This is a genomic window from Telluria antibiotica, from assembly GCF_011682055.1.
In the GTDB taxonomy this organism is placed as follows: domain Bacteria; phylum Pseudomonadota; class Gammaproteobacteria; order Burkholderiales; family Burkholderiaceae_D; genus Telluria; species Telluria antibiotica.
This window is the reverse complement of the sequence record NZ_JAAQOM010000014.1, coordinates 54,638-110,943: the sequence shown is the minus strand read 5'-3', so window position 1 is coordinate 110,943 and position 56,306 is coordinate 54,638. Positions and strand designations below refer to the sequence as shown.

General features: G+C 65.9%; 54 protein-coding genes and 2 pseudogenes (2 of these 56 running past the window's edge). 23 read left to right on the top strand and 33 right to left on the bottom strand.

Annotated elements, in window-relative coordinates; translation table 11 throughout:
• Positions 1-1,496, bottom strand: the 5' end (the start) of a protein-coding gene (locus tag HAV22_RS22045) for a DEAD/DEAH box helicase (protein ID WP_166861920.1). 1,615 nt of this gene lie to the left of the window's left edge; 1,496 of the gene's 3,111 nt are visible here — the first part of the coding sequence; it begins with the start codon at positions 1,494-1,496; the stop codon falls past the left edge of the window.
• Between the two features lie 469 nt (positions 1,497-1,965).
• Here HAV22_RS22045 and HAV22_RS22040 point away from each other — a divergent pair, with 469 nt between their 5' ends.
• Genes HAV22_RS22040 through HAV22_RS22025 form a run of 4 tightly spaced genes read left to right on the top strand, consistent with a single transcriptional unit; the run spans position 1,966 to position 5,773 of the window.
• Positions 1,966-4,332 carry a Tex family protein gene (locus tag HAV22_RS22040; RefSeq protein ID WP_166861919.1) on the top strand — a complete coding sequence of 789 codons (2,367 nt, stop codon included), beginning with the start codon at positions 1,966-1,968 and terminating at the stop codon, positions 4,330-4,332.
• Positions 4,333-4,339: 7 nt separating this feature from the next.
• A complete protein-coding gene (locus HAV22_RS22035) occupies positions 4,340-4,810 on the top strand; it encodes a GNAT family N-acetyltransferase (protein ID WP_166861918.1) in 471 nt (156 codons plus the stop codon).
• A 41-nt stretch (positions 4,811-4,851) separates the two neighbouring features.
• Positions 4,852-5,169 (top strand): Grx4 family monothiol glutaredoxin, encoded by a 318-nt coding sequence (gene grxD, locus HAV22_RS22030; protein ID WP_166861917.1) that lies wholly within the window; start codon positions 4,852-4,854, stop codon positions 5,167-5,169.
• Positions 5,162-5,773 (top strand): UbiX family flavin prenyltransferase, encoded by a 612-nt coding sequence (locus HAV22_RS22025; RefSeq protein ID WP_166861916.1) that lies wholly within the window; start codon positions 5,162-5,164, stop codon positions 5,771-5,773. Before grxD ends, HAV22_RS22025 begins: the two co-directional genes overlap by 8 nt.
• Here the strand turns inward: HAV22_RS22025 and HAV22_RS22020 are convergent.
• The 3 genes from HAV22_RS22020 to HAV22_RS22010 all read right to left on the bottom strand — a co-directional run bounded on the left by HAV22_RS22020 (position 5,770) and on the right by HAV22_RS22010 (position 7,974).
• On the bottom strand, positions 5,770-5,943 hold the full coding sequence (locus HAV22_RS22020; protein WP_166861915.1) for a hypothetical protein: 174 nt from the start codon (positions 5,941-5,943) through the stop codon (positions 5,770-5,772). The genes HAV22_RS22025 and HAV22_RS22020 overlap by 4 nt on opposite strands.
• A 229-nt stretch (positions 5,944-6,172) precedes the next feature.
• Entirely contained in the window at positions 6,173-6,586 is a 414-nt protein-coding gene (locus HAV22_RS22015) for a hypothetical protein (protein WP_166861914.1), read from the bottom strand.
• 335 nt (positions 6,587-6,921) lie between these two features.
• Positions 6,922-7,974: an MBL fold metallo-hydrolase gene (locus HAV22_RS22010; protein WP_166861913.1), complete on the bottom strand. Its 1,053-nt coding sequence runs from the start codon at positions 7,972-7,974 to the stop codon at positions 6,922-6,924.
• Between the two features lie 128 nt (positions 7,975-8,102).
• On the opposite strand from HAV22_RS22010, the gene HAV22_RS22005 reads away from it, so the two are divergent.
• From HAV22_RS22005 to HAV22_RS21970, 8 genes are all read left to right on the top strand, one after another.
• Positions 8,103-8,537, top strand: a complete 435-nt coding sequence (locus HAV22_RS22005; RefSeq protein ID WP_166861912.1) for a MerR family transcriptional regulator — start codon at positions 8,103-8,105, stop codon at positions 8,535-8,537.
• 98 nt (positions 8,538-8,635) lie between these two features.
• Positions 8,636-9,820 (top strand): isovaleryl-CoA dehydrogenase, encoded by a 1,185-nt coding sequence (locus HAV22_RS22000; protein ID WP_166861911.1) that lies wholly within the window; start codon positions 8,636-8,638, stop codon positions 9,818-9,820.
• A 304-nt stretch (positions 9,821-10,124) separates the two neighbouring features.
• Positions 10,125-11,954, top strand: coding sequence for a bifunctional isocitrate dehydrogenase kinase/phosphatase (gene aceK / locus HAV22_RS21995; RefSeq protein ID WP_166861910.1), 1,830 nt, complete (start codon positions 10,125-10,127; stop codon positions 11,952-11,954).
• On the top strand, positions 11,947-13,146 hold the full coding sequence (locus tag HAV22_RS21990; RefSeq protein ID WP_166861909.1) for an acetyl-CoA C-acyltransferase: 1,200 nt from the start codon (positions 11,947-11,949) through the stop codon (positions 13,144-13,146). The genes aceK and HAV22_RS21990 overlap by 8 nt, the downstream gene beginning before the upstream one ends.
• A gap of 162 nt (positions 13,147-13,308) precedes the next feature.
• Complete coding sequence (locus HAV22_RS21985) at positions 13,309-13,977, top strand: SDR family oxidoreductase (RefSeq protein WP_166861908.1); 669 nt, start codon at positions 13,309-13,311, stop codon at positions 13,975-13,977.
• Positions 13,978-14,006: 29 nt separating this feature from the next.
• The gene (locus tag HAV22_RS21980; RefSeq protein WP_166861907.1) at positions 14,007-15,134 is read left to right on the top strand and encodes an acyl-CoA dehydrogenase family protein; all 1,128 of its coding nucleotides are present in this window, start codon (positions 14,007-14,009) and stop codon (positions 15,132-15,134) included.
• 8 nt (positions 15,135-15,142) lie between these two features.
• A complete protein-coding gene (locus HAV22_RS21975) occupies positions 15,143-15,703 on the top strand; it encodes a GNAT family N-acetyltransferase (RefSeq protein ID WP_166861906.1) in 561 nt (186 codons plus the stop codon).
• 82 nt (positions 15,704-15,785) lie between these two features.
• Complete coding sequence (locus HAV22_RS21970) at positions 15,786-16,826, top strand: MORN repeat-containing protein (protein WP_166861905.1); 1,041 nt, start codon at positions 15,786-15,788, stop codon at positions 16,824-16,826.
• 9 nt (positions 16,827-16,835) lie between these two features.
• On the opposite strand, the gene HAV22_RS21965 is transcribed toward HAV22_RS21970, so the two are convergent.
• Complete coding sequence (locus tag HAV22_RS21965) at positions 16,836-17,849, bottom strand: zinc-binding alcohol dehydrogenase family protein (RefSeq protein WP_166861904.1); 1,014 nt, start codon at positions 17,847-17,849, stop codon at positions 16,836-16,838.
• A 96-nt stretch (positions 17,850-17,945) separates the two neighbouring features.
• Here HAV22_RS21965 and HAV22_RS21960 point away from each other — a divergent pair, with 96 nt between their 5' ends.
• Positions 17,946-18,842 (top strand): LysR family transcriptional regulator, encoded by an 897-nt coding sequence (locus HAV22_RS21960; RefSeq protein WP_166861903.1) that lies wholly within the window; start codon positions 17,946-17,948, stop codon positions 18,840-18,842.
• Between the two features lies 1 nt (position 18,843).
• On the opposite strand, the gene HAV22_RS21955 is transcribed toward HAV22_RS21960, so the two are convergent.
• A complete protein-coding gene (locus tag HAV22_RS21955) occupies positions 18,844-20,028 on the bottom strand; it encodes a thiolase family protein (protein ID WP_166861902.1) in 1,185 nt (394 codons plus the stop codon).
• Positions 20,029-20,135: 107 nt separating this feature from the next.
• Positions 20,136-20,597: a MarR family winged helix-turn-helix transcriptional regulator gene (locus tag HAV22_RS21950; protein ID WP_166861901.1), complete on the bottom strand. Its 462-nt coding sequence runs from the start codon at positions 20,595-20,597 to the stop codon at positions 20,136-20,138.
• Between the two features lie 144 nt (positions 20,598-20,741).
• Here HAV22_RS21950 and HAV22_RS21945 point away from each other — a divergent pair, with 144 nt between their 5' ends.
• A complete protein-coding gene (locus HAV22_RS21945) occupies positions 20,742-21,287 on the top strand; it encodes a PaaI family thioesterase (RefSeq protein WP_229421359.1) in 546 nt (181 codons plus the stop codon).
• A gap of 74 nt (positions 21,288-21,361) precedes the next feature.
• Here HAV22_RS21945 and HAV22_RS21940 read toward each other — a convergent pair whose 3' ends face one another.
• Together HAV22_RS21940 and HAV22_RS21935 are read right to left on the bottom strand one after the other, a co-directional pair.
• Entirely contained in the window at positions 21,362-22,174 is an 813-nt protein-coding gene (locus tag HAV22_RS21940) for an SDR family NAD(P)-dependent oxidoreductase (RefSeq protein ID WP_166861899.1), read from the bottom strand.
• A 54-nt stretch (positions 22,175-22,228) separates the two neighbouring features.
• On the bottom strand, positions 22,229-22,651 hold the full coding sequence (locus tag HAV22_RS21935) for a MarR family winged helix-turn-helix transcriptional regulator (RefSeq protein WP_166861898.1): 423 nt from the start codon (positions 22,649-22,651) through the stop codon (positions 22,229-22,231).
• Positions 22,652-22,798: 147 nt separating this feature from the next.
• Here HAV22_RS21935 and HAV22_RS21930 point away from each other — a divergent pair, with 147 nt between their 5' ends.
• Positions 22,799-23,398 carry an FMN-dependent NADH-azoreductase gene (locus HAV22_RS21930; protein WP_166861897.1) on the top strand — a complete coding sequence of 200 codons (600 nt, stop codon included), beginning with the start codon at positions 22,799-22,801 and terminating at the stop codon, positions 23,396-23,398.
• 10 nt (positions 23,399-23,408) lie between these two features.
• On the opposite strand, the gene HAV22_RS21925 is transcribed toward HAV22_RS21930, so the two are convergent.
• Together HAV22_RS21925 and HAV22_RS21920 are read right to left on the bottom strand one after the other, a co-directional pair.
• Positions 23,409-24,203 (bottom strand): SDR family NAD(P)-dependent oxidoreductase, encoded by a 795-nt coding sequence (locus tag HAV22_RS21925; protein WP_166861896.1) that lies wholly within the window; start codon positions 24,201-24,203, stop codon positions 23,409-23,411.
• An 11-nt stretch (positions 24,204-24,214) separates the two neighbouring features.
• Positions 24,215-24,805, bottom strand: a complete 591-nt coding sequence (locus tag HAV22_RS21920) for an ester cyclase (RefSeq protein ID WP_371869712.1) — start codon at positions 24,803-24,805, stop codon at positions 24,215-24,217.
• 32 nt (positions 24,806-24,837) lie between these two features.
• On the opposite strand from HAV22_RS21920, the gene HAV22_RS21915 reads away from it, so the two are divergent.
• Positions 24,838-25,740 (top strand): LysR family transcriptional regulator, encoded by a 903-nt coding sequence (locus tag HAV22_RS21915; RefSeq protein ID WP_166861894.1) that lies wholly within the window; start codon positions 24,838-24,840, stop codon positions 25,738-25,740.
• A 3-nt stretch (positions 25,741-25,743) separates the two neighbouring features.
• Here the strand turns inward: HAV22_RS21915 and HAV22_RS21910 are convergent, their stop codons facing one another.
• The 3 genes from HAV22_RS21910 to HAV22_RS21900 form a co-directional block, all read right to left on the bottom strand.
• Positions 25,744-26,790, bottom strand: a complete 1,047-nt coding sequence (locus HAV22_RS21910) for a S66 peptidase family protein (RefSeq protein ID WP_166861893.1) — start codon at positions 26,788-26,790, stop codon at positions 25,744-25,746.
• A 95-nt stretch (positions 26,791-26,885) separates the two neighbouring features.
• Positions 26,886-29,648, bottom strand: a complete 2,763-nt coding sequence (locus tag HAV22_RS21905) for a TonB-dependent receptor domain-containing protein (protein ID WP_371869706.1) — start codon at positions 29,646-29,648, stop codon at positions 26,886-26,888.
• A gap of 133 nt (positions 29,649-29,781) precedes the next feature.
• Positions 29,782-31,590, bottom strand: a complete 1,809-nt coding sequence (locus tag HAV22_RS21900) for an ABC transporter substrate-binding protein (protein ID WP_166861891.1) — start codon at positions 31,588-31,590, stop codon at positions 29,782-29,784.
• Between the two features lie 228 nt (positions 31,591-31,818).
• On the opposite strand from HAV22_RS21900, the gene HAV22_RS21895 reads away from it, so the two are divergent.
• Positions 31,819-33,057, top strand: a complete 1,239-nt coding sequence (locus HAV22_RS21895; RefSeq protein ID WP_166861890.1) for a spore maturation protein — start codon at positions 31,819-31,821, stop codon at positions 33,055-33,057.
• A gap of 33 nt (positions 33,058-33,090) precedes the next feature.
• A complete protein-coding gene (gene dacB, locus HAV22_RS21890; protein ID WP_166861889.1) occupies positions 33,091-34,635 on the top strand; it encodes a D-alanyl-D-alanine carboxypeptidase/D-alanyl-D-alanine endopeptidase in 1,545 nt (514 codons plus the stop codon).
• 61 nt (positions 34,636-34,696) lie between these two features.
• Here dacB and HAV22_RS21885 read toward each other — a convergent pair whose 3' ends face one another.
• From HAV22_RS21885 to HAV22_RS21870, 4 genes are all read right to left on the bottom strand, one after another.
• A complete protein-coding gene (locus tag HAV22_RS21885) occupies positions 34,697-34,987 on the bottom strand; it encodes a pentapeptide MXKDX repeat protein (protein WP_166861888.1) in 291 nt (96 codons plus the stop codon).
• 55 nt (positions 34,988-35,042) lie between these two features.
• Positions 35,043-35,774, bottom strand: coding sequence for a molybdopterin-dependent oxidoreductase (locus HAV22_RS21880; RefSeq protein ID WP_371869711.1), 732 nt, complete (start codon positions 35,772-35,774; stop codon positions 35,043-35,045).
• 67 nt (positions 35,775-35,841) lie between these two features.
• Positions 35,842-36,435 (bottom strand): cytochrome b/b6 domain-containing protein, encoded by a 594-nt coding sequence (locus tag HAV22_RS21875; protein WP_166861886.1) that lies wholly within the window; start codon positions 36,433-36,435, stop codon positions 35,842-35,844.
• The gene (locus HAV22_RS21870; RefSeq protein ID WP_166861885.1) at positions 36,435-36,590 is read right to left on the bottom strand and encodes a hypothetical protein; all 156 of its coding nucleotides are present in this window, start codon (positions 36,588-36,590) and stop codon (positions 36,435-36,437) included. Before HAV22_RS21870 ends, HAV22_RS21875 begins: the two co-directional genes overlap by 1 nt.
• 104 nt (positions 36,591-36,694) lie before the next feature.
• Here HAV22_RS21870 and HAV22_RS21865 point away from each other — a divergent pair, with 104 nt between their 5' ends.
• From HAV22_RS21865 to HAV22_RS21855, 3 genes are all read left to right on the top strand, one after another.
• Positions 36,695-37,276 (top strand): sigma-70 family RNA polymerase sigma factor, encoded by a 582-nt coding sequence (locus HAV22_RS21865; protein WP_166861884.1) that lies wholly within the window; start codon positions 36,695-36,697, stop codon positions 37,274-37,276.
• Positions 37,273-37,914, top strand: coding sequence for an NrsF family protein (locus HAV22_RS21860; RefSeq protein WP_166861883.1), 642 nt, complete (start codon positions 37,273-37,275; stop codon positions 37,912-37,914). Before HAV22_RS21865 ends, HAV22_RS21860 begins: the two co-directional genes overlap by 4 nt.
• A 73-nt stretch (positions 37,915-37,987) precedes the next feature.
• On the top strand, positions 37,988-38,308 hold the full coding sequence (locus HAV22_RS21855) for a hypothetical protein (RefSeq protein WP_166861882.1): 321 nt from the start codon (positions 37,988-37,990) through the stop codon (positions 38,306-38,308).
• 52 nt (positions 38,309-38,360) lie between these two features.
• On the opposite strand, the gene HAV22_RS21850 is transcribed toward HAV22_RS21855, so the two are convergent.
• From HAV22_RS21850 to murQ, 9 genes and pseudogenes are all read right to left on the bottom strand, one after another.
• The gene (locus HAV22_RS21850) at positions 38,361-39,011 is read right to left on the bottom strand and encodes a hypothetical protein (RefSeq protein ID WP_166861881.1); all 651 of its coding nucleotides are present in this window, start codon (positions 39,009-39,011) and stop codon (positions 38,361-38,363) included.
• Positions 39,012-39,110: 99 nt separating this feature from the next.
• The gene (locus HAV22_RS21845) at positions 39,111-39,713 is read right to left on the bottom strand and encodes a M15 family metallopeptidase (RefSeq protein WP_229421358.1); all 603 of its coding nucleotides are present in this window, start codon (positions 39,711-39,713) and stop codon (positions 39,111-39,113) included.
• On the bottom strand, positions 39,710-40,615 hold the full coding sequence (locus tag HAV22_RS21840; RefSeq protein WP_166861879.1) for a LysR family transcriptional regulator: 906 nt from the start codon (positions 40,613-40,615) through the stop codon (positions 39,710-39,712). The genes HAV22_RS21845 and HAV22_RS21840 overlap by 4 nt, the downstream gene beginning before the upstream one ends.
• A gap of 266 nt (positions 40,616-40,881) precedes the next feature.
• A pseudogene (locus tag HAV22_RS21835) lies at positions 40,882-41,658 on the bottom strand (N-acetylmuramoyl-L-alanine amidase); the annotation flags it as partial.
• The gene (locus HAV22_RS21830) at positions 41,655-42,614 is read right to left on the bottom strand and encodes an N-acetylglucosamine kinase (RefSeq protein ID WP_166861877.1); all 960 of its coding nucleotides are present in this window, start codon (positions 42,612-42,614) and stop codon (positions 41,655-41,657) included. The pseudogene HAV22_RS21835 and the gene HAV22_RS21830, both read right to left, overlap by 4 nt.
• Before the next feature lie 73 nt (positions 42,615-42,687).
• Positions 42,688-44,280 (bottom strand): glycoside hydrolase family 10-like protein, encoded by a 1,593-nt coding sequence (locus HAV22_RS21825; RefSeq protein WP_229421357.1) that lies wholly within the window; start codon positions 44,278-44,280, stop codon positions 42,688-42,690.
• 9 nt (positions 44,281-44,289) lie between these two features.
• Positions 44,290-45,432: an acyltransferase family protein gene (locus tag HAV22_RS21820; RefSeq protein WP_166861876.1), complete on the bottom strand. Its 1,143-nt coding sequence runs from the start codon at positions 45,430-45,432 to the stop codon at positions 44,290-44,292.
• Entirely contained in the window at positions 45,429-46,694 is a 1,266-nt protein-coding gene (locus tag HAV22_RS21815) for an MFS transporter (protein WP_166861875.1), read from the bottom strand. Before HAV22_RS21815 ends, HAV22_RS21820 begins: the two co-directional genes overlap by 4 nt.
• Before the next feature lie 49 nt (positions 46,695-46,743).
• Positions 46,744-47,625, bottom strand: coding sequence for an N-acetylmuramic acid 6-phosphate etherase (gene murQ / locus HAV22_RS21810; protein WP_166861874.1), 882 nt, complete (start codon positions 47,623-47,625; stop codon positions 46,744-46,746).
• Positions 47,626-47,801: 176 nt separating this feature from the next.
• Between murQ and HAV22_RS21805 the strand changes: the two genes are divergently transcribed.
• Together HAV22_RS21805 and HAV22_RS21800 are read left to right on the top strand one after the other, a co-directional pair.
• Positions 47,802-49,076: a serine hydrolase domain-containing protein gene (locus HAV22_RS21805; protein WP_166861873.1), complete on the top strand. Its 1,275-nt coding sequence runs from the start codon at positions 47,802-47,804 to the stop codon at positions 49,074-49,076.
• Positions 49,077-49,171: 95 nt separating this feature from the next.
• Complete coding sequence (locus HAV22_RS21800; protein WP_166861872.1) at positions 49,172-50,413, top strand: D-amino acid dehydrogenase; 1,242 nt, start codon at positions 49,172-49,174, stop codon at positions 50,411-50,413.
• 15 nt (positions 50,414-50,428) lie between these two features.
• On the opposite strand, the gene HAV22_RS21795 is transcribed toward HAV22_RS21800, so the two are convergent.
• From HAV22_RS21795 to HAV22_RS21770, 6 genes and pseudogenes are all read right to left on the bottom strand, one after another.
• A complete protein-coding gene (locus HAV22_RS21795) occupies positions 50,429-51,232 on the bottom strand; it encodes a lipid II flippase Amj family protein (RefSeq protein ID WP_166861871.1) in 804 nt (267 codons plus the stop codon).
• A gap of 18 nt (positions 51,233-51,250) precedes the next feature.
• Positions 51,251-52,747, bottom strand: a complete 1,497-nt coding sequence (locus tag HAV22_RS21790) for an alpha/beta hydrolase-fold protein (RefSeq protein WP_166861870.1) — start codon at positions 52,745-52,747, stop codon at positions 51,251-51,253.
• A 165-nt stretch (positions 52,748-52,912) separates the two neighbouring features.
• Positions 52,913-54,031: pseudogene (locus HAV22_RS21785) on the bottom strand (glutathionylspermidine synthase family protein).
• Position 54,032: 1 nt separating this feature from the next.
• Complete coding sequence (locus tag HAV22_RS21780; protein ID WP_166861816.1) at positions 54,033-54,473, bottom strand: hypothetical protein; 441 nt, start codon at positions 54,471-54,473, stop codon at positions 54,033-54,035.
• Positions 54,470-55,813 (bottom strand): saccharopine dehydrogenase NADP-binding domain-containing protein, encoded by a 1,344-nt coding sequence (locus HAV22_RS21775; RefSeq protein WP_166861869.1) that lies wholly within the window; start codon positions 55,811-55,813, stop codon positions 54,470-54,472. Before HAV22_RS21775 ends, HAV22_RS21780 begins: the two co-directional genes overlap by 4 nt.
• A 126-nt stretch (positions 55,814-55,939) precedes the next feature.
• Positions 55,940-56,306, bottom strand: partial view of a hypothetical protein gene (locus HAV22_RS21770; RefSeq protein ID WP_166861868.1) — the 3' portion only. The gene runs 14 nt beyond the window's last position; only the last 367 of its 381 coding nucleotides appear in the window; its start codon lies beyond the right edge, outside the window; its stop codon occupies positions 55,940-55,942.

Here is a 56,306-nt window from a genome sequence, read left to right as displayed (position 1 = left end):
ATCGGCTTGACGCGGCCCCACGGCAGCGCCACGCGCACGCCATCGGGCAGCGTGGCCAGCATCTGGTCGGCCTCCGCATGCGCGGCCAGCACGTCCGGGTTGAAGTCCAGCGGGGCCGTGCGGATCAATTGCACGAGCACGGGCAGCAACGGCACGCGCTTGCGGTTGACGACGATGCCCAGTTCCAGCTCGAACCATGCGTTGCCGGCTTCGGGCGGCTCGTCGATGTCGGCGTACCAGTCTTCGACGGGCACGACGTCGTAGCGGTACTTCGGCGACTTCTGCACGTGCCAGCCGAGGTCGGACAGCGCGTCGAGGTCGCTCTCGGCGAAGCGCAGCCAGTGCGCCTGGCCATCGAGCAGCTGCGCGCCGGACAGCGTGGACAACGGCGCCGTCGCGGGCTTGCGGAAGCCCAGCTTCTGCAGCGTTTCCAGCGCGGCCGCTTCCTGCGCGTCGTCGCGCTGGATGATCTCGGTGACGTCGCCGATCTGGCGCACGACGCGCTGCGCGGGGTCGAACGAGATGCGCTGGCCGTCGTAGTCGAACGACAGCACGGCGAAATCCTGCCAGCGCTGGCCATTGCCCTCGGCCTGCGGGATCGCGTCGAGCAGCAGGTGCGGCTGCGGTTTCACGTCGGTGCGCAGGCGCTGCGTCAGGGGCTGCGGCAGCGGCATCAGTTGTTGCAGGCCGTGCGCCAGCAGCAGTTGCGACACGCGTTTCTTGTCGGTGCCCGCGAGCGGCGGCGCCTGCGATACGAGCGCCTGCAAGTCGGCCAGCGAGATGTCGATGCCGCCGCGGTTCAAGTCCAGCGGGCCGCACGACAGGTTGTCGATATACCACGGGGGATCGGTTGGCAGCATGTAGTCGACGAGGTCGGCGCCGGCATGCGTGGCGCCTTTCGCGGGCTCCACCGACCATCCGAGCTTGGCCGCGCGGCCTTCGTCGCGCCACGTGAGATTGGCCTTGCGCACGGGCCCGGCCTGCAGCGGATACAGCAAGCCGTTGGTCATGTCGGACCACGAGTTCGCCCACAGCAGTTTTCCCTGGTCAAGCAATTGCTGCAGCAGGATGGCGCCAACCTTGCCCTTGGGCTCCGTCGCGCTCGTGCTCTGGTTGGAGCCGCTGCGCATGGCGATGAAGAAGCGCACGAGGTCTTCGTCGTCGCCTTCGAGATAGGCGGGCGGCGCCGACAGCAGCGAGAACACCTCGCTCACCGGGCTGGCCGCGGCCACGTCGCCGTTCGGGCGCAGGCGCGCCTTGCACAGGCAGATCGCGACATGGCGGCCGCCGCTGGTCGGAGCCATGACATAAACGAATTTGTACTGGACTGCCTTGGGATCAGCGACTTCCGCGGTCAGCTTCGGTTGGGGATGCGCTGCCGCCTCGACCCTTTGCAGCCAGCTCAACACCGGTGCGGGCAGGGCCGGAGAGCGCGCGGGCGCTCGAGTGGGCGGTGCGTCGCTGGTGTCGTCGCGTGGGAAATCAACTGTGTGCATGGGTCTCACGAGTCTGTATTTGAAAAAACAACAATATCCATTATCCGCCATGCGTCCTGTCCTGTTTTGTTAGGAATCGCACGTTGCAGCTAAAACTTTACGAGCCGAAAGGAGTAGAAGTTACACTTTGCCGGGCTGCTTTGCCAGCCCCCCATCAAGCATTTTTGCGTTTTATTCGGTATCCAGCGTCAGGACGCAAGTGCCTGCCGAGCGGCGCGACCGCGCGCGTTGGTCACGCGCCACATGTCGCTGACCATCGTGCGAAGGCGTGGATGCGCCGCCGAACCCGACATGTTACGGCATCCGGCGAGCCGCGCCTACTCCACATCGACAGAGGTAGCGCACGCGGGACGTTTCGGGCTGGCCCGCAGCGGGCGCGCACGAGATGGCGCGCCCTGTCAAGACTGGCGCATCGCGCGCGATTGCGTATCATTGCCCGTTCGATTCACCGAACACTCGCAACCAACCCATGCTGCCTTCGATCGAACAACGCCTCGCCCAAGAACTGTCCGCCAAACCGGCACAGGTGGCCGCCGCCATCGCCCTGCTCGACGAAGGCGCGACCGTCCCCTTCATCGCCCGCTACCGCAAGGAAGCGACGGGTGGCCTCGACGACATCCAGCTGCGCCTCCTGGAAGAGCGCCTGCGCTACCTGCGCGAACTGGAAGACCGCCGCGCCGCCGTCATCGCCTCGATCACGGAACAGAACAAGATGACGCCGGAACTGCTGCAGGCGATCTCGCTCGCGGAAGACAAGACCCGGCTGGAAGACCTGTACCTGCCGTACAAGCAGAAGCGCCGCACGAAGGCCCAGATCGCAATCGAGGCCGGCTTGAAACCGCTGGCCGAAGACCTGCTCGACGACCCCGCGCGTGATCCGGAAGCCGAGGCCGCGAAATACCTGCGCGACGCGTTCACGAACGCAGATGGCGTCGCGAACCCCGGCGTGGCCGACACGAAGGCCGCGCTGGACGGCGCGCGCCAGATCCTGATGGAGCGCTTCGCGGAAGACGCGGAACTGCTGCAAGCGCTGCGCGAATACGTGCAGGAGCACGGCGTCGTCGAATCGAAGGTCGTCGACGGCAAGCAGGAAGAAGGCGAGAAGTTCGCCGACTACTTCGATTATTCCGAGACGCTCGGCACCATCCCGTCGCACCGCGCGCTGGCGCTGATGCGCGGCCGCCGCGAGGGTATCCTGGACGTCACGTTGCGCCTCGACTCCGAGCCGGAAAAGCCGAAGTGGGACGCGCCGCACAACCCGTGCGAAAGCCGCATCGCCGCGCGCTTCGGCATCAAGGGCGCCGGCCGCCCCGCCGACAAATGGCTGCTCGACACGGCGCGCTGGACCTGGCGCGTGAAGAGCTTCATGTACATCGAAACGGAGCTGATGGGCGCGTTGCGCGAAAAGGCCGAGGGCGATGCGATCCACGTGTTCGCACGCAACCTGAAGGACCTGCTGCTCGCCGCGCCCGCGGGCCCGCGCGCGACGATGGGCCTCGACCCCGGCCTGCGCACGGGCGTGAAAGTGGCCGTCGTCGACGCGACCGGCAAAGTGGTCGACACGTCGACCATCTACCCGCACGCGCCCCGCAACGACTGGGACGGTTCGCTGCACACGCTCGCCAAACTCGCCGCGAAGCACAACGTGTCCTTGATCTCGATCGGCAACGGCACCGCGTCGCGCGAGACCGATAAACTCGCGCAAGACCTCATCAAGCAGCATCCGGAACTGAAGCTGACGAAGATCGTCGTGTCGGAAGCCGGCGCGTCCGTGTACTCGGCATCGGAATTCGCGTCGCGCGAACTGCCGGAGCTGGACGTGTCGCTGCGCGGCGCCGTCTCCATCGCGCGCCGCCTGCAGGACCCGCTGGCGGAACTGGTGAAAATCGATCCGAAGTCGATCGGCGTGGGCCAGTACCAGCACGACGTGTCGCAGACGCAGCTCGCGCGCCAGCTCGACGCCGTCGTCGAGGATTGCGTGAACGCGGTCGGCGTGGACGTCAACACGGCGTCGGCGCCGCTGCTCGCGCGCGTGTCGGGCTTGTCGTCCAGCGTCGCGCAAAGCATCGTCAACTACCGTGACCAGCAAGGCGCGTTCGCCTCGCGTGCCGCGTTGAAGAAGGTGCCGCGCCTGGGAGATAAAACGTTCGAACTGGCGGCGGGCTTCTTGCGCATCGTGAACGGCGACAATCCGCTCGACGCGTCGGCCGTGCACCCGGAATCGTATCCGGTCGTCGAAAAAATCCTGGCCGACATCCAGAAAGATATCAAGTCGGTGATCGGCGACAGCACGCTCGTGAAACGCCTGAATCCGGCCAAGTATGCGGACGATAAATTCGGCGTGCCGACCGTGACCGACATCCTGAAGGAACTGGAAAAGCCGGGCCGCGACCCGCGTCCGGAATTCACGACGGCCACGTTCAAGGAAGGCGTCGAGGAGATTGCGGACCTGCGGCCGGACATGATCCTGGAAGGCGTCGTCACGAACGTCGCCGCGTTCGGTGCGTTCGTCGACATCGGCGTGCACCAGGATGGCCTCGTGCACATCTCGGCGCTGTCGAACACGTTCGTGAAGGACCCGCACACGGTGGTCAAGGCGGGCCAGGTCGTGAAGGTGAAGGTGCTGGAAGTGGACGTGAAACGCAAGCGCATCGCGCTGACGATGCGTTTGTCGGACAGCGCGCCTGCGCCTGGGTCGCAGCCGAACCAGCGCGCGGATCGCGATGACCGCAAGCGCATGGCGGATCACCAAAATAAGCATCAGAAACAGGAACGTGCGGCGGCGCCGGCGGCCGGCGGTGCGATGGCGGCGGCGTTCGCGAAGTTGAAGCGCTGATCCGCGCATGTTCGCGATCGCGCCGGCGGACCCGGACTCGCTTGACGCCAAGGTGCTGCTGGCCGAACTCGGCGCGGCACTGGCGCGCGTCACGGGCAGCGACGGCTCGGCCTCGTTCGACGCGGCCGACGTGCGCGGTCCGCGCGCCTGCTTCCTCGTCGCACGCGCCGCCGACGGCAGCCTCGCCGGTTGCGGTGCGCTGCGCTCGTTGACGGACGACGTGGCCGAGCTGAAACGGATGTATGCGCGGCCGGGCAGCGGCGCCGGCGCGGCGCTGCTGGCCGCCCTGGAACGGCAGGCGCTGGCGTTCGGCTACCGCGACGTCTGGCTCGAAACGCGACGCGTGAATGCGCGTGCGGTGGCGTTTTACGAGAAGCACGGGTATCGCGTCATCGACAACTTCGGCAAGTATGTCGGCAGGCCGGAAGCCGTCTGCCTCGGCAAACGGCCCGATACTCGCGCTCCGGTTTTCTTATAAAATGCCGTTATCTATCCCATTCTCACCAAAGGCAGAACCAAATGAGCGACGTACAAACCTGGATCAAAGAGACCGTGACCAACACGCCCGTCGTGCTGTTCATGAAGGGCACGGCCCAGTTCCCGCAATGCGGTTTTTCCGGCCGCGCGATCCAAATCCTGAAGGCATGCGGCGTCGATAACATCGCCACCGTGAACGTGCTGGAAGATGCGGATGTCCGCCAAGGCATCAAGGAATACTCGAACTGGCCGACCATCCCGCAGCTGTACGTGAACGGCGAATTCGTCGGCGGTTCCGACATCATGACGGAAATGTACGAGTCCGGCGAACTGCAAGCCCTGCTCAAGAAGAATGGCTGATGCCGGCCCGCGCCGGATCGTCGTCGCCATCACGGGCGCGACCGGCGCGATCTATGGCGTGCAGCTGCTGACACGGCTGTCCGCCACCCCGGGCGTCGAGACGCACCTCGTCATTTCCGACGCCGCCACCCTCACCCTGCACCAGGAAGTCGGCCTGCAACGGCGCGACGTGGAAGCGCTCGCCCATGTGGTGCATCGCAACCGCGAGATCGGCGCGTCGATCGCCAGCGGCTCGTTCCCGACGGACGGCATGGTGATTGCCCCCTGTTCGATGAAGACCCTGGCCGCCGTCGCGCATGGCTTGTCGGACAACCTGATCGCGCGCGCCGCCGACGTCATGCTGAAGGAACGCCGTCGCCTCGTCCTGATGGTGCGCGAGACGCCGTTCAACCTGGCGCACCTGCGCAATATGACGGCCGTGACCGAAATGGGGGGCATCGTGTTCCCGCCGCTGCCGAGCTTTTACAACCGCCCCGCCACGATCGCCGAGATGGTCGACCATACGGTCGCGCGCGTCATGGATCTGCTGGGTGTGGCGAATGACCTCGCACCGCGCTGGGGCGGCATGAGGAACGATGTGCCGAAAGACGACGTCAGCGTCTAGCTGCGATCGCCGAACAGGTCCTTCTCGGCCTGTCTCTGTTCTCTTGCGTCTTCGATTTTTCTGCGCTGCTCGTTACGCTTGCGCATGATTTCTGCGTGCTGGGCCGCCGTCATCGGCGGTGTGGTCATGAGATCCTTCAACTGCGCGGTGTTGCTGTAGTTATTAATCATGAGGGCACTGCATCCTTATTGACCGATAACACTGGCGGAGCGCCAGGCAGGAACGCGAACTCGACCGTTGTCGGCGTTCCGTTAGCGTTACCGATTATGCGCGAGACTCGGCCTTTTGTGCGGCCCGTCGCAAAAAAAATTGCAGTATGGAAGGTGGATATGCGCCGCACAGGGCGCAGGGGACGCGGCCGCCAGGGGAGGCGGCCGGTACGGAAGGCTGAAAAAACGCTTATTTCTGCTGCTGGTGATTCATGCGCACGAGCATGCGGATGAATTCGCGGGCCAGTTGCTTGTGGTGCTCGTCCAGGCGCTGCAGATCGGCGATCAGCTTGACGTCGGCCGATTCGAAGCGGGTGCTGCCGTCGACACTGTCGCCATTGCCGGCGGCATTTTCCGAACCGCCGAAGCGCAACCAGTCGGCTGGTACGCCCAGCCATTGCGCGATCATGCGCAGTTTTTCCTGCGTCGGAATCGCTTCTCCGACCAGCCATTTGCGCGCCGCATGGACGGTGATGGGACGGCCTTCGAAGCGAATGTTAAATTCGCGTGCGAGGCGGGTCGGGCTGTCCGGTGAATAATGGGCGTTCTTCAGGGCTTGCTGCAGGCGCTCGCTGAAGCTCTCCCGTTCGTTTGTCGAATTCATGGGTGGCACTAAGGGTTCATGCAAAGCCGTCATTAGGTCGCTCCGTTGACCAAACCGTCTGTGACGGCAGGAGAGGCTATCGGTAACAAATAAGTGAGTATTGACCAATTCTCACAGTGCTGTCCAGCAATTCCAATGATTTCCGCGCACCATGATCCATGTGTGAAAAATATCCTACAGGAAAAAGAAAACGTTTGCCCACACAATTCCTATGAAGAAAGGTAACAAACATTCCTCCAGGCATCGAAAATGATGCCAATAGTCAACAAAATTGCGCGAACAGCAGCTAGCGTGTCGCGATTTCTGCGACGTGCACGATGCGTAACTATGTTGTTTTACGTCAACTCAAACCGCATGATACCGTCGTCGCCAGTTACACGCGCAAGACTACCGTTGTACCAAAGATAATGAAGGTGGGCGAGTGCCTCGCCGATCGCGAAACTGAGCTGGTGCGCGTCGAGTTGTCGCTTGAACATCAGCGGAACGATGTCGACGGCCGACCTCGGCTCGACACAAACGGCAAGCACTTCGTCCAGCCGCGCCGCGTGATGGGCGCGCAACTGGGCGATCCGCGTGTGCAGGCCGTGGAACGGTTTCCCGTGTGCGGGCAGGACGAGGGTGTCGTCCGGTAGCCCGGCGAATTTGTCCAGCGAATCCAGGTACAACTGCAGCGGATTGCCCTCTGGTTCGACGGCAAACACGGACACGTTCGTCGAAATGCGCGGCAGCACCATGTCGCCGGAGATCAGGATGCGGTGCTGTTCGTCGTACAGCGACACGTGTTCCGGCGAATGGCCGAACCCGGTGATCACGCGCCAGGTGCGCGCGCCGATGGCGACGCGCTGGCCGTCCTGCAACCGGGTGTACGCGGGCGGGACGGCCGGCACGAGCGACGGGTAGTAATTCTTGCGACTTCGCATCTGCTCGAGCATGCCGGCGTCGACGAGGCCGTGGCGCTGGAAATGGGGGATCGCCGACGGGCCGTCGACACCCGGCAGCGCGGCGGCCATCATGCGCGCGAAGCCGAACTCGCCCGTGCTCGTCCAGAACGACGCGCCGAACCGGTCGCACAGCCAGCCGGACAAGCCCACGTGGTCGGGATGGCAATGTGTGGCAAACACGCGCAGCAGCGGCCCACCCTCCATCGCGCCCACGAACAATTGCTCCCAGGCGGCGCGCGTCGCGTCCGTGCCGGCGCCGCAATCGACGAGGGACCAGCCGCGCCGCGCGCCGTCGGCATCGTCCAGCAGCCACAAGTTGATGTGGTCGAGCGCGAACGGCAGCGGCATGCGCAGCCAGTGCAGACCGGGCGCGACCTCCGTCACCGTGCCGGATGGCGGGATGAGGTCGCCGAACGGATAGCCGAGCTGGGATTCGAGAGGATTCATGCGGGTCAACTTTCGTGTCGATGCGGGGCGTAGCGCGTTACAATGCCGCAAACGCTTTGACGTAAACGTAAACGGAAGGCGCAGGCTGTGATTCTAAGCGATTCCAGACTTCGCCACTTCAGGACACCATGGCCACGACCTACACCATCGCCGAACTGGCACGCGAATTCGACATCACCGCCCGCGCCATCCGCTTCTACGAAGACCAGGGGCTGCTCAGCCCGAAACGCGAGGGCCAGGGCGGCCGCAACCGCGTCTACACGCCGCGCGACCGCACCCGCCTGAAACTGACTTTGCGCGGCAAGCGCCTGGGGCTCACCTTGTCGGAGATCAAAAGCATCATCGACATGTACGAGACGCCGAAAGACACGGTCGCCCAGATCAACCGCTTCCTGGGCGTGCTGGCGCACCAGCGCGAGACGCTGGAACAGCAGCGGGCCGATATCGAGATGTCGCTGGCGGAAATTTCCGTCCATGAAGAAGAATGCCGCCGCCTGCTGGGCGAGGCGGGCGTCGCCGGCGAGCAACTGGCCGACGATGCCGGCGAAAAGGACGCGGCCTGACAACATCGCCCCGCTTACTTGACGTTTACGTTAACGTCACTCCGCGCTATCATGCAGGCTGGCCTACCCGCCATCACCTAGACGAGAACGAGGACGACATGTTGCATCTCCCTGGCTTGACCTTTGACCACGGCGAAGACATCGCCGCGCTGCGCGAAGCTGTACAACAGTTCGCCGCCAGCGAAATCGCCCCCCGCGCGTTTGACATCGACCGCACCGACCAGTTTCCGATGGACCTGTGGAAAAAGATGGGCGAACTGGGCCTGCTGGGCATCACGGTCGGCGAGGAATACGGTGGCGCCAACATGGGATACCTGGCGCACATCGTCGCCATGGAAGAGATCTCGCGCGCGTCGGCGTCCGTCGGCCTGTCGTACGGCGCCCACTCGAACCTGTGCGTCAACCAGATCAAGCGCAACGGCACCGAAGAGCACAAGCGCAAATACCTGCCCAAGCTGATCTCGGGCGAGCACGTCGGCGCATTGGCCATGTCCGAGCCGAACGCCGGGTCCGACGTCGTCAGCATGAAGTTGCGCGCCGACCTGAAGGGCGACCGCTACGTGCTGAACGGCACCAAGATGTGGATCACGAACGGCCCGGACGCCGACACGCTCGTCGTCTACGCGAAGACCGACATCGAGGCCGGCCCGCGCGGCATGACCGCGTTCCTCATCGAAAAAGGCTTCAAGGGCTTCTCGATCGCGCAAAAGCTCGACAAGCTCGGCATGCGAGGTTCGCACACGGGCGAACTGGTGTTCCAGGATTGCGAAGTCCCCGTCGAGAACGTGCTGGGCGGCGTGGGCAAGGGTGTCAACGTGCTGATGTCGGGCCTGGACTTCGAGCGCACCGTCCTGTCCGGCGGCCCGCTGGGCATCATGTCCGCCTGCATGGACGCCGTCGTGCCGTATATCCACGAGCGCAAGCAATTTGGCCAGGCAATTGGTGAGTTCCAACTGATGCAGGGCAAGATCGCCGACATGTATTCGACGATGATGGCATGCCGCGCGTACGTGTACGCCGTCGGCCAGGCCTGCGACCGCGCATCGAACCCGGAGCAGGTGCGCGCGCTGCGCAAGGACGCGGCCGGCGCCATCCTGTACAGCGCGGAAAAGGCGACGTGGATGGCCGGCGAGGCGATCCAGACGCTGGGCGGCAACGGCTATATCAATGAATACCCGGTGGGCCGCCTGTGGCGCGACGCCAAGCTGTACGAGATCGGCGCGGGCACGAGCGAGATCCGCCGCATGCTGATCGGCCGCGAGCTGTTCGGCGAAACGATGTAGGTTTGTGGAGAGAGGGGAGACGCGGGCGAACAAGAAGACCGGTTGTAAAACCGGCACAGACAACACTCCACGCCGCCCGCAGTTAAGAACGTCATTCCCGCAACGGCGGGGCTTCATGCCCGGTCTTCGGCCACGCAACTGCCGCGTGGCCGCGAGCCGCATGAAGCATAACGTGCCGGGGGGCTCGCCTCCCGCTCGCGCGGGGATGACGTTTCTTACGCTGACGCTCCGTTTCTGAAACGCCGCGTTGCACATCGTTCCCCGCTACAATGACCGCTGCCCCGTCCACCGCGCGAGACGCCCGATGACCCAGGCCACCTTTCCCAAGCTGCTGTCGTCGCAAATCGCTTTCGACATCGCCCGCACCATCCTGGACGGCTTCGACCGCCACTACACGCTGTTCCGCCAGGCCAGCAAGACGGCCAAGACCTATTTCGAGCGCGCCGACTGGATGACGGCCCAGCACGCCGCCCGGACGCGCATCGATTTCTACGACAAGCGCGTACAGGAATGCGTGCGCGCGCTGGAAGACGAGTACGCTCCCGAAGACCTCGACGACGACACGTGGCGCGAAACGAAGCTGCATTACATCGGCTTGCTGACGGATCACAAGCGCCCGGAACTGGCGGAAAGCTTCTTCAATTCCGTCTGCTGCCACATCCTGCACCGCAGTTACTACCGCAACGATTTCATCTTCGTGCGCCCGGCCGTGTCGACGGAATACATCGAGACGGACGAGCCGGCGCCCACGTACCGCGTCTACTACCCGGCGGCGGACGGCCTGCGTTTCGCGCTGCGGCGCATGGTCACGAATTTCCAGCTCGACTCCCCGTACGCCAACCTCGACCGCGACATCGCGCTCGTCGAAGCGCGCATGGCCGAGCACTTCGGCCTGCACGAGCGCGAGCCGAACCAGCAATTGCACGTGCTGTCGAGCCTGTTCTTCCGGAACAAGGCCGCGTACATCGTCGGCCGCGCCATCAACGGCGCGCGCGAGCATCCGTTCGTCGTACCGATCCTGCACGACCGCGCCGGCCGCCTCGTGCTGGACGCCGTGCTCACCGATCCGGAGCAGGTGGTGCTGCTGTTCTCGTTCACGCGCGCCTACTTCATGGTCGACATGGAGGTCCCGTCGGCCTTCGTGCAATTCCTGCGCAGCCTGATGCCGAAGAAGCCGCGCAGCGAGATCTACACGGTGCTCGGCCTGCAAAAGCAGGGCAAGACGCTCTTCTACCGCGACTTCCTGCAGCACCTGCAGCACAGCTCAGACTCTTTCCGCAGCGCGCCCGGCATCCGCGGTCTCGTGATGCTCGTGTTCGAACTGCCCTCCTTTCCGTACGTGTTCAAGGTGATCAAGGATTTCTATCCGGCGCCGAAAGAGACGACGCGCGCGCGCATCAAGGAAAAATACCTGCTCGTGAAACACCACGACCGCGTGGGCCGCATGGCGGACACGCTGGAATACTCGGACGTGGCGTTCCCGCTGTCCCGCTTCGACGAGGAACTGCTGGCCGAACTGCGCCGATTCGCGCCTTCGCTCGTCGAGATCGAGGGCGACCGCATCATCATCAAGCACCTGTACATCGAGCGCCGCATGGTGCCGCTGAATATCTTCCTGGACGACGCGCAGCGCAGCGGCAACGACGAGCGCGTCGAGCACGCGATCTTCGAATACGGCAACGCAATCCGCGACCTCGTCGCCGCGAATATCTTCCCAGGCGATATGCTGTACAAAAACTTCGGCGTGACCCGACATGGCCGCGTCGTGTTCTACGACTACGACGAGATCGAATATCTCACCGACTGCAACTTCCGCGACATCCCGCAGCCCCGCAACGAGGAAGACGAGATGGCCGCCGAGCCGTGGTACCCCATCGGCAAGCACGACGTCTTTCCGGAACAGTTCGCGCGCTTCCTGCTCGGCCATCCAAAGATACGCGCGGCGTTCATGAAACACCATGCCGCACTATTGACGCGCGTCTGGTGGCAGTCCCACAAGGACCGCATCCTGGCGGGCGAAGTCGAGGACATCTTTCCGTATCCGCAGCACATCCGGTTCCATCACACGGACCCATCGAGCCCGGCGTTACCCACGCCGCAATCCCATTACTTGGAGACCTTACACAATGAATGATCCTATCGTTATCGTCGGCGCCGCACGCACCCCGATGGGCGCCTTCCAGGGCGACTTTTCCTCGAAGTCCGCGAGCGACCTGGGCGCCGTGGCGATCAAGGCGGCCGTCGAGCGCGCCGGCGTCGGCGCGAGCCTCGTCGAGCACGTCTACTTCGGCAACTGCCTGATGGCGGGCCAGGGCCAGGCGCCCGCGCGCCAGGCGCTGATCAAGGCGGGCCTGCCGCTGTCGACGGGCGCCGTCACCCTGTCGAAGATGTGCGGCTCCGCGATGCAGGCCGCGATCTTCGCGCACGACGTGCTCAAGGCCGGCAGCGCCGACGTCGTCGTCGCGGGCGGCATGGAATCGATGACCAACGCGCCGTACCTGATCCCGAAGGCGCGCGGCGGCTACCGCATCGGCCATGGCGTCATGTTCGACCACATGATGATGGACGGCCTGGAAGACGCGTACTCGCGCAACGAGAAGACGGGCGAAGGCCGCTCGATGGGCACGTTCGCCGAGGACTGCGTGGCCAAGTACGGCTTTACGCGCGAGCAGCTGGACGCTTTCGCGATCGAATCCGTCAAGCGCGCGCAGAACGCCACCGAGTCCGGCGATTTTCAATGGGAGATCGCACCGGTGACCGTCGCGAGCCGCCTGGGCGAGACCGTCATCGAGAAGGACGAAGGCCCGCTCAAGGCCAAGGTCGACAAGATCCCCACGTTGCGTCCCGCGTTCAAGAAGGATGGCGTCATCACGGCCGCCTCGTCGTCGTCGATCAACGACGGCGCCGCCGCGCTCGTCATGATGCGCGAATCGACGGCGAAGGAACTGGGCCTCACCCCGCTCGCGCGCATCGTTGCGCACACGACGCACGCGCAGGAACCGGACCAGTTCTCGACGGCGCCCATCGGCTCGCTGCAAAAGCTGTTCAAGAAGACCGGCTGGTCGCCGAAGGACGTCGACCTCTTCGAGATCAACGAAGCCTTCGCCGCCGTGCCGATGGCCGCGATGCACGAGCTGGACATCCCGCACGCGAAGGTCAACGTCCACGGCGGCGCGTGCGCGCTGGGCCACCCGATCGGCGCATCGGGCGCACGCATCATCGTCACGTTGCTGGGCGCACTGAAGAAGACGGGCGGCAAGCGCGGCGTGGCATCGCTGTGCATCGGTGGCGGCGAGGCCACCGCGATGGCGATCGAGATGGTGTGACCAACAACGGACGCGGTTCGGTAGGGTGGGCACCCCGTGCCCACGCGTGACGCGTGCGGCTCGTTGGCGTTACGCGTGGGCGGAGGGCCGCCCCCCCTACGCACATGCGTCTTCAAAACACGGTAAGGTGACGACCTGTCATCGCTACTGAAGGAGAACCCCATGCCCACAGCCCTCATCATCGGCGCCTCGCGCGGCATCGGCCACGAACTGGCCCGGCAATACCGCGCCGACGGCTGGCGCGTCATCGCCACCGCGCGCAAGGCCGCGGATTGCGACGCGTTGCGCCGGCTCGGCGCGGAGGCGCACCAGGTCAACGTCACCAACGCGGAGTCGATCGGTGGCCTGGGCTGGAAGCTGGACGACGAGAAGATCGACGCGGCCTGGCTCGTCGCTGGCGTGTACGGCCCCGATCACGCGGGCTTCCCGACCGAGAAGGAATTCGACGACGTCATGCACACGAACGTGCTGGCCGCGATGCGTTTATTGCCGATCGTCGCGCCGCTCGTCGTCGTCGCGCGCGGCAAGATCGCGGTGATCTCGTCGCGCATGGGTTCCATCGGCGCGCGCACGAGCAACCAGGGCTCGCTGTACCGCGCCAGCAAGGCCGCGCTGAATTCCGTGCTGGCCGACGCCGCGCTGACCTACGGCCCGCAAGGCGCGACGTGCCTCACGTTCCATCCGGGCTGGGTGCAGACCGATATGGGCGGCGCCGGCGCCACGCTCACGGTCGAGCAAAGCGCCGCCGGCCTGCGCGCCACGCTGGCGCAAGCGACGCCCGCGCAGAACGGCGCCTTCCTCAATTACGACGGTACCGCGATTCCGTGGTGAGCCGTCCACAAAACGAATAACGAGACACGATGATCCTCAACGAAGAACACCAGATGATCCGCGACGCCCTGCGCACCTTCGCGCAGGAGCGCCTCGCGCCGAACGCCGCGCGCTGGGACCGCGAACACCATTTTCCGAAGGACGAGCTGAAGGAACTGGCCCGGCTGGGCGCGTTCGGCGTGGCGGTGCCGGAGGAGTACGGCGGCGCGGGCCTCGACTACGTGGCGCTGGCCCTCGTGCTGGAAGAAATCGCCGCTGGCGACGGCGGCACGTCGACCATCATCTCGGTCAACAACTGCCCCGTGTGCTCCATCGCGATGACGTACGCGAATCCCGCGCAGAAAGAGCGCTGGCTGCGGCCGCTGGCGCAGGGCGAGCTGCTGGGCGCGTTCGCGCTGACGGAGCCGCACACGGGCAGCGACGCCGCCGCCCTGCGCACGACGGCCGTGCGCGACGGCGACCACTACGTCCTGAACGGCACCAAGCAATTCATCACGAGCGGCAAGAACGGCGACGTCGCCATCGTCATGGCGGTCACGGACAAGGCGGCCGGCAAGAAGGGCATCAGCGCGTTCTGGGTGCCGACCGACACGCCCGGCTACATCGTCGCCGGCATCGAGCACAAGATGGGCCAGCATTCGTCGGACACGGCGCAGATCGTGTTCGAGAACTGCCGCATACCCGCGGAAAACCTGATCGGCGCAGAGGGGCAAGGCTACAAGATCGCGCTGTCCGGGCTGGAGGGCGGCCGCATCGGCATCGCGTCGCAATCGGTGGGCATGGCGCGCGCCGCGTTCGAGGCCGCGCTGGCGTATGCGAAGGAACGCGAGAGTTTCGGCACGCCGATCTTCGACCACCAGGCCGTGCAATTCCGCCTGGCCGAGATGGCGATGCAGATCGAGGCCGCGCGCCAACTGATCCTGCACGCCGCGTCGATGAAGGACGCGGGCCTGCCCTGCCTGAAGGAAGCGGCGATGGCCAAGCTGTTCGCGTCCGAGATGGCCGAGCGCGTCGTGTCGGCCGCGATGCAGGTGTTCGGCGGCTACGGCTACGTGGCCGACTTCCCCATCGAGCGCATCTACCGCGACGTGCGCGTGTGCCAGATCTACGAAGGCACGAGCGACATCCAGAAGATCCTGATCGCCAGGGCATTGTGACGACACTGATGGACAACGTGCAGGCGTTGACGATCCGCGCGGCCGGTGAAGCCGACCTCGCGCCGTTCTTCGCCTACCTGGACGACCACCTGCGCGACAACGGCGCGGACGGTACGCCGCTGTTCCAGCCGATGGCGGCGGGCCAGCCACGCCTGCCGGCCGGGCTGCGCATCGCGTTCATCAAGGGGCTCGGCATCCCGATCGGGCTGCCGGGCTGGCGCCGCCTGTGGCTCGCGATCGATGCGGGTGGCGAGATCGCCGGCCACATCGACCTGCGCGCGCGTCCCGAGCCGGCCGCCACGCACCGCGCCATGCTGGGCATGGGCGTGCACCGCGTGTGGCGGCGGCGCGGACTCGGACGGCGCCTCCTCGAGACGGCCGCCGGCTGGGCGCGCGCCGACACGGGCATCGCGTGGATCGACCTCGAAGTCCTGTCCGCCAACCTGCCGGCCGTGGAACTGTATGCGCACGCCGGCTTCGCGACGGTGGCGCGCGTGGCGGACATGCTCAGGATCGAAGGTGTCAGCCATGACCTCAGCTATATGACCGTCCACTTGCGCGAACGGTAATGTTGGGCGTGACAATTGGTGAAAAATTCAGATGGATCAAACTGCTAGAGTTGCCGGTATCTCTTTTCCGGACTCCCGCGCGATGAAAACCACCCTGCCCCTGTTGCTCGCCTGCTGCCTGGCCCCGCTGGCCCATGCGGAGGGCGCCCCCGATTGCCAGGTCGGCGCACTGCTGCCGGCGCCCGTCGACCAGTCCGTACACTGGGACGGCCCGTGCAAGGACGGGTATGCGGACGGCACCGGCGTGCTCGAATGGACGGCGACGGACGGCACCGCCCGCCGCATCGAAGGCAAGTTCGCGCACGGCGCCGTCAGCGGCGAAGCGAAGCTGAAGGCAGGCGACAAGTTCACCTACGTCGGCTCGCTCACGAACGGCCTGCCGGACGGCGAAGGCTATCTCCACTTCGCGAACGACCTGCGCTACGAAGGCGGCATCAGGATGATGCAGCGCGAAGGCAAGGGCGTGCAGATCTACCCGAACGGCGATACCTACCAGGGCGAATTCCACGCCGACCACCCGAACGGCAAGGGCCTCCTCACGTTCGCCCTCGGCGGCACGGTCGAGGGTGAATTCCGCGACGGCAGTCCGGTCGACGGCGACAAGATCACGTATGCGGGCAGCGGCCGCACGGGCACGTTCGATGCCGCTGCGCGCAACGCCGCGCGCTCGGGGCCGAAGCCGGAAAAGACGTTCAAGCAGCGCCAGGACGACGCCAACGTCGGTACCTTGCTGAAGAAGACCATCGTGAAGTCCTCGCTGCCGACCAACGTCGGCTGGGACGGCCTCACGCCCGAGCAGAAGGCGCAGTTCAGTAACCGCTACCCGGCGCTGGAGCCGGGCGACGAGCCGCCGTACCCGGTGCATGGCCTGGCCGAATTCGACAAGGTCATCCTGGCCGCCGCCGGCAAGTTCAACGCGCGCGGGCTACTGCGCATCAACGTGCTGGTCGGCACCGACGGACGCGCGAAGGAAGTGCGCCGGATCGGCAATTTCGACGACGACGTGGTGCGCTACGTCGCTGCCGCCGCCATGGCCCTGCGCTACAAGCCGGCCGTCTGCCACGGCCAGCCGTGCGAGATGCTGTATCCGATCTCGATGGAAATCACGCACCATCTGCAGTAAGCCGGCCGTTCAGAACCCGGCCAGCACGATCTTGCCCTGCGCGCGGTTCGACTCGATCAGCGCGTGCGCCCGCTTCAGGTTCGCGGCATCGATGCGGCCGTAGTTCTCGTTGGCCGTCGAGCGCAGCGTGCCCGCGTCGATCAGGTCCGCCACGCGGTTCAGGATCTCGTGCTGGCGGATCATGTCGGGCGTGCCGAACAGCGAGCGCGTGAACATCAGTTCCCAGTGCAGCGACACGGACTTGCGTTTTAATGTGCGCACGTCGATCGGTGCCGGGTCGTCGATCAGGCCGAATTTCCCTTGCGGCGCGATGACCTCGGCGATCTGGTCGAAGTGCTCGTCCGTGTGCGTGAGGCTGATCACGTAATCGGGCGCGGCGAGGCCCGCCCGCCGGATCTCGTCCGCGAGCGGCTTGCCGTGGTCGATCACGTGGTGCCCGCCGTTGGACAGCACCCAGTCGCGCGTGGCGGCGCGCGACGCCGTGCCGACGACCGTCAGCCGCGTGAGCTTGCGCGCCAGCTGCACGAGGATCGAGCCGACGCCGCCGGCCGCGCCGATCACGAGCAAGGTCTTGCCCTCGCCGCGTTCGTCCGTTGGTACGTCCAGGCGGTCGAACAGCATTTCCCACGCCGTGAGGCTCGTCAGCGGCAGCGCGGCGGCGGCGGCAAAGTCAAGCGATTGCGGCATCTTGCCGGCGATGCGTTCGTCGACGAGCTGCAACTCGCTGTTGCTGCCGGCGCGGGCGATCGAGCCGGCGTACCACACGCGGTCACCCGGCCGGAACAGGGTGACGTCCGGCCCGACGGCCTGCACGACGCCGGCCGCATCCCAGCCCAGCACCTTCCACTCGCCGTCGGTCGGCTTCGCGCCGGCGCGGATCTTCACGTCGACGGGGTTCACGGACACGGCGTGCACCGCCACGAGCAGGTCATGGCCCGTCGCGACGGGGTCCGGCAGGGTGACGTCGACGAGGGCGTCGGCGTGGTCGATGGGGAGGTTGTTCTGGTAGGCGATGGCTTTCATGGACGGCTCCTTGGTGATCGGTGACGTCATTCTGGACCCGTCGATCTTTTTGATAAACTGGACCATGACGAAATCAATTTCAATTTTTTCTTGAAAATGAACCTGCGCGATCTCGACCTTTTCGTGGCCACGGCCGAGCAAGGCGGCCTGTCGGCGGCCGCGCGCCTGCTGGAGATCTCGCCCGCCGTCGCCAGCGCGAGCCTGAAACGGCTGGAGGCGGACCTCGGCACGGCGCTGTTCGTGCGCACGACGCGCAGCATGCGCCTGACGGTGGCCGGCGAACGCCTGCTGGCGCGTTGCCGCCCGCTGCTGGACGGCTTGCGCGCGGCGGAGGACGAGGTGCGTGCCGGTGGCGATGCGATCGAAGGGCAGCTGCAGATCTCGATGCCGTCCGACCTCGGCCGCCACGTCGTGCTGCCGTGGCTGAACGCGTTCCAGGCGCGCCACCCGGGCGTCACGTTGCGCCTGCAGCTGACGGACCGCGTGGCCGACATCTATCGCGAACCGGTCGACATCGCGCTCCGCTTCGGCAGGCCGCGCGCGTCCGGCATGGTGGCGCTGCCGCTGCTGGAGCACAATCACCGCGTGCTGTGCGCGGCGCCCGCATATCTCGCGCGCCACGGTGTACCCGCGGCGCCGCGCGACCTCGCGGCGCACAACTGCCTGTGCTTCATGGTCGACGAGACGGTCAACAACCGCTGGCGCTTCAAAAAGGGGGACGAGGCCATCGAGGTGACCGTGCGCGGCGACCGCGTGGCCGACGATTCCGAGATCGTGCGGCGCTGGGCGCTGGACGGCCTGGGCGTGTGCTACCGCTCGCGCATCGACGTGCAGGCCGACCTCGCGCGCGGCGCGCTGCGCACCGTGTGCGCGGACTGGGAGGGCAACAACCAGCCCTTGTACATGGTGCTGGCGAACCGGCGCCAGGTGTCGCCGGCCGTCCGCACGCTGCGCGAATTCCTCGTCGAGAAGATGAAGGCGATGATGGCCTGACTCACACCTGCTCGAGCGCCAGCGCGATGCCCTGCCCGCCGCCGATGCACAACGTGACGATGCCGCGGCGCGCGAGGCCGCGGCGCATCGCGTGCAGCAGGCGCACCGTCAGCACGGCGCCCGTCGCGCCGATCGGGTGGCCGTGTGCGACGGCGCCCCCGTCGACGTTGACGACGTCTTCCGCCAGCGACAGCTTGCGCGCCGCCGCGAGCGGCACGGCGGCGAACGCCTCGTTGATCTCGTAGCGGTCGACGTCACCGACGCGCCAGCCCGCGCGCGCGAGGGCTTTCTGCACGGCCGGCACCGGGCCGAGGCCGAACATGCCCGGCTCCACGCCTGCCACGCTCGATGCAACGAGGCGCGCGAACGGTTGCAGGCCCAGGCGCTCGGCCGTCGCGCGGTCGGCCACGATGACGGCGGCCGCGCCGCTGTTCAGGCCCGGCGCATTGCCGGCCGTGATCGTGCCGTCCGGGCGGAATGCCGGCTTCAGTTTCGCGAGCGCCTCCAAGGTCGTGTCGGGACGATTCGCCTCGTCCGTGTCGAAGACCTGCACCCCGCGCTTGCCCGCGATCTCGACCGCGACGATTTCATCCTTGAACGCACCGGCGGCCTGCGCATCCGAAAAGCGGCGTTGCGAGCGCTCGGCCCAGCGGTCCTGCGCGGCGCGGGTGATGTCGACCTCCTTCACGAGATCTTCCGTGTGCCAGCCCGAGTGCTGCGCGGAGAACGCGTCGTTCAGGCCGTCGTGCAGCAGGCTGTCGTAGATCTGCGCGTGGCCCATGCGCGCGCCCCAACGCGCCAGCGGCATCAGGTACGGCGCCTGGTCCATGTTCTCCATGCCGACGGCCAGGACTACGCTGGATTCACCCGCGAGGATCTCGTGCGCGGCCGACGCGATGGCTTGCGCGCCCGAGCCGCACACGCGGTTCAGGGTCATCGCCGGCACCGTGACGGGGATGCCGCCGTGGACCGCGGCCTGGCGCGCCGGATTCATGCGGTTGCCCGCCTGGATCACGTTGCCCATCAGGACGGCATCGATGGCATCGGGAGACAGCCCCGCGCGCGCGACGGCTGCGCGCACGGCCGCCGCGCCCAGCTCCACGGCGGGGATTGATTTCAGGGAACCGTTGAACGCGCCGATGGCGGTACGCACGGGGGCACACAGGACGATGTCGCGGGCAGTCATGATGATTCCTTTCGGGTCGGACGGTTGGATGGCGGGACGATGCAAATAGGAGTATATACACGTATTTCGCGGACTGCACGGTGCGCATGCGCGCGACCTGCGTGGCATCAGGAGGGTTCGTTCTCGACGTCGTGGACGCCCGTCTCGACGACGGCGCGCAGCAGCATGCGCAGTTCGAGCGCGCGCTCGGCGCCGAAGTTATCCTCGAACGCCTGCTGGGCGCGGCGCCACAGCGGCAGCACGGCCTTGACCTTGGCGCGGCCGGCCGGCGTGAGGCCGATCACCCGTTCGCGCTTGTCATGCTCGCTGGGGCCCGTCGTGACGAGGGCGTCGCGCTCGAGCGGCTTGAGGTTACGGGTGAGGGTCGTGCGGTCCATGACGAGTTCCGCTGACATCTGGTTGACCGTCATCGGCCCGAGCCCCAGCAGCTTGTACAGGATCGAGAACTGCGTGACGCGCAAGCCCGCTTCGCTCAGCACCTGGTCGTACATGCCGGTGACGTAGCGCGTCGCCTGGCGCAGGGCGAGACAATTACAGAGAGGGTCGTTCGATGGCGGGCGCGATGTCATGGTGCGGTGGTCGAGAGCTGAGGCGGCGTTAGTGCCGTTCCTCTAGCGAGTATAACCCCGGGTGCGTCGCAACCCGGGCATAATCTGCGCAGATAGTTGCATATACACTTAATTAAGAACGACGAACGAACGATGGAGGCACACATGACGGCAGCAGTACAAACGGTGACGGAACAATGGGAAGAACAGCTGCGCACCGTGCGCGCGCGGGTGTTGCAGGGCGGCGGGCGGCCTGGCGTCGTGCCGGCGCAGGAAGCGCGCGGGATGACGGGACTGGCGATCATGCAGGCGCTGCTGGAAGGCCGCTTCCCGTACGCGCCCATCGCCGAGACGCTCGACTTCTTCCTCGTCGAGGTCGACAAGGGCGCGGCCACGTTCCAGGGCACGCCGCTGCCCACGCACCTGAACCCGATGGGGACGGTGCACGGCGGCTGGTACGCCACCCTGCTCGACTCGGCCGTGGGCTGCGCCGTGCAGACGATGCTGGAGCCGGGCTTCGGCTACACGACGGCGGAGCTGAGCGTGAACCTCGTGCGCGGCGCACGGCTCGATGGCGGGCCGCTGCGCGCGATCGGGACGGTGCTCCACTGCGGGCGCCAGCTGGCGACGGCCGAGGGCAAGATCGTCGATGCGCAGGGGCGGTTGTATGCGCATGCGACCACGACGTGCCTCGTGTTCGAGGCGCGATGATGTGATCCGTCATGCGTGCCCACCTTTGCATGCGTGTCGATCTGCATGCATTTGGTGCGCACGGGGTGCCCACCCTACGTTGCGGCGGCGGTCGCGGCGGCGTACCGGCTCGCCGGCTTCGTGCGCGACAGCTCGGGCTGCATTGCGCGGCGCGCGGCGTCGTACGCGTCCCACTTCGCACCATCCTCCAGCGCGGGAATCGTTGCGAACTCGCCCCGGTCGAACCCGGCCAGCGCCGCGTCGACGAGGTCGTCCGCGCGCATCACGATTTCGCCGGGCAGGTGCTCGACGGGCGTGCCCGCGATCTGCCAGAAGTCCGTCGCCGTGGCGCCCGGCAGCACCACCTGCACACGCACGCCCTTGTCGGCCAGCTCATGCTGCAACGACTGGCTGAACGCCACCACGTACGCCTTGCTGCCGCCGTACACGCCGTTCAGCACTTCCGGTGCGATGGCGACGATCGACGCGATGTTGATGAAGGCGCCCTGCCCGCGCGCGACGAAGCCCGGCGCCGCCGCATGGGTCAGGCGCGTCAGCGCGGTGACGTTCAGCGCGATCATGTCCTGCATCCTGTCGACGCTCGAACCGAGCAGCGGCCCCGTGTCGCCCACGCCCGCGTTATTCACGAGCAGCGTGATGCCGGCGTCGCTGCGCAGCAGGTCTTCCACGCGGCGCAGGTCGGCGTCGACGGTGAGGTCGGCCGGGACCGTGCGCACCGCGCGGCCGTACGCGGCCTGCAAATGTTCGGCCTGCGCGCGCAGGCGCTCGCCGTTGCGGGCGACGAGCACGAGGTCGTAACCGCGGCGCGCGAGGCGGTCCGCGTAGAGGGCGCCGATGCCAGTGGAAGCGCCTGTGACGACTGCGGTGCCGAGATTCGCGTTGCTCATGTCATTCTCCTTTGGTTAACTGTGTGTACGCACATATAGGTGCAAAAAATTTTGCTACGGTGCCAGCGTCAGCAACGACTGGCGCAACTCTTCGGCCAGCCCGGCGCCGAATTTGCTTTCGAACTCCGCCTGTGCCGTCTGCCACACAGGCATCGCTTCCGCCAGCTTCGCGCGGCCCGCCTCCGTCAGGCGCACGACGTTGCGGCGCGCATCCTCCTCATGCGGGCCGATGGCCACGAGACCGTCGCGCTCCAGCGGCTGCAGCGCGCGGATCACGCTCGTGCGCTCCATCACCAGCGCCTCGACGAGGTCCTTCATCGAGGCCGCCTCCACTTCGTCGACGTAGACAAGAATCGAGAACTGCGTGCTCGTCAGGTCCACGCGCGACAAATGGTCTTCGTACATCTTCGTGATCAGCCGCGCCGCCTTGCGGGAAGCGAAGCAGTTACAGGCGATCAGGCGTTCGGAAGCAGTCATGGACTTAGTATTATGTGTGTACGCACACAAGTCAAGCGCTTTTTCCATCATTCCACCGATGGAACAATGAAATCCGATAAACCGGCTTAATCCCGCGAGAAGCAACGAATAGAATGTTTTCCATCGACCCAAATGTGGAGAACGACGATGAACATCCTGCAGATCAACGGTAGCGCCCGTGCCAACGGCTCGAATTCCACCCGCGTCGCCGACGCCATCACGGCACGCCTGAAAGCACGCCATCCGGAAGCGACCGTCGAGCTGCGCGACCTGGCGCGCGACCCGCACCCCGTGCTCGATGAAGCGGCACTGAACGCGATCTTCACACCGGCCGACCAGCGCACGCCGGAACAAAGCGCGCGTGCCGCGCTGGACGACGCCCTGATCGCGCAACTGAAGCGCGCCGACGTGATCGTGCTGGGTGTGCCGATGTATAACTTCAGCGTGTCCGTGCAGATCAAGTCGTGGATCGACGCCGTCGCCCGCGCCGGCCAGACGTTCCGCTACACGGCGAACGGTCCGGAAGGCCTCGTCACCGGCAAGAAGGTCTACGTCGGACTCGCCCGCGGCGGCATCTACCGCGACACGCCCAACGATTCGCAAGTGCCTTACCTGAAGGGCGTACTGGGCCTGATGGGCATGACGGATGTCGAATTCATCTACGCCGAGGGCGTCAACATGGGCGCCGAGCGCGCCAGCGCCGCGTTCGACGAGGTGGCCGTGCAGATCGACGAGATCGTCGCCTGATCCCAAGCGCCTACGCGATGGAGTCCACGACGCCGCCATCCACCCGCAGCGCGGCGCCCGTCGTGGCCGACGCCTGCGGCGAACACGCGTAGACGATCATGTTGGCCACTTCGTCCACGCTGGCCGCGCGGCGCAGGATGGAACCGGGCCGCTGCGTGCGCACGAACTCGGTCGCGGCCTGCTCGACGGACGTCCCCGCCTCCCTGGCCGAATCTTCCAGCATGGCGCGCACGCCTTCCGACAACGTGGGCCCCGGCAGCACCGCGTTGACGGTGACGCCGCTGCCGGCCGCCAGCTTTGCCAGCCCGCGCGACACCGCCAGCTGCGCCGTCTTGGTCATGCCGTAATGGATCATGTCGGGCGGGATGTTCAGCCCCGATTCCGACGAGATGAACACGACGCGGCCCCAGTCCCGTTCCAGCATCCCCTTCAGGTAGTGCCGCGCCAGGCGCACGCCCGACATCACGTTCAGCTGGAAGAAGTGTTCCCACGTCGCGTCATCGACGTCGAAGAAATCCTGTGGGCCGTACGTGCCCGCGTTGTTGACGAGGATGTCGGCGGCCGGCTCGGCGTGGACGAGTGTCGCCGCGCCCTCGGCTGTCGCGAGGTCGGCGGCGACGCCGCGGAGTATCGCGTGCGGCACGCGCGCCAGCACGGCCTCGCGCGCCCGCGCGATGGCGTCGTTCGTGCGCCCGTTGAGGATGACGGTGGCGCCCGCGTCGGCAAGGCCGATGGCCGTCGCGAGGCCGATACCGGCGGTGGAAGCGGAAACGAGGGCGGTCTTGCCCGTCAAATCGATGTGCATGATGACTCCTTTCAGCGGGCGACGAGGCCCAGTTGCCGCATCAGCGCGAGGTTGTCTTCGATGTGCCAGTTGTCGGCGATCTTCCCGTCCGCGACGCGGTAGATGTCGGTGGCGATGAAGTCGATTGCCTGCCCTTGTCCTTGCTTGTCCGCCCACCGTCCCGTGAAATGGCCGTGGAAGCGATAGTGCACGGTGACGCGGTCGCCCGCAACGATCAGTTGTAGCAAGTCGGCCTGCAGGTCCGGAATCGCCGTGCGCACGAATCTGGACGCGGCCAGCGGCCCCGGCACGCCTTGCGCGCGACCCGGCGGCAGGGTGCGGTCGGTGAAATCGGCGGCGAGTGCCGCGCGGGCGTAGCGTGCGTCGCCCGTGTGCCAGAACGTGGCGTAGCGGCGCGCGGCCAGGATCTCCGTATCGCGCTGCGCCGGCGCCAGCGACACGTCGGCGATGACTTGCTCTGCGCTGACGAGTCGTTCGTCCGCGCTGGCCGGCAGCGTCACCAGCATGGCGGCGAGGATAGGGATGGGGATGGCTTTCATGGCTGTGCTCCTTGTTTCGACGGGCCCATCATAGATTTCACGCTGCACGAAAAATAGCGGCAGAATACGAAATCATTGTTTCCGAAAAGCGCAAGATGGACACGCTCGCCCACCACTTCCCTGCCCTCGTCGCGTTTGCCCGGATCGTCGCGGCCGGCAGCCTGTCCGCCGCGGCGCGCGAGCTCGACGTGCCCGTGTCCGTCGTCAGCAAGCGTTTATCGCTGCTGGAAGCGCACCTCGGCACGCGCCTGCTGCAGCGGACGACGCGGCGCCAGACGCTGACGGAGGAAGGCCAGTTGTTCCACGCGCGCGTGCTGCGCATCCTGGACGAAGTCGAGCAGGCCGAGGCCCTGCTCGCGCAACGCCGCGACGGTGTACACGGCCTGTTGCGCATCACGGCGCCGGGGGAGCTGGGACGGCGCTGGCTGGCGCCCATCGCGGCCGCGTTCCAGGAACTGCATCCACAGGTGACGATCCAGCTGGCGCTGACGGATACCGTCGTCGACCTGCTGGACGGCGGCCACGACCTCGGCGTGCGCTACGGCGCGCTGGGCGACTCGTCGCTCGTCGCGCGCGCACTGGCGCCGAACTACCGCGTGCTGTGCGCGTCCCCGGCCTACCTGCAGCGCCACGGCGAACCGCGTACGCCGGCCGAACTGGCAGGCCACCGCTGCATCGTGATCGGAGATCAACGCCGCACTGACTGGAAGTTCGACGGCGACGAGACGGCGCCCGTGCGTGTGAACGCCGCCTTCCTCACGAACGACGGCGGCGCCGCGCAGCAGCTGGCGCTGGCCGGCAGCGGCATCGCGCTGAAATCGATCTGGGACGTGGGCGACGACCTCGAAGCGGGCCGCCTCGTGCGCGTGCTGCCGCACCACGCGATGGCGGCGGCGCCCCTGCACGCCGTGTATCCGCACCAGAAGAATCTGGCGCCGCGGGTGCGCCTGTTCGTGGGCTATCTGAAGGAACGGCTGCAGGCAGCGTGGCGCTGGTAGGCGTCAGCTCACGCCCGGCTCCAGCAAGGTCACCGTGCGCGCTTCCGTGTCCAGCCGCGCACGCACGCCGACGGGCAGCGTGAACTGGTTGCGGATATGCCCGAACGAATACCCCGTCACCGCCGGCACGCGCAGCGGCTGCAGGTGCACGTCCAGGGTCTCGTCCAGGGTGAGCGACGGGCCGTCGCCCCGCGGTCCGCAGTTCTCGCAGATGCCGACCATGATCGCGGCCGCCTTGTCGAAGCCGACGGCCAGGTCGAGCTGCGTCATCCAGCGATCGATGCGGTACGGCTCTTCGTTCACTTCTTCGAGGAACAGCAGGCTGCCCGTGAAATCGGCCGCGTATGGCGTGCCCGCCAGCGCGCTCACCAGCGACAGGTTGCCGCCCAGGAGCGGCCCCTCGGCGACGCCGTCGTGCACGGTGCGCGTGGCGTACCAGGGTTCGTCCAGCGCGCGCTTGTCATTCTCGGCCGACATCGGGATCGCGTAGGAGTCTCTCGGCTCAGTCAGCACGGCCAGCAGGTGCTCCGTCGAATAGTCCGACGGCGTGCTCGATGCGACCGGGCCGTGGAACGTCACGACGCCCGCGTGGCGGTGGATGGCGAGGTGCAGCGCCGTGATGTCGGAATAGCCCAGCAGGATCTTCGGGTGCGTGCGGATCAGGCGGTAGTCCAGGTGCCGCAGCAGCGAGATGCACCCGGAGCCGCCGCGGATCGCCCAGATGGCTTTGACGTCGGGGTCGCGGAACATCGCGTGCAGGTCGGCGATGCGCGCGGCGACGGTGCCGCCGTAGTTGCCCCACACGTCGCGCAAATAAGTGCCTGGCTTGGCGCGGAAGCCCAGCGCCTCGATGTGCCGCACGGCTTGTTCGATCGCGGCGTCGCTCGTGTAGCCGCCCGGCGCGACGAGGCCGACGACGTCGCCGCGGGAAAGGCGCGGAGGTTTGATCAGTGGTGTCATGGTGGATGCGTGACGCGCGCGCGCAGGCGCAAGAGGCAGCAGCAGCGCCGCCGCCATCGTCGCGTTGAACCTGCGTCTGCTGCCGTTCATGGAGTGGTCGTCAAGTAGAACGGCCCGCGCCGCGGAAGCTTGTGGCTTCCAGGGTCGCGGGCCGCAGGTAATGCCAAGGATACTGGCGATACCGGTTAGAAGAAGCGGTATTTGATGTCGAAGCTCAGCGAGCGGCCGCGCGGATCGGCCACGCGCGGATCCCAGCCGGCGCCCACGACCTCGTCCACGTTGTGCGCCGTGAACGGCGGGTCGCGGTCGAACAGGTTCTGGATGCCGACGGTGATCGTCGTGTCCTTCAGGCCCGTGTACGTCGTCGACAGGCCCCACGTCGTGTAGCTGGACACGCGCGGGTTGAAGCCGGCCGGCGGCGTGCCGACGCCGCCGTTCGGCAGCTCGTCCTTGTAGCCGTCGCGGTACAGGTTACTGAGCAGGAAGCTCCACGGGCCCTTGGCGACGCTGACGGTGGCATTGTGCTTCCAGCGCAGGTACAGGTCGCGCGTGTAGAAGTTGCCGACGTATTCGACGTACGGCTGGCCTTCGAACTCGGCGAACTTGTAGCTCTGGGTCCAGGTGCCGTCCAGCGTGGCGTTCCAGCGCCAGCCGTCCGGCAGGTTGCCGCGGCCGCGCAGGCCGACGTCGGCGCCGCGCGTCTTGAGGCCCGCCGCGTTGATCCAGCCCGCATCGATGTAGTCGATGACGTCGTCGGCGTTGCGGTGGATGTATTGCGGCAGCGAGGCTTCGTTGGCCAGCACGACTTGCGGCGTACGGTTCAGGATGCGGTCCTTGACGTTGATCGCCCAGTAGTCCACCGACGCCGAGAAGTTCGCGCTCGGCTCGACGATGAAGCCCAGCGTGCCCTGCCTCGACGTCTCCGGACGCAAGCCCGGATTGCCGCCGCTGAAGTAGCGCAGGCGCTCGATGGCGCAGAAGCGCGGGTCGCCCGGGTGGGACGCGCAACCGACCGGGTCGGACACGCCGTTCGGCAGCTCCTGGTCCAGGCGGCCCGAATACAGCTGGGCGAAGCTCGGCGCGAGGAAGCCCTTGTTGGCGGAGCCGCGCAGCATCAGCCAGTTCGTGGGACGGTAGCTGAACGCGATCTTCGGATTCGTCGTCGCGCCGATCAGGCTGTAGTCGTCGCGGCGCAGCGCCAACTGCAGCTCCAGGTTCTTCATGACCGGGACCACGAGTTCCGTGTAGATGGCCTTGATGTTGCGATTCACGGTGTCCTGGTTCGCATTGCCCGGCGCGAGCAGGATCGTCGTCGCGTCGACGTTCTGCGCGAAGGCGTAGCCTTCGCGGCGCAGGTCGGTGCCGATCGCGCCCTGCAGCGGGCCCGCGGGCAGCTGCCAGATCTCGCCCGCGATGGACGCATTGAACTGCGTGAGCGTCGTCTTGCCGTGCTGGAGACGGCCGTAGAACTTGGCGCCCTCGAGCGCCTGCATCGCGGCCGCGCTCTGGCCCTGCGACGGCGCGGCGAACGGATTGACGACGCCGCTGCCCAGCACCTTGTACAGCGCACTCGTGTAGGCATAACCATTGACGAGATCCGTCGTCGTGTGGCTCTCGCTGTGCGACAGGTCGATCTTGTAGTCCCATTTGCCGGCAAGCAAGCCTTCGGCGCCCGTCATGAGGCGGACGGTGTCGGTCGTGTAGGCCTGCGTGCGGTTACCGAGCGGCCAGGCGCGCCATTTGTAGATGATCGGTTTCGTCTTGTCGAACGAAGCGATGTACGGCGACAGGTCCTGGTAGTACGGGCCGCCCACCGGATACGCGTTGCCTCGCGCGAGCGACGTGGAGATCTGCGTCGGCGTGAGGATCGCCAGCGTGTTCGTGTGCGCGGCGACGGCTTCGGCGAACACGCGGTGCTCCGGCGTGACCTGGAACGTGGCGCGGCCGACGCCGTTCGTGCGCTCCGTCGGCAATTGCATCACGTAGTCGCCGCCGTAGTCGTAGGCGCAGGAAAACGTCGTGCGCAGCGGCGACGTCACGTCCTTCCACAGCGCGGTGGCGTACTGGTTCATGCCCGTCACGCTGTTGCACTTGCCCTGCAGGCTCAGCAGGCCCGCCTGCAGGTATTTGTTCGGATCGCCCGGCATCTGGAAGTTCGAGCCCAGCGCCGTGCCGGCGCCCGTCAGCTGGTTGGCGACGGGGGCGCCCGTCGTGTCCGGCGACAGGCCGCGCGATGGCTGGTAGCCATTCGCGAACGAGCGCTGGTGCGAATCGAGTTCGTCGTTCCTGTCGTAGCCGACGGCGGCCATCATGTTGAAGCGGTCGGTGTCCAGGTTGCCAAAGCCGGCCACGACCTGCAGCCGGCGTGTGGCGCCGCCGCCGTGCTGCGTCCAGTTGCCGGAGGCGTTCGCCTGCACGCCTTCGAAGTCCGTCTTGAGGATGAAGTTGATGACACCGCCGACGGCATCCGTGCCGTAGATCGCCGACGCGCCATCCTTCAGCACCTCGATGCGGGCGACGGCCGCCAGCGGGATCGTGTTCAGGTCGACCGCCTTGCCCGACAGGCCGTAGCCGGAAATACGGCGGCCGTTGATCAGGACGAGCGTGCCCGTCGGCCCCAGGCCCCGCAGCGATGCGAACGAGCCGCCACCGCTGACGCGGTCGGCATCGGCGCCGAACACGTTATTACCTGAAGTCATATTGTCGGCGCCCGTGCCGTTCGCCGAGATCAGGCGCATCAGCTGTTCGGCGTTCGTGATGCCCTGCTTGTCCAGCTGGTCCAGCGTGATCGTCTGCACCGGCAGCGCGCCTTCGGTGGCGATGCGCTTGATGCTGGAACCCGTGATCTCGACGCGTGGAATCGGCTTGCCCGCCTCGGCCTCCTGGGCAAACGCCGGTGCGGCGACGCCGATGAGGGCGATCATGGACGCTAACTTCTTTAACTTCACGGGTCTCTCCTTCGATGCGTGTTGTTATGTTGATCTCAAAGGTAAGCGCACTCGCGCGCGCCCGGCCAATGAAAATTCCGGCGCCGCGTATAACTACAAGGAATGTTTCGTTTAGTTAATCTAGCAAAAACTGTCACTGTCCTCTTGCCGCACGTGCTCTTTCCGCAACATCGATGTCCAGATAACGCCATTGAGTGAATTCGACGGGGTGCCGTTTGTAGTTTTTGAGCCACGGTTGCCGGATATCGGCCGACAACACGTTCGTCAGCGGCACCCACGGGTTGTACGCGTGGATCAGCTGGTTCATCTCGACGTACAGCTTCTGGCGCTCGGGACCATCCCTCAGTGCATGCGCCTTCTCGTAGCGCTCGTTATAGGCCGGCAGGTTGAAGCGGGCATAGTTGGCGCGGCCCGCGTTCGGGCCGTACAGCAGCTGGTAGAAGTTATCGCCGTCGGGGAAGTCGGCGATCCAGTTATTCTCGAACATCTGCACCTTGCCAAGGCGCGACGCCTTGATGATCTCCGTCTTCTTGTCGGACTTGAACACGACGCGCAGGCCGACGGCATTCAGGCATTTGCGCCACAGTTCGTCGCGCAGGCGGCCGCTGACCGTCGCTTCGCTGCTCATCTGCAAGGTCAGGGGCTCGGTGCCGCCGCCCGGCTTGGGCATGCGTCGGAATCCGTCCGGGTCGCGCTTGTCGTAGCCGAAGCGGTCCAGCAGCGCGTTCGCAAGAGCCGGATCGTACGGGACGGGGCTGCGGTAGTTCGGGTCATAGCCGAGCACGCCCGGCGGCAGCGGCGACTCGGCCTTGATCGCGAATCCTCGTTTCAGCAGGGCGATGTCCTCGGCGCTGTTGTAGCTGAGCGAGATCGCGCGCCGCAGCGCCACCTTCTCCTTCGTGTACCCACCCACCACCGGGTCTTCCATGTTCATCCACATGTAGTAGGTCTGCAGCACGGGGAAGCGGTACAGCTGCATGCCGCGCGCGGCGAGTTCCGGTTTCAGCTTGCCGTTCGTGATGACGAGGTCCGTCATCGATTCCGGCACCTGCTCCAGGTAATCGTATTCGCCGTTCAGGAAGCCCAGCACGCGGGCCTGGAATTCCTCCGCGATCTTGACCTCGACCTTGTCCACGCGCGGCAGCTTCTGCCCTTCGAGCGCGCGCGCGATGGCGCGGTCGGCCGGATCGGCGGTCGTGTCCGCGCTGACGCTGGAATGGAACACGGCCGTCGATGCGGGATTGGCGACGAGGACGATGCGGTCGCTGTGCTTCCACTCGCCCACCATGAACGGTCCCGTGCCGACGGGGTGATTGCCGGCCTGGTCCGGATACGCCTCGATCACCTCGCGCGCGACGACACCCGTGGCGGGCGTCGCCAGGTAAAACAGGAAATTGTTATCAGGCTCGGCGAGGCGGATCCGCAAGGTGTACCGGTCGACGGCTTGCAAGCCCCGGATGGCCGTCGCATAGCTGAAGTGATTCGTCCAGGCCGCATCGCCCAGCAATTTACCCTCGAACATGAATGACCACGGCGATTTCAGCGTGGGATCGTACAGGCGCTGGAGGCTGTAGACGTAGTCGGCCGCCGTCACCTCGCGCGGCGGCCCTTTGAACGCGGGGTCCGGCGTGAAATGCATGCCGGGGCGGATGTGGAACGTGTACGTGAGGCCGTCGGCCGAGATCTCGGGTAAATCCTTCGCGCCATTGCCCTGCAGTTTGACGGGCCGCGCCAGGTAGTCGTAGCGCAGCAGCGGGTCGAACAGGTTTTCCAGCAGCGACAAAGTTTCGATATTCGACGCGACGGCCGGGTCGAGGCCCGTCTCGCTCGTCGATAGGTACATGTGCAAGACCTTGGGCGGACTGGCGTCCCCTTGCGCGGCGGCGAACGGGGCGAGCGCGGCGAGCAGCAGGGCGGCGAGGAGGGAGCGGCGTGTGGGCATGGCGGGGTCCTGGAAGCGTTGCGTATCATAGGCCGAGGCGTTAGAGGCAGGCAACACGATCGCGTCGGGCGCAACAGGCCGAAGCGATAGCAGAACGCTACGATTCGCCCTCGTGCATAACTTTTTTACATATCCCCAGCTTAATCTTTCATCAGTGCAGCTTGCTCAGCGCCTATACTCTCCGCTGCACAATCGAGCTCGGGCGCTGTCGCCCGAACCTACGACACCATGGCGTTAAATTACATCTGGACCGGCTTCTTCCTCGTCGGCTTTATTGCGGCTTTGGCCCAATGGATCTTTCTCGGGGATACCGAGATTTTCAAGCGCATCATCGACGGCACGTTCGACGCGGCCAAGATGGGCGTGATGGACATCGCCCTGCCGCTGGCCGGCGTGATGACCTTGTGGCTCGGCCTGATGAACGTCGGCGAGCGGGCCGGCGTCGTCGGCTGGCTGGCGAAGCTCATCGCGCCATTCTTTTCGCGCATCTTCCCGGACGTTCCGCCAGACCACCCCGCCACCGGGCACATGGTGATGAATTTTTCCGCCAACCTGCTGGGCCTGGACAACGCGGCGACGCCGTTCGGGCTGAAGGCGATGGAAAGCCTGCAGACGCTGAACCCCGACAAGGACACGGCCAGCAACGCGCAGATCATGTTCCTCGTGCTGCACACGTCGGGCCTCACGTTGATCCCGCTCGCGATCATGGCGCAGCGTGCGATCCTCGGCGCCAAGGACCCGTCCGACATCTTCATCCCCTGCATGATCGCGACCTATGTCGCCACCGTCGCCGGCATCATCGCCGTGGCGATCCGCCAGCGCATCAACCTGTTGAACGGCGTCGTGCTGGGCTGGCTGGGCGGCATGACGGCCGCGATCGCCGGGCTGATCTGGTATTTCACGCACTACCTCACGAAGCCGGAGATCGAGACCGTCTCCAAGGTCGCGAGCAATTTGATCCTGTTTTCCATCATCGTCGCGTTCATCCTCGCGGCCCTGCGCAAGCGCGTGAACGTGTACGAGGCGTTCATCGAAGGCGCGAAGGGCGGCATCCAGACATCGATCACGATCATCCCCTACCTCGTCGGCATGCTCGTCGCCATCTCCGTCATCCGCAACGCGGGCGTGCTCGGGTTCGTCGTGCAGGGTCTCGAATGGGTGATCCGGGCGGCCGGCATCGACACGGCGTTCACGCCCGCCCTGCCCACCGCGCTGATGAAGCCGCTGTCCGGCAGCGGTTCGCGCGCGCTGATGATCGACGCCATGAAGACGTACGGCGTGGACTCGTTCGTCGGCCGGCTCGCGTGCATCTTCCAGGGGTCGGCCGATACGACGTTCTACATCGTCGCGCTGTACTTCGGTTCGGTCGGCGTGCGCAAGACCCGCTATGCGATTTCCTGCGGGCTGATCGCCGACCTGGCCGGTATCGTCGCGGCCATCGCCGTGGCCTACGTGTTCTTCGGCTGACCGTTTTTTCGCATTTTCGACTCAAGGACAAGCATGCTTCGTCGTCACGCGCTTTCCCTCCTCGCCACCGCGCTGCTGGGCGTGTGCAATCCGGCCGCGGCGCAGCTGCAGCCTGCGCCGGCGTTGCCGCTTCCCGTGCTGGACGCATTGCGCGCGGCGGCGATTCCCGAGGATGCCGTCAGCGCGCTCGTGCTGCGCGGCGACAAGACGGTGCTGTCCCACCTGGCAGACCGTCCCTTGCATCCGGCCTCCACGATGAAACTCGTCACGACGCTGATCGCGCTCGACCGCCTCGGCCCCGTGTTCCGCGGCCGCACGGAACTGCGCACGACGGGCGAACTGAAGAACGGTCTGCTGCACGGCGACCTCGTGCTGCGTGGCGGCGCGGACGTCGACCTGTCCACCGAGACATTGACGACGATGCTGCGCAGCCTGCGCTACCAGGGCATCCGCACCATCGATGGCAACCTCGTCGTCGACCGCAGTCTGTTCAACCCGGCCCGTGCCGACGTGGGCGTTCCGCCGTTCGACGAATGGCCGGACGCCTATTACAACGTCATCCCGGACGCCGTCTTCGTCAACCGGAACATGCTGCAGCTGGACTTGCGCTCGACGCCGCGCCCGGACGGCAAGCCGGCCACCCGCGTGCGCGTCGCGATGCAGCCGGAGCTCGACGGCGTGGCGATCGAATCGGACATGAAGCTCATCGACGCCGACTGCGGGAAGTGGGAAGACGGCTGGAAACGGCCGGACGTCCTGCCACGCCCGAACGGCGGGCTCAAGGTCGTGCTGCACGGGACCTTCCCCAAGAACTGCGTGGCCAGCGATTCGATCAACGTGATCGACCGCCAGGAATACGTCGCCCGTCTCGTCCGCCGCATCTGGAAGTCGCTGGGCGGCACCCTCGCCGGCACGGCCGTCGAAGGCCCGACGCCGCCGGGCGCGCGCCTGCTGGCCGAGCATGTGTCGCGCGCGCTGCCGGAGATCGTCCGCGACGTCAACAAGCCGTCCGACAACACGCTGGCGCGCCTACTGTTCCTGAGCCTGGGCGCGCTCGAACCCGATCCCGTGCTGGGCAGCCATCCACAGGCCGACACGACCGTCCCGACACTCGCACGCAGCGAGGCCGTCGTGCGCGCGTGGCTGCGCGCGCACGGCATCGACGACACGGGGCTCTTGCTGGAAAACGGTTCGGGGCTGTCGCGCATCGAACGCGTCACGCCCATCCAGATGGGCGGCCTGCTGCAAGCCGGCCTGCGCAGCAATTGGGCGCCGGAATTCCAGGCCAGCATGCCGATCGCGGCCGTGGACGGCACGATGCGCCGCCGCCTGGTCGACAGCCCCGCCGCGGGCCGCGCACGCCTGAAGACGGGCACGATGTCGGACGTCGTCGCGCTGGCGGGCTATGTGCCGGACGCGGACGGCCGGCCGTGCGTGCTGGTGGCCGTGGTCAACAGCGACCGGGCCGGCAACGGGCGCGGGCGGGCCGTGCTCGATGCGCTCGTCGATTGGGTGGCGCGGCTGGATGGGACGACGCCGGCTGTGAACGGCAGGGTGGACGGCTCGGCCAGGCCGTAACGATACCGGCGCGCCGCCCGAGGCATGCCCGGCATGGCGTCGCCGAGCATGCCTTGCACACTCAATGGCCCATCGTGTCCTTGGCCATTTCGTCCTTCTTCATCGCGTCCTTCTTCATCGCGTCCTTGTCCATCGCAGACTTCTTGGCATCGTCCTTGTGCATGCCGTCCTTGGCCATCGCGTCTTTCTTCATGGCGTCCTTGCCCATTGCATCCTTCTTCATGGCGGGCTTTTTCATCGCGTCCTTGGCCATGGCGTCATGGCTCATGTCGTCCTTCTTCATGCTGTCCTGCGCATAGGCAGCGCCCGACAGCAGGCAGGCGGCGATCAGGGTGGTGGCGAGTGCTTTCATGGTACGTCCTTTCAGGTGAGTGAACTTGCATGCGTGCTGCGAGGGGGTCGGGCGCTCAACTGCCGCCGAACCAGTTATAACCCTGGTCTTCCCAGTAACCGCCCGGGTAGGTATTGGTCACGAAGATGGCCTGGATATGCTTCGGATTCTTGTAACCCAGCTTGGTGGGCATGCGCAGCTTCATCGGATAGCCATAGCGCGGCGGCAGCGTTTGGCCGTCGTAGGTCAGCGCCATGAGCGTTTGCGGATGCAGTGCGGTGGCCATGTCGATGCTGGTGAAATAGTCGTCGGCGCACTTGAAGCCCACATATTTGGCGCTGAGGTCGGCCCCGACGCGCCGCAGGAAGTGCGAGAAAGGTACGCCGCCCCATTTGCCGATGGCGCTCCAGCCTTCCACGCAGATGTGGCGCGTGACCTGGGACTGCTGGGGCAAGGCGCGTAACGCATCCAGCGTCCACGGCCTGCGGTCGGCGATCAGGCCGGACAGTTCAAGGCGCCACGCGTCGCCATCGACAACGCGCACCTCGTCCTCGCCGTAATACGCGTTGAACGGAAAGGGGCGCGTGATCATGCTGTCCGGGTAGGTCGGCGCAAGGCGCGTCGGGTCGAACAGCAAGGCCTGGGCACGGTCGTTGAAGCGCGAGACCGCGGCCAGGGCGCGCTCGATGCTTTCCTCGCTGGTGGGCGTGCACCCGGTCAGCAGGCCGAGACCGCCGAGGGTCAGCGTGCGCTGCAAGAAAGCACGGCGCGACGGTTGTGCGACGCGCTTGATGGCGTCGGCCAGCATGGCAGCGCCATCCTCGGGGATGACGATATCGCGGGGTCGGATCGGTGTCATGTCGATGTCCTCGGTGTCAGCGGCCGCGCAGCATGGCGGCCAGGGTGCGCGGCACCAGGGCGACCATCACGACGTGCACGACGATGAAGCCGCACAGGCCGGCCATACAAAAAAAGTGGACGCGGCGTGCGCCCTCGTAGCCGCCGAGCAGGGTGCGCAGCAGCGGAAACTGGACCGACTTCCAGAGCACGAGGCCCGACATGACCACGAGGATGATGTCCACCATCACGAACACGTAGGCCAGCCGCTGCACGCTGTTGTAATGGCGCGGGTCCGCATGCGATAGGCGTCCGCGCAACGCGGTGGCAAGGTCGCGCAGCACCTGCCGAGGCGGAATGGGCAGGAACTGGCGGCGCAGCCGTCCGGACACCAGATTGATGGCCAGGTAAAGAACGCCGTTGGCGACCAGCAGCCACATCGCGGCGAAATGCCAGGCCAGCGCGCCGCCGAGCCATCCGCCCAGTGTCCAGGCGGCGGGAATCGCGAAACCGAGGAAGCTGGTGGCGTCGTAGATGCGCCAGCCGCTCGTCACCAGCACCACCACGGCGGCCGCGTTCAGCCAATGGGCGATGCGCAGCCAGGCCGGATGGATGATGTCGTGGGCATCCATCACCGCACCTCATCGCTGGTATAGAGTTCGACCAGCACTGCTGTCGCAGGACCGCTGTTGACTTCGCGGACCGATGCGGCATACGATGCCGGCGCGGGCAGCACGGCCGCAAGGACAGCGCCGGCGCAGGCAATGGACAGACGATGTGAGGACATGGCAGCTCTCTCGTTTGTGGGTGACATGGTGTAATTCGCGGCACCCGTGCATCCGGTTACAGGCCGTACAACAAAAATATTTTTTCTCGACGCTGTCACCAATCATGTCGATCCAACGAACTACTGGAGAATCGAGCGCGCAAGCGACGGAGTCGCGCCTGCACCAGTTGTTCATGCGCGGCTGCAACGGCGACGCGGACGCCTACCGCGGCTACCTGGCCGGTGCCGCCGTGCTGTTGCGCGCCTACCTGCGCCGACGCCTGCAACGCTGGCCGGACGATGTCGAGGACCTCGTCCAGGAATGCCTGCTGGCGCTGCACAACCAGCGGGCGAGCTACGATGCGGGCGTGCCGCTGACGGCGTGGATGCATGCGATCGCGCGCTACAAGCTGATCGACTGGCTGCGCCGCCATGCGCGCCACGAGGCGCTGCACGACCCGCTGGACGACACGGATGATCTTGTCTGGGACGGCCCCGATCCTGAAGCGGGCATGGTGCGGCGCGACCTGACCCGCTTGCTGGACGCCCTGCCCGACAAGCAGCGCGCCGCGATCGTGCTGACCAAGATCGAAGGCATGTCGGTGCGCGAGGCGGCCGGCGCGATGGCGGTGTCGGAAGCGGACGTCAAGGTATCCGTGCACCGCGGCCTCAAGGGCCTGGCCGCGAAAATGAAGGAATGGTTATGAAGACGGACGATCTGATCGACATGCTGGCGCGCGGCCCCGACGTACGGGTCGACGCGCATCGGTGGCGCCGCTTCCTGGTGCCCGCCCTGCTCGGCCTGGCGGCGTGCGTGCTGCTGATGCAGTTGCTGCTCGGGACACGCCACGACATCGGACGCGCGCTGCTATTGCCGGCGTTCTGGATCAAGTTCTGCTTCGCCCTGGTGCTGAGCGTCGTGGGCGCGTTCGCCGTGCGGAAGGTGTCTGCGCCCGGCGCGAAGCTCGGCGGGCTGGCACCGATGGTCGGGCTGCCGATCGTCGCATTGTGGGGCCTGGCGGCGTGGGTGTTGTGGCAGGCGCCGCCCGATGCCCGCGCCGCGCTGGTATGGGGGCAGACGTGGCGCGTATGCACGGTATTGATCGTCGTGCTGGCCGTGCCCGTATTCATCGCTGCGCTCGTCGCCATCAAGAAGCGCGCGCCGACACGCTTGCGCACGGCCGGCGCTGCGGCGGGCCTGGCGTCGGGCGCGACGGCGGCGATGGTGTATTGCTTCCATTGCCCGGAAATGAGCCCGGCCTTTGTGGGCGTCTGGTACGTGCTGGGCATCGCAGCAATGACGCTCGTCGGCGCGCTGATCGGCCCGAAAGTATTGTCCTGGTGAGAAGCGGGCGGCGCGGAGCGCTCGACCTCGCCGGCGTGTTCGATGGACGCCCTTGCGAATTGGAGAGTGAACCATGCCACAAGCAGTCTCTTTCAGCGGCGCGAACGGCCGGACCGGCACCTACGTACCCGACGCGACGTCGTCAGTCGGCCTGCGCGCCAAACTCGATCGTTACGAGAAACAGCTGTCGGATTGCGTGAATTGCGCATCGGCCAAGACGCCGGAGGGCAAGGCCGATATCGCGGCCATCAGCGCAAAGATCGACGAGGTGAAACGGACGATCGCCGGCACGTCGAATGGCGAGGGCCGCGCAGCGTCGCGAAACGAGGACCAGGCCGTGGCGGTAGCGTCGTCGATGTCGCCACTTGGCAACTGCATCGACACGTATGCCTGATGTTCCGCGCGCTTGCGGCACGTGCTGTCGCAGCGTACCCAGCTCTCCAGCTCTACGGCTTGCTGGCCTGCGTGCCAAGCGGCACGTCGCCCCCTTCCAGCCACGGCGTCCCCGGCAGATTCGGCTTCGCCTCCACGAGCGACACCTGCGCGCGCGTGCTCGTGCGGATCGCGCGCACGATGTCCAGCATCGTGTTCTCGGTGAATTTTTCCGGCGTGCCCATCATCATGCCGCCCACCTGGCGCGGCCATGAGAGCCAGCCGCCTTCCGGCTTCGTGAAGATGGCGTACATGTCGAGGTGGTAGCCGTCCCTGTATGGGAACAGGCACGCGACCATGTTCATGTTGTCGCTGCCGCGCACGTGCGGCGCGGCCTTCGCCGTCCAGGCGGCGCCTTCGCACGTGGGGGTGGCGGATGCGGCGCTCGCCGGGTCGGCCATCCTGAAGTGGCCCGGCAAGGCCGTCGCCTCCACGCCGGGCGGCGTCGCGACGACGACGTCCTTCACGTTGCGGACGATGCCCTCGGTGGCGGCCGTGGCGACGGCTTGCGGCGCGGCGGCCGTCCGGATGTCGAACACGCGGTAGTACTCGACGGTCGTGTCGTGCGCGGCGAACCGGCCGCCGCTGCCGGCGCTGCAACCGGCCAGCACGGCCAACACTCCCAGCGCGAGCAGGATAAAACGGGACAACAACGAACGCTTCATCTTCATCTCCTTCGCATAAGTCGGTGGACCGATTGTCCCGACGGGGAAAGACAGGAGAATGAGTTCGATCAAGCGTGCGCGGCGCGCGCGCAGCCGGGTTCAGAGCACGCGGCTGAACGTCTGGCGCACGACGTTGCGGTCGCCGCAATCGAAGTGCCACCACTCAGTGTTGATGCCGACAAAGCCCGCCTGAAACATGGCGCCGCGCAGCAGTTGGCGGTTGGCGGCTTGCTGCGCCGTGAGCGCGCCGCTCGCGAGGAAGCGCGCTTCCAGCGCCGGGTGCGACAGCTCCGTCATGTCGTCGAAGCCCGTCCCCATATCGAGTTCGCGGCCGCCGGCATCGAGCAAGGTGATGTCCAGCGCCATTCCGAACGAGTGGATCGAGCCGCGCTGCGGATTGGCGAGATACATCTGCAGGTCGGTGCCGGCAAGCGCGTCCCATAGCTGCTGCTGCACGCGCTGCGGGCGCAGGGCGTCGAGCACGAGCGGCGTGCAATCGGGGCACGCCGTCTTCAGCCACGCGACGACGCGTTCCAGCGCCGCGGCCGCGTCGCGGTGCAGCCAGGCGCAGTCGTATGGCGAATACAGGTCGCGGCCGACGAAGTTGTGCGGGGTCGCGTAACGCAGGTCGACGGCGATGCCGCCGATGGTCGAGAGATGGCGGAACGCGGGATCGGTGGCGATGCCCTCGATGGTACTCATGCGCATCCCTTTTCCAGCAGATGGCGCGCCGTCGCGCCGATGCAATTCGCGAGTTCGCGCGCGCCGTGCGACAGCGGCGCGTGGCTGGCCGTCAGCAGGTACAGCTGGACAGGGATCGTCGGTGCCCACTGGCGGCATTGCACCCTGCCCGGCGCGGCCGATGCGGCCGTGAACGGGTCGAGCACGGCCGAGCCGGCGCCCGCCTCGACGAGCGAGCGGGCGATCTGGTACGTCTGCACGACGGTGTGGAACACGGGATGCACGTCCTGCGCTTCGCAGGCAGCCAGCACCATCTCGCCCAGCGGGTCGCGGTCGGCCAGGCCGATCAATTCACCGCTGAGGCCCGCCGGCGTGATCGGCTGGGCGCATTCCTGCTCGGTCCACGTGCCGGCCGGCGCCATCACGGTCAGCGCGCCTTGCGCGATCGGCTCCGCTTCGATGCCGGGATGGCGCGGGTCCTGCAGCGACAGCGCGAGGTCGGCCTCGCCGAGACGCAGCGCGTTCACGATTTCGCTCGTGTGGAACGTGGCCAGTTCGCAGCGCGTCTGCGCGAAGTCGCGCCGCCACACGGTCAATGCGGCGGGTAGCACGGAGACGGCGATGGTGGGTGTGGAAATCAGCCGCACCGTTTCTTCCGCGCGGTTCTTGAGACTCGCCGCGAGGCGGCGGATGCCTTGCAGGTCGCGGTTCAGCTTTTCCGTCTCGGCGAACAGGCGGTGCGCTTCCGGCTTCGGATACAGCTTGCCGCGCACGCGCTCGAACAGCGGCATGCCCAGTTGCAGTTCGGCGTGCTGCAGCACTTTCGTCACGGCCGGCTGCGAGATGTGCAGCACCTGGGCCGCGCCGCTGATGGTGCCGACCTGCATGATGGCGTGAAACACTTCGATATGGCGCAGACGCATCGTTCAATCCCTGGTACGCAAAGAGTGCCGCGGCAAACGCCTCACTGCTGGACGGGCACGGGCGGTGCCGCGGGCAAGGGATCCTGCACCGGCGGCGCGGGCGGCATCGGCGGCTGCGGTGGTACCGGCGACTCCGGCGGCGAAGGCGGCTGCGGCGACACCGGAGGTACCGGCGGCTGCGCCGGCATCGGCGCCCCCGGAATGAACACGGGCGACGTCGTCACGGGCGCCGGCAGCGGCTGCGGCAGCGGACCGGTCGGATTCGTCAGCGCTTCCAGCAGCGCGGCCGTCTCGACGTCCGGCTGGCCGTCGATGTTCGCCGGGCGATATTTCATCTGGAATGCCGACAGCACGGTGCGCGTCTGCTCGTCGAGCACGCCCGACTGGACGATCGCATAACCCCACGCCGCCAGCTTCTTCTGGTACCACGCGACGTCCGGCAGCTGAATCTGGAAGATCGGCACGATGCTCGCGACGCGATTGGCGTCCGGCCAGGCGACGAGGCCGGCGGCCGCGAGCTGGCGCCACGGGAACATGGGGCCCGGATCCTGCTTGCGCTGCGGCGCGATGTCGGAGTGGCCCAGCACGTTTTCCGGCGCGATGTGGTGGCGCGTGACGATGTCGCGCACGAGCGGGATCAGCGCGTCGATCTGCGATTGCGGGAACGGCGCGTAGACACGGCCGTTCGGCGTGTCCGTATAGCCCGGGTTGACGATCTCGATGCCGATCGAGCTGTTGTTCAGCTGCGTGAAATTCTTCCAGCTCGAATTGCCCGCATGCCAGGCCGCGTTCTTCTCGTCGACGAGGTTGTAGATGACGGGGACGGGATCGTCCGTCACGAGGTAGTGCGCGCTGACTTCCTGCTGCGTGAGGATCTTGATGGAATCCGCGCGGTTGCTGACGGTGTAGTGCAGCACGAGGAAGCGCACGCGGCTGCTCTGCCCTTTCGCCGTGTACGTGTGGTCGTATTGCGGGCCGCTGGGCGGCGGCGTGGCGCAGCCGGCCAGCAGGGCGAGGAGCAAGGTCGCGACGAAGATTTTCATGTCGGTGTCGTGAAGTAAAGTAGGTCGGAAGCGAGCGCCATGCGCGCCGCCGCGTGATGGGCCTGGCCAGGGGCCTGGGTCAAGGTGATGTCGGGCAGGCTGGCCCGCATCGTGTCGACGATGACCGGATGCAGCTCGGCCGCGCGCCCGGACACGGCCACCGGACGCGGCCCGAAGCGCCGCGTCAGCGCCAGCGCGAGGCGCGCCAGCTCGCGGCCGGCCGCGCGCAGGATGCTTGCCGCGACGGGGTCGCGGTCGGCCGTCGCCGCGACCGCGAGCGCCAGCTTGCCGACGGCGCCCCGTTCCTGGCCGTAGATGAACTGGCGCGAATACGCCCAGTCGTCACCGCCGACGTAGTCGAGCACGGCGCGCGCCATCGGCGACGAGCGCCAGCTGCCGGGACGTTCGTCCTCGTTGCGCCACACGTGGCGCAGCGCTTCCTTTGCGATCCAGAAGCCGCCGCCGCCATCGTCCAGCACGACGCCGCGCCCGCCCGCGCGGTGGAACTGGCCGTCCGCGTCGACGAACGCACCGATGGAGCCCGTGCCCGCATACACGAGATAGCCCTGGCCCGGTTCGAACGCGGCGCGGTAGGCGATTTCCATGTCGCTGCAAAACTGGATGTGTGCGGGGTCGACGTGCAGGTCTTCCGCGAGCCAGCGCTGCAGCAGTTCGCTGTCGCCGCCGAAGCCCGTCAGGCCGGCGTGCACGCGGCCCGGCACGCCGTGCACGAGCGCGTCGGTGGCCAGTTGCGCGAAGGTGGCGCGGACGGCATCCCGGCCTTGCGGTGTGCCCATCTGCAGGGCGGACAAGCCCGCGACGCGGCCTTCTGCGACGATGGCGCCGCCGGGCGCCGCGAGGGCCCAGCGCGTTTCGGTGCCGCCGGCGTCGATGCCGAGGCCCAGCCCGGCGGGTTGCGGGCTCTGCGGTTCAGGTTCGGGTTGCGAATCGATCATGATCATCCGCCAGTGTACGCCGTCAGGCCGGCCTTGGGCGAATGAATGCTGACATGCAATGCATGACCCCAGGTTATGCCTTCCGCCACGCTTGCACACGGGCGCTTTCGTTGCCCAGGCGGTCGACAGCGCTGACGAAGATGGCATCGGCCACACCCAGCTTCGCATCGTCCGGCACGGTGCAGTCCACGCGCGACGCGGGCGCGACGGCAAAGCGCCACTGGTTGCCGAAGCGCGCCCAGATCGCGTACGTCGCGTTCGCGTTGCCGGCGACGAGCTTCAACGACACGGCAGCGCCTTTGCGGACCGCGGTGACGGACGGCACGCCCGGCGTCTCGTTGCCGAGCCACGGCGTGGCCGGCACCAGCGCGGGGACGGCGTACGACACCGTGCGCAGCTGGTCGCTGATGCCCTTGCGGTTTTCCATCAGCGCGGCCATGCTGAAGTGGACGTGCCCGCCCGCGTTCGGGCGCGTGCGCGTGTGGTCGATCTGGTCGAGGATTTCCTGCGGCGGAAAGTCCTTCGTCGGTGCGCCGATGCGGCTCGTGAACAGGCCCGGCCACACGTGGCGGGACTTCGCGTTCTGCGTCAGCCAGTAATCGAGCAGCACGTCGTAGGCCTGGCCGGTCTGGCGGATGCCCCAGTACAGCTGCGGCGAAAAGTAGTCGAGCCAGCCGTTCTGCAGCCACGTCTCGGCGTCCGCGTACAGCTTGTCGTACTGCGAAAAGCCGACGATGCCGGCCGGGCGGCGGTCCGGGCGGCCCAGGCCGAACGGGCTGATGCCGAAGCGCACCCAGCTCTTTTCGCGGTGGATGCCTTCGTACAGCGCCTCGATCAGGCGGTTAACGTTCTGGCGCCGCCACGATGCGCGGTCGAGCCGCCCGCCGCCCGCGACGTAGCGCTGCCACGAGGCGTCGTCCGGGAAATCCAGCTCGGTCTTTGCCGTGCGGCCTTCCAGCGCCGCGCCTTCCGCGCCCGTCATGACGGGCGCTTCGATCGGGTACGGATAAAAATAATCGTCGATGTGGACGCCGTCGATGTCGTAGCGGCGCACGACATCCAGCACGACGTCGAGCGTCTGCTTGACGGCGGCATCCTCGCCCGGGTCCATCCACAAGTATTTGCCATAGGTTTTGACGGCAGACGGGTTCGTGCGCGTGATATGGTTCGCAGCAGCCGGCGACTTGGCGCCGTTGTGGCGGGCGCGGTACGGGTTGAACCACGCGTGCAGTTCGAGCCCGCGCGCGTGCGCCTGCGTGACCCAGAATTTCAGCGGGTCGTACCAGGGCTGCGGCGGCTGGCCCTGTGCGCCCGTCAGGTATTCCGACCACGGTTCCAGCTTCGACGGATAGATGGCATCCGCGGCGGGACGCACCTGCAGCACGATCGCGTTCAGGTTCAGCGCCTTGGCGCGGTCGAGGATGGCGATGGCTTCCGCCTGCTGCTTCTCGGCCGGGAGGTTCGGCTTGCTGGGCCAGTCGATGTTGGCGACGGTCGACACCCACGCGGCGCGGAATTCGCGCGGCGCCGGCGGCGGCTGGTCGCCTGCCGGCACAGTGGCCACCACCGGCGGCGTCGAGCTGCAGCCCGACATGAGGCCGCCCGCCGCCAGCGCACCGGCGACTCCCGCGAACGCGAACGCGCGTCGTTTCTGATCAGGTTGCAACACCAACTCCTAGACTTTTACGAACCACTTCTTGCGCCACATGCCCCACGCGATCAGGAACATGCACGCATCGAACAACACGGCGTGCAGCAGCGACGTATTGACGGCACCGAGCGGCAACGCGGCGATCGGCGCATACAACGTCTGCCCCAGCGTGCGCAGGCTGCCGTCCGGCTGCGCGAATTTTACATAGCCCAGCATTTTCGCGATAAATCCGGAAAACGCAAAGATGAACAGTGCGTTCATGCCGTAGATGACGAAAGGACGTGTCCCGCGCGCCGCAATCGACCGTATTCGTAAAGACGGGCTGACGTCGAGCGGCCAGTAAAACGCGGAAAACGCGAGACTTGCGAGGCCCGTCATCAGGAAGCAGTACGACGGCGTCCACAGGCTTTTATTGATCGGCATGAGGATGATATCGAGAAACATGCCCACCGCGACGCACGCGACGCCGGCGACGATCAATCCCGCCACTTGCCGGCCGCGGTCGACGCTCGATGCGAGCCAGCGCCCGGCCAGCACGCCGAACAACTGGCCGCACAGCGCGGGCAACGTGGACACGAGGCCTTCCGGGTCCCACGTCTTCGATTGGACCCACAAATGCTTGCCCAGCAGCGTGCGGTCGACCCACGCACCGAAATCCTGCCCGGGTTCCAGCACGCCGGCGCCGATGCCCGGCACGGGCACGTACAGCATCAGAACGCTGTACAACGACAGCAGCGCAGCGATGACCACCAGCTGCATGCGCCAGCCGCAGTACACGACGATGGGCGCAGCAAGCAACGTGCACAGCGCGATCCGCTGCAGCACGCCGGGAATGCGCACTCTGTCGAGATGGAAATACGGCATGAAGTTCAGCAGGAAGCCGATCAGGAAGATCAGCAGCGCGCGCTTCGCCAGCTTGGCGAGCAGCCGCGGTTTATCCGCGCCGGCGGCGGCGAGGCGCCCCAGCGACAAGGCCATCGCCACGCCGCCGACGAACAGGAAAAAGGGGAAGATGCAGTCGGTGAACGTCCAGCCGTTCCACTTCGCGTGCTCCAGCGGCCCGTACAAATGGCCCCAGTCGCCGGGATTGTTCACCAGCACCATCGCGGCGATGGTAAAGCCGCGGAAGGCGTCCAGCGAGACGAGGCGGGCTGGCTGCGTGCTCACTTCTTCCCGAAGTCCGGATCGATTTTCACCAGCGCGGCCATCGCGAACGCGGGGATCGTCGACAGGCACGTCCAGACGAAGAAATGCTGGTAGCCGATCATCTCCTGCAGCTTGCCGCTCCACATGCCCGGCACCATCATCCCCAGCGCCATCAGGCCTGTGCAGATCGCATAGTGCGCCGTCTTGTACGGGCCGTCCGCGACCATGATCATGTACATCATCATGGCGGTGAAGCCGAAGCCGTAGCCGAACTGCTCGATGGCGATGAAGCCCGAGATCACGCCCAGGCTCTGCGGCTGCACCGACGACAGGTACACGAACACGAGGTCCGGCAGGTGCACGGCGAGCACCATCAGCCACAGGCAGCGCTTGAGGCCCAGGCGCGAGATCAGCCAGCCGCCGAACAGGCCGCCGATGGTCAACGCGATGATGCCGATGGTGCCGTACGCGGTGCCGTATTGCTCGGTCGAGAGGCCCAGGCCGCCCGCGCCGACGGGGTCCTTGAGGAACGGCGCGACGAGTTTCAGCAGTTGCGCCTCGCCCAGGCGGAACGTCAAAATAAAACCGAGGATCAGCCAGATGTCGCGCTTGCGGAAGAAGCTGCCGAACGTGGCGAAAAAGCTGGCGACAGGATTGGTGCCCTCCGCCGCCTTGTGGTCGGCATCCGGGCGCGGCAGCACGGCCTGGTGCCAGGCGAAGAACGCGAAGAACAGCGCGCACAGCACGAACAACACGATGGCCCAGGCCTGGTGCACGTCGCCCAGCGACGTCGACAGGTGGCCCGCCGCGATCACGAGCGGCCCCTGCGCGGCCAACGTGGCGAGTCGATAGAAGGTCGAGCGCACGCCGACGAACGCGGCCTGCTCCTTCTGGCGCAGGCCCAGCATGTAGAAGCCGTCGGCGGCGATGTCGTGCGTGGCGGACGCGAACGCCATGATCCACATGACGCCCAGGCTGATCATGAAGAACGACGGCAGGTGCAACGTGGCGCCGACGGCGCCGAGCGACGCGGCCAGCACGAGCTGCAGCGACACGGTCCAGCCCCGCTTCGTGCCGACCAGGTCGACGATGGGCGACCACAGCGGCTTGATCACCCACGGCAGGTACAACAGGCTCGTGTAAAAGGCGATGTCGCCGTTGGACAGGCCCATGTCCTTGTACATGACGACGGACAGGTAGTTGGCGACGATGTAGGGCAGCGCCTGGCCGAAATACAACGAGGGCACCCACAGCCACGGGGTCTTGGATTGCGTAGTCTGCATGTTCTTTCGTCGTCGGGCCCGGCGGCGTTGCGGGAGGGCCCGGGCCGCGTCAGCCGGCCAGGGCGGCGCGCACGCTGCCGCGCGCGCTCTCCAGCAGGGCGCGCGCCTGCTCGACAGGGATGTTCTTGGACAAGGCCACGATCGCGACCTTGACGTGGAAGTCGCACTGCGCCAGCACCGCCTCGGCCGCCTCTTCGCCGGCCCCCGTCGCGAACGACGTCAGGTGGATGGCGCGGCGGACCAGCTTGGCGTTGGTCGCCTTCAAGTCTACCATCAGGTTGCCATAAACCTTGTTCAGACGCACCATCAATGCGCTGGAGAATGTGTTCAGCGCGATCTTCTGCGACGTGCCCGCCTTCAGCCGGGTGCTGCCGGAGATGGTTTCTGTGCCCGTGTCCAGGGTGATGCCGATCTCGGCTTCGTTCGCGACGGGTGCATCCGGATTGTTGGCGAAGCCGATCGTCAGCGCCCCGGCCGCGCGCGCGGCGCGCAGGGCGCCCAGGACGTACGGCGTCGCACCCGACGCGGCGAGCGCGAGCACGACGTCGTTCGCGCCCACGTACGCGCCGCGCACGTCCGCCGCGCCCTGTTCCGCATCGTCCTCGGCGCCTTCGACGGCAACGAACATCGCGTCCGTGCCGCCTGCCAGCAGCGCGACGGCGCGTTCGTGCGGCCAGGAAAACGTCGGGTACAGCTCGACGCTGTCCAGCACGCCAAGCCGGCCCGACGTGCCCGCGCCCACGTACACGAGGCGTCCGCCCTGCTCCATCCGCGGCAGCGCGGCGGTAACGGCCGCGGCGATGCGGGGCCCGGCCGCGCGGACGGCGTCGACGGCGTTGAACTGGTCGTCGACGAGCACGTTCACCAGCTCGGCCGTGGGATATTGATCGAGGGACACGTGTTGCGGGTCGGGCGTTTCGGTGTTGAGCATCGCGTTGTTGTTCGAGTCGGTGGACCTGACCAGTGTAATACCAATGCCGCCGCGCCTGTCATGAAAGGATCGGCCGTTGTCATTCCGAAAAGTTATGCGGGGTTGACGTCCATGCATTTGCGCGGCAACCGCCGAGTCCGTATTCTCGTCTGCATATCGATGACACGGGGATGACGATGAACAGACACCGACGCCATCTGCTGGGCATGGCCTTGCTGGGCGCCACCGGCCCGCTGCTGGCCGCGCCGTCGCGCCGGCGCATCCCCGCGCTGGATGTGGAACTGCGCGCCATCGCTGCCGATCCAGCCTGCGAGCTGGCGAGCCTGTCCGTGCTGGCGATCCGCGCCGGCCGGGTCTGCTATGCCGGCCAGTTCGGCCGACGCTTCATCGGTCACGACGGGCTGCCGGACAAGCCTGTCAGCCCAGGTACGCTGTTCCGCATCGCGTCGATCTCCAAGCTGATGACGACGCTGGGCCTGCTGCGCCTCGTCGAGGACGACAAGGCCGCACTCGATGCCGACGTGTCCGGCTACCTCGGCTTCACCTTGCGCAATCCGCATTTTCCCGACCAGGCGATCACGTTGCGCCACCTGCTCACGCACACGTCTTCGCTGCGCGACGACGCCGGCTATTCGTGGGGCGCGGACGTCGCATTGAAAGACGTGATCGATGCGAAGATGTATGCGACAAACGCCGGCCCTGGCGCGTTTTTCACGTACTGCAACCTCGGCTGGGGCGTGATCGGCACCGTGATGGAGCGAATCACGGGCGAGCGCTTCGACCGCCTGATGCGGCGCCTCCTCATCGAACCGCTGGGCCTGCAGGCCGGCTACCTGCCGGCGGAACTGCCACCGGCGGCGCTGGCGAACCTGGCGACCTTGTACCGCAAGCGCACCGTGGACACGGAAGTGTGGGACCCGGCCGGCCCGTGGATCGCCCAGGCCGACGACTACAGCGTCAAAGGGCCGTCTGCCATCGATCGCTATGTCGTCGGCACGAACGCCACGCCGTTCAGCCCGACCGGAGGCCTGCGCATCAGCGCGCGCGACATGGGAGTCGTCATGCGCATGCTGATGGGGGATGGTCCGCATCTGCTGAAGCCGGCGACCTTGGACCTGATGTTCAGCCGACAATGGACTTACGACGGCCGCAACGGCGACACGGCCGACGGGCTATTCCACTGCTGGGGTCTCGGCAACGAGCAATTCCCGGACGAAGCGGGCACACGCCTGGTGGAACGGGGCGGCTTCCCCGCGGTCGGGCACCTGGGCGACGCGTACGGGCTGATGTCCGTGTTCGTGCTCGACCGGCAACGGAAAAACGGCATGATCGCGCTGGTAGGCGGCACCTCGACGGATCCGTTCGCGCCGGCCAACAAGGGGCGATACTCGTCGCTGGCGCGCTTCCAGGAGCGCATCCTGACGGCGTTGTACGAACACGCCGTAACATGAACACGGGTTATGCCCAGCCGCTCTAGATTCATTGGCCGAGCGCAGGGCCGGCCCCTTAAGCTTCGCTGCATGTCCATGATCAAGAGCAGGCACGGATGCAACAAGTAATCGTCATCGGCGGCGGCGTGGTCGGCCTGACCTCGGCATGGTGGCTGCTCGAGGCCGGCTACCGGGTCACGCTGCTGGAACGCGCACCGGGCGTCGGCACGGGCACGAGCTACAGCAATGGCGGGCAGCTGAGCTATCGCTACGTGTCGCCGCTGGCCGATGCGGGCGTGCCGCTGAAGGCATTGATGTGGCTGTTCCAGGAACACGGTCCGCTGCGCGTCAAGCCGCAACTCGATCCGCACCAATGGCGCTGGCTCGCCGCCTTCCTCGCCAACTGCCGCGCCGACCTGAACCGCAAGACGACCCATAAACTGCTGGAGCTGGGCGAGCTGTCACGGCGCGCGATGGCGGCACTGGCGCCGGCCGTCCCGCCGGACGCGTTTCAATGGCGCGACGCGGGCAAGCTCGTCGTCTACCGCACGCGCGCCGCATTCGACGCGGCCACGGCAAAGCCGGACTCGGCCGGCACGCGCCAGGTGTGGGATGCAGCCACGTGCGTCGCGCGCGAGCCCGCGCTCGCGGCACTGGAAGACAAGCTCGCGGGCGGCATCTACAACGGCGGCGAGGCCGTTGCGGATTGCTACGCCTTCTGCGTGGCGCTGGCCGAACGCATCGGCGCGCATCCCCGTTTCGAAGGGTTCGTGCACGGCGAGGCGCAGCGCTTCGTGACTTTGGAGGGCCGCGTCACCGGGCTGCAGACGTCGGCCGGCCCGCTCGCGGCCGACGCGTACGTCCTCGCCGCCGGCATGCAGAGCCGCGCGCTGGGCGAGTCGGCCGGTATCTCGCTGCCGATCTACCCGCTGAAGGGCTACAGCCTGACGGCACCCATCCGCCAGGACGACGTGGCACCGGAGATCAGCGTCACCGACTTCGAACGGAAAGTGCTGTACGCGCGCATCGGCGACAAGCTGCGGGTGGCGGCGATGGTCGACATGGTCGGCGAAGACCTGAGCCTGAACGCCAAGCGGCTGGGCAGCCTGACGCGCCAGGTGAAGGAAGCGATGCCGCGCGCCGCCGACTACACGCGCATCACCCCATGGGCCGGCCTGCGCCCGGCGACGCCGAACAGCGCCCCCATCATCGGCGCGACGCCGTACGCGAACCTGTGGCTGAACGTGGGCCACGGGCCGCTCGGGTTCACGTTCGCGTGCGGGACGGCGAGCCTGCTGGCCGACCTGATGCGCGGGAAGGCGCCGCCGTTCGCGCTGGATGGGCTGACGCTGGGGTGATGCGGGCGCGGCGCGTCAAATGACGCGTGCAACGGACGCAATCAGGACCGCGGCCGGCACGAGAAGCGCCTGCGCCGCAACCGTGCCTGCCAGCCGGCTACCGACCAGCCAGACGATCGCCTTCCTGAACTGCCCTTCCGTCACCTTGCCTTCGATGACATCGTCCGTCATTCCCGACATGTGCGGGTCGATGACCACGGCCATCATGATCGTGGCACCGCCGTTGATGATGGACGAGAGCGAGCTCGAGGTGACTCGCACCGACGGGTCGAGCACCCCGGCATACAGGGACGCGAACACGCCGACCGTCCAGAGCGCCGTCGCGCCCACGTTGAGCAGCGTGATCCGGCCCGACACGCCGTGCCCCGAGCGGATCTCGGTCACGTTGCCTGCGGCGGGCACGCTGGCGACGTCCCGGATGTAAGACAGTCCGCCCTTGAAAAACCCGTGCAGGATCAGCTTCGGGACGGAACGATGCACCTGGAAATGCAGCACGGCCCGGCAAAATACACGTTGAAACGTCGGAATCAACAGTGCCCCCGCCACCGTCGCGAGACTTGCCGAGATCAGCAGCCAACGGAAATCGCCGAGCAGCGAGCCGCTTGCGAGAACGCCCAACCCGGTCTCGACACGCTTCGCCAGGAACGGCTGCAAAAACGAATTCGACGTCCGCGATACCAGCATGAGGATGCTGAACAGGGCCAGCGAAACGGCGATCCGCTTCGTTCGCACGCCCGCGATACGTACGGAGTACGCGAGCGTACCGATCAAGTGGATCACGAACGTCAAAAAGCAGATCAGGAGAAGTTGTGTGTCCACGGATCGATGCGTCTCGTATCAATGCTTGCTGTATTGAAGTTCGAACGGGACGGGCCGGGGTTGTTCCTCGCCGGGCGGCACATACATCACCATCAGCTGAGAGCCACCGCCTTGCTGGAAATACTCCAGTCGGACCGGATAAAAACCTTTTTCCAGGGGAACCAGATAGGTTTTCGGCCTGCCATTGCCGTGGAGGCCGTCGTAATCGATTAGCAAATGGTCTCCCAAGTACAATTTGGCGCCATCGTCCGAGTCCAGCAAGAGAATATAATGGCCCGCCTGTTGAATCTCGATATAGCCTTCCATCAGCAGCCCGAAATCGATTGAACGCGGAAACTTGCTGAGGCCGAAATCCTTGTCCGTGATTCCAGACTGGACAGGCTTCAGTTTACGGAAATCCGGTAACGCATCCCAGTGTCCCTCGTAATAAGTGTAGTTGAGGCCACCCGGCGTGATGTTTTTCGGCTTTTCGATTGCCGGAAACGCATTTCCAATCTTGAATTCGCCCACCGTCGACTTGTTGAACCGGTCCATGCGATTCAAGTCCTTTACGGTCAGCTTGACGTTATTCATCAAGCTGTTGCCAGGTAACATTTGCGTCGATGACGGGGTAGGCTCGCTGCCGTCGACCGTGTAACGCACCTGCGATTGTCCAAAATAGTAGACTTTATAGGGCGTATCCTTCAGGACGATGCCGCTCATCGGGTGAAACACGATGGGCGCTGAGCTATAGCCGTTGTAGAAGAATTTCAGTCCGTCGTAGACACTTTTCAGCCGCAGGGAGCCATGATGCTCATCCGGGTAGCCGACGATTTTCCAGTTCAAATCCTTGGGCGCCTTGCTCTTCAACACGGCGTCCATGTCGGTAATGCCCATCTGCTTGAGCCCCGCGTCGTCGCGCCCGCCGATGAACAGGGCCTTGCCTTTACCCAGCGACGCGTTCAACTTGTCAGCAGCAAGTTTGTCGACGTAATTGCTGTCCCACCAGAGGCTCGGGTCCACGGCCAGGTAATAATTGAAGAGCTGTGGCTCGGCGAGAAATGCATAGACGGAAAACAGGCCGGTCAGCGAGTGCCCGTACAATAGATTCGTGCCGCTGACAGGGTATTTTTTATTGATATACGGGACCAGTTCATTCTTCAAAAAAGACAGGAACTTGTCCGCCCCGCCCGAGCCGGGGAGCTGATCGACATGGGTAGGCGTCATGTCGCGGTCGCGATTGGTGTTGAATACGGCCACCATGATGACCGGAGGCATGAAAGTCTCGTTCTGCGCAAATTGCTGGATGTCCGCGATGGTGTTCAAGTTGCCGTCGCCATCGAGGATGTACAGCACATCGTATTGTTGTCCCGGGTCGAAGTTTTCCGGCAACAGCACCTGGAACGCTCGATCTTCTTTCAGGACGGTCGACTGCAACGAGTCGCGCTTGCCGGGCAGTTCACGTGCCGTCGCACCGGAACACACGATCAAGGATGAAATGATGAATAATGCACAGCAAGTAAATGATCGTTTCATGAAATGGGTCGTCGATTTCAGGTTTGTCTTTGTCAATATCCAGGCGAACGAATCAGCATAGCAGTTTGTTCGGCCGAAAAAATCACGGACTGTCACGCAGGTCTTTTCCAAACATGAAGTAGGCGAACGGCAAGAAAGAGAAAAACAGCCAGTGCGACGGAGTCATCAATCGAAATAGTGGGGCACGAAGTGGCTCATGTTGGTGGTCACGAGCAGCGCATCTTCGCGCAGGCAGATCCCAGCCGGTTGATCGCCGACGACCCACGATCCGATCACGGGATAGCAGCCATCGAAGTCGGGAAGCCTGTGCAATTGCTGGTAGATGCACCGCTCGCGGCCATAGGGTCCATCGTCTTCCGCGATGATCTTGCCCTCCTCGACGAGAACGATGTTGGCGCCTTCGCGTGAAAAGAACGGCTTCCTTGCATACGACGCTAGACGTCCGGGTTCGAAAAACGCGGGCAGCAGGTTCGGATGGCCCGGATACAGCTCCCACAGGATCGGCAGGATCGCTTTGCAGGACAACACCGATTTCCATACAGGCTCGATGAAACGCGTGCGGCATCCGACCGTCAGTGGGCCGAATTCCTCGCGCATCATCCATTCCCACGGATAGAGCTTGAAGAGGGTGTGGATGGGCTTGTCGTCCTCGTCCACGAACATGCCCAGGCCCGCGTGCCAGCCGAGCTTTTCGACGTCGATATGCCGCACGTCGAAGCCCGCCTGCCTGGCCGTGTCCATCAGGTAGTGCACGCAGACTCAGTCCTCCTCGTTTCCGGCCAACGACGCGAAATGGATGCGGCCATCCTCGCTGCGCGTCTGCTTCCAGCGTGCGACGAGCCGCTCGTGCAGCGAATTGAATTGATCGTGCCCCGGGAATTTCTCCGTCATCCAATACCATTGCGCCACGGCCGATTCGAGCAGCGACGTGGGCGTGTCGGCGTTATATTCGAGCAGCTTGGGCTCGCTCTTGCCGTCGTAGGCGAGATCGAAGCGCCCATACAGGCTGAATTCACGCTCGGCGAACGATGTCTCGATCGCTTGCCAATACGCGGCGGGGATCCCCAGTTCGCCCAAGCGGCGATTGCGGATGACGTGGGCGACGGCCTCGATGCACATCGCGTGCAATTCGGCGGTACGCGCTTCGAGCAGGTCGATCTCCGCAGCGGAAAAGCGATAGCAGACGTCTTCGCACCAGTAATCGTCCCAGCCATGGAACGACAGCCCGATAGCTTCAAGCTTTGCAGCGTGATCGGGGCGGGGTTGGACAAGTAATCGTTGCATATCAGCCGCCTCCCGATCCGCCGCCGTGACCGCCGCCGCCATGACCGCCTTCGCCACCACCGCCATGACCGCCTTCGCCCCCATGCGCGGTCGAACCGAAACCGCCGCGCGCCACCGGCACCGAATCCACGGACGTCGCGTGCGACGGCGCGCCGCGGCTGGCGTCGCCGGTCGTCAACGCACGGGCCGTACCGCTTTCGATGACCATCGGACGCCCGGCATTGCGATCCCAGTAATAGCGCGGACCGACAAATACGGTACCGGCATGGCCGGTCGACGTCGAATTGCACCAATTACCGTCGCCCCAATCCTTGCGGCAGTCATTGGAATTGGCATAGGCGTTTTGCAGCGCGGTGTCGGGGATGTTGCTCGACCTGCTGCAACCCGCGAGCGACGCGAGCGCGCCGAGCAGGATCAGGGGTACGTGTTGTGATCGTTTCATTCCGGTCTCAAAAAATCGACTGTCTGCAAGCTGTCCGTGCCGCTTGCCTTCCAGTTCGTGTGCGTTCCAAATACCTCGCCGAGAAAGGGCAGCGCGGCCCGCATGACGCATTCGGAATCCATGTCCTCCGCTTCCACCACGCCTCCATGCGGATTGCGCGTCATCCACTTGAGGGCCCCGACGATGCCGCCGACGACCTGCAGTGTCGTCGCGCTGTTGAATGGTGCGATTCGACGCGCCTGCGCGAGCGACAGCACCGACCCGAACCAGTCAGCGCCCCGTTCGTGAATGAGCAGGACGCCGAGTTCGTCGGCGCCGCTGGCGAGTTCGTCGCGCAGGATCGTCTGCACGGCCGGCGGCGCGAAATCGTGATGGGCCCAGCGGCACAGGCTCTCGCAGGTCTTGAGCGTCGGGCGGTAGGCGTAGTACACGGTCGGTCGATAGATGGCCGTGCCGTCGACTGCGGATTCGGTCAACAGATCGCCGATCGACAGCGCCTCGTGATGCGTAATCAGATACGCGTCCTGTTCCCCGACCGATGGCGTCCACGACACGACTTTCGTCCTCGCGCCGGGGGTGTCGAGTATCAGGCCCGCAGCGACAGTCTCGTCGTGGCGCCGGGCGCCGGCAGGCAAATACGCTTCATGGGTTCCCCACGATAATTCGGCATGCTGCCTGGCTTCCGCCAGCAGGCCGTCGACGGACCACGTATTGGCGAATTCACCCGACTGCAATGGCAGATCGTCGGCCTGGGTATCGCGCTCCGTGATATGGACCGTCTTGATGCCGAGGGCGCGTGCCAGTGCCGCGCTGGGCATCTCCGCGTTGAGCGCATGCGCGGTGGCCAGCCGGGCCAGCGCCATCTTGACGAAATGCGACACGAGACCCGGATTCGCGCCATGCGCGATGACGCACGTGGACCGTCCCTTCCCTTTGCGCCGCAACGCCTGCTTGCGCAGCCAGTAATTGGTCGTTTCGACCAGCGGCCTGTCGTCGGCATCGTATCCGCCCGCCCAGGGTTCCACGCAGGTGTCGAGGTACATGACGTCACGCGCCTGGCACCAATCGATCAGCGCGAGCGACGACACGTCGACCGACAGATTCAGCATGACGTCGCCCGCGCCCAGGCGATGATCGAGTACGGCATCGAGGTTCGCGGGCGTGAGCGCGCAGATCGTCAGGTCGACGCCGTATTCGCGGGCGACCGCGGCGCCGCGCGCGTCCGCACTGATCGCGCTGACGTTGCGCCGTTCCAGGTCGGGAAACTGCTCGAACAGCACGGGCGTCAATGCTTGCGCGATTGCGCCGTAACCGATGAATAGAATTTTGCGTTCGTTCATTTGAGATGCATGTCATGCACGATGCGACGCCGACCGAAGCGGATCGAATATCGCGACGTATTTATTCATTCCACGAACAAACTCTACGCCTGATCGACGTAAACTTAGTGTAAAAACATGGGCGGGTTATTCGTTCAGGCCGCGCGTGACATACCAGGCAAAGCATTCGGCCAGTACCTTGGGAATACCTGGCATCTCCTGCGTTACCCATGCTTGAATCTCTGCGCCTTCGTCGGCGGCAGCACCGCCGGCCCAGGCGCCGACATAACGGCTTGCCTTGGTCGGATCGGTCGAATAGAACAGATAGGGATCGTCCGTGGCATGGTTGTTCGCGTAGACGATGTACCAGCCTCGCGCGCGAAACAGACCCCGCACATCGTCCCGCCCCACGACGATACGCGTGGTCAGGCCAGGATCGAATTCGGCCCGCATATGCTTTTCCAGCACCGGCGCGAACGACGCCTGCGCAGCCAGGTACATCATGGTCACCGTC

Coding starts and splice junctions, on each gene's coding strand:
- HAV22_RS21900 (WP_166861891.1), bottom strand. CDS start 31,590: ATGCCCACACGCCGCTCCCTCCTCGCCGCCCTGCTGCTCGCCGCGCTC.
- HAV22_RS21885 (WP_166861888.1), bottom strand. CDS start 34,987: ATGAAAGCACTCGCCACCACCCTGATCGCCGCCTGCCTGCTGTCGGGC.
- HAV22_RS21915 (WP_166861894.1), top strand. CDS start 24,838: ATGGACACGCTCGCCCACCACTTCCCTGCCCTCGTCGCGTTTGCCCGG.
- HAV22_RS22035 (WP_166861918.1), top strand. CDS start 4,340: ATGTTCGCGATCGCGCCGGCGGACCCGGACTCGCTTGACGCCAAGGTG.
- HAV22_RS21815 (WP_166861875.1), bottom strand. CDS start 46,694: ATGCAGACTACGCAATCCAAGACCCCGTGGCTGTGGGTGCCCTCGTTG.
- HAV22_RS21855 (WP_166861882.1), top strand. CDS start 37,988: ATGCCACAAGCAGTCTCTTTCAGCGGCGCGAACGGCCGGACCGGCACC.
- HAV22_RS21775 (WP_166861869.1), bottom strand. CDS start 55,813: ATGAACGAACGCAAAATTCTATTCATCGGTTACGGCGCAATCGCGCAA.
- HAV22_RS21945 (WP_229421359.1), top strand. CDS start 20,742: ATGACGGCAGCAGTACAAACGGTGACGGAACAATGGGAAGAACAGCTG.
- HAV22_RS21930 (WP_166861897.1), top strand. CDS start 22,799: ATGAACATCCTGCAGATCAACGGTAGCGCCCGTGCCAACGGCTCGAAT.
- murQ (WP_166861874.1), bottom strand. CDS start 47,625: ATGCTCAACACCGAAACGCCCGACCCGCAACACGTGTCCCTCGATCAA.
- HAV22_RS22025 (WP_166861916.1), top strand. CDS start 5,162: ATGGCTGATGCCGGCCCGCGCCGGATCGTCGTCGCCATCACGGGCGCG.
- HAV22_RS21870 (WP_166861885.1), bottom strand. CDS start 36,590: ATGTCCTCACATCGTCTGTCCATTGCCTGCGCCGGCGCTGTCCTTGCG.
- HAV22_RS22010 (WP_166861913.1), bottom strand. CDS start 7,974: ATGAATCCTCTCGAATCCCAGCTCGGCTATCCGTTCGGCGACCTCATC.
- grxD (WP_166861917.1), top strand. CDS start 4,852: ATGAGCGACGTACAAACCTGGATCAAAGAGACCGTGACCAACACGCCC.
- HAV22_RS21925 (WP_166861896.1), bottom strand. CDS start 24,203: ATGCACATCGATTTGACGGGCAAGACCGCCCTCGTTTCCGCTTCCACC.
- HAV22_RS21780 (WP_166861816.1), bottom strand. CDS start 54,473: ATGAAACGATCACAACACGTACCCCTGATCCTGCTCGGCGCGCTCGCG.
- HAV22_RS21845 (WP_229421358.1), bottom strand. CDS start 39,713: ATGAGTACCATCGAGGGCATCGCCACCGATCCCGCGTTCCGCCATCTC.
- HAV22_RS21985 (WP_166861908.1), top strand. CDS start 13,309: ATGCCCACAGCCCTCATCATCGGCGCCTCGCGCGGCATCGGCCACGAA.
- HAV22_RS21990 (WP_166861909.1), top strand. CDS start 11,947: ATGAATGATCCTATCGTTATCGTCGGCGCCGCACGCACCCCGATGGGC.
- HAV22_RS21860 (WP_166861883.1), top strand. CDS start 37,273: ATGAAGACGGACGATCTGATCGACATGCTGGCGCGCGGCCCCGACGTA.
- HAV22_RS22015 (WP_166861914.1), bottom strand. CDS start 6,586: ATGAATTCGACAAACGAACGGGAGAGCTTCAGCGAGCGCCTGCAGCAA.
- HAV22_RS22020 (WP_166861915.1), bottom strand. CDS start 5,943: ATGATTAATAACTACAGCAACACCGCGCAGTTGAAGGATCTCATGACC.
- HAV22_RS22005 (WP_166861912.1), top strand. CDS start 8,103: ATGGCCACGACCTACACCATCGCCGAACTGGCACGCGAATTCGACATC.
- HAV22_RS21950 (WP_166861901.1), bottom strand. CDS start 20,597: ATGACATCGCGCCCGCCATCGAACGACCCTCTCTGTAATTGTCTCGCC.
- HAV22_RS21980 (WP_166861907.1), top strand. CDS start 14,007: ATGATCCTCAACGAAGAACACCAGATGATCCGCGACGCCCTGCGCACC.
- HAV22_RS22040 (WP_166861919.1), top strand. CDS start 1,966: ATGCTGCCTTCGATCGAACAACGCCTCGCCCAAGAACTGTCCGCCAAA.
- HAV22_RS21940 (WP_166861899.1), bottom strand. CDS start 22,174: ATGAGCAACGCGAATCTCGGCACCGCAGTCGTCACAGGCGCTTCCACT.
- HAV22_RS21910 (WP_166861893.1), bottom strand. CDS start 26,790: ATGAACGGCAGCAGACGCAGGTTCAACGCGACGATGGCGGCGGCGCTG.
- HAV22_RS21955 (WP_166861902.1), bottom strand. CDS start 20,028: ATGACTGCCCGCGACATCGTCCTGTGTGCCCCCGTGCGTACCGCCATC.
- HAV22_RS21935 (WP_166861898.1), bottom strand. CDS start 22,651: ATGACTGCTTCCGAACGCCTGATCGCCTGTAACTGCTTCGCTTCCCGC.
- HAV22_RS21975 (WP_166861906.1), top strand. CDS start 15,143: ATGGACAACGTGCAGGCGTTGACGATCCGCGCGGCCGGTGAAGCCGAC.
- HAV22_RS22000 (WP_166861911.1), top strand. CDS start 8,636: ATGTTGCATCTCCCTGGCTTGACCTTTGACCACGGCGAAGACATCGCC.
- HAV22_RS21850 (WP_166861881.1), bottom strand. CDS start 39,011: ATGAAGCGTTCGTTGTTGTCCCGTTTTATCCTGCTCGCGCTGGGAGTG.
- aceK (WP_166861910.1), top strand. CDS start 10,125: ATGACCCAGGCCACCTTTCCCAAGCTGCTGTCGTCGCAAATCGCTTTC.
- HAV22_RS21875 (WP_166861886.1), bottom strand. CDS start 36,435: ATGGATGCCCACGACATCATCCATCCGGCCTGGCTGCGCATCGCCCAT.
- HAV22_RS21805 (WP_166861873.1), top strand. CDS start 47,802: ATGAACAGACACCGACGCCATCTGCTGGGCATGGCCTTGCTGGGCGCC.
- HAV22_RS21970 (WP_166861905.1), top strand. CDS start 15,786: ATGAAAACCACCCTGCCCCTGTTGCTCGCCTGCTGCCTGGCCCCGCTG.
- dacB (WP_166861889.1), top strand. CDS start 33,091: ATGCTTCGTCGTCACGCGCTTTCCCTCCTCGCCACCGCGCTGCTGGGC.
- HAV22_RS21790 (WP_166861870.1), bottom strand. CDS start 52,747: ATGAAACGATCATTTACTTGCTGTGCATTATTCATCATTTCATCCTTG.
- HAV22_RS21840 (WP_166861879.1), bottom strand. CDS start 40,615: ATGCGTCTGCGCCATATCGAAGTGTTTCACGCCATCATGCAGGTCGGC.
- HAV22_RS21865 (WP_166861884.1), top strand. CDS start 36,695: ATGTCGATCCAACGAACTACTGGAGAATCGAGCGCGCAAGCGACGGAG.
- HAV22_RS21880 (WP_371869711.1), bottom strand. CDS start 35,774: ATGCTGGCCGACGCCATCAAGCGCGTCGCACAACCGTCGCGCCGTGCT.
- HAV22_RS21800 (WP_166861872.1), top strand. CDS start 49,172: ATGCAACAAGTAATCGTCATCGGCGGCGGCGTGGTCGGCCTGACCTCG.
- HAV22_RS21960 (WP_166861903.1), top strand. CDS start 17,946: ATGAACCTGCGCGATCTCGACCTTTTCGTGGCCACGGCCGAGCAAGGC.
- HAV22_RS21965 (WP_166861904.1), bottom strand. CDS start 17,849: ATGAAAGCCATCGCCTACCAGAACAACCTCCCCATCGACCACGCCGAC.
- HAV22_RS21895 (WP_166861890.1), top strand. CDS start 31,819: ATGGCGTTAAATTACATCTGGACCGGCTTCTTCCTCGTCGGCTTTATT.
- HAV22_RS21830 (WP_166861877.1), bottom strand. CDS start 42,614: ATGATCGATTCGCAACCCGAACCTGAACCGCAGAGCCCGCAACCCGCC.